At 72.5% G+C, this 54,274-nt stretch carries 52 protein-coding genes and 4 pseudogenes (1 of these 56 cut by a window edge); 21 read left to right on the top strand and 35 right to left on the bottom strand.

Annotated features, from left to right (window positions below; all coding sequences use genetic code 11):
- The 3 genes and pseudogenes from ACFVIU_RS30340 to ACFVIU_RS30330 all read right to left on the bottom strand — a co-directional run.
- Nucleotides 1-682: pseudogene (locus ACFVIU_RS30340) on the bottom strand (Ni/Fe hydrogenase subunit alpha); it reaches 454 nt to the left of the window's first position.
- A 3-nt stretch (nt 683-685) separates the two neighbouring features.
- Complete coding sequence (locus tag ACFVIU_RS30335; protein ID WP_385846411.1) at nt 686-904, bottom strand: hypothetical protein; 219 nt, start codon at nt 902-904, stop codon at nt 686-688.
- Between the two features lie 12 nt (nt 905-916).
- Nucleotides 917-1,051, bottom strand: coding sequence for a hypothetical protein (locus ACFVIU_RS30330; protein ID WP_385846410.1), 135 nt, complete (start codon nt 1,049-1,051; stop codon nt 917-919).
- Nucleotides 1,052-1,122: 71 nt separating this feature from the next.
- Between ACFVIU_RS30330 and ACFVIU_RS30325 the strand changes: the two are divergent.
- Nucleotides 1,123-1,233: pseudogene (locus ACFVIU_RS30325) on the top strand (pyruvate dehydrogenase (acetyl-transferring) E1 component subunit alpha); the annotation flags it as partial.
- A gap of 82 nt (nt 1,234-1,315) precedes the next feature.
- Here ACFVIU_RS30325 and ACFVIU_RS30320 read toward each other — a convergent pair.
- Nucleotides 1,316-1,618, bottom strand: coding sequence for a hypothetical protein (locus ACFVIU_RS30320; RefSeq protein WP_385846408.1), 303 nt, complete (start codon nt 1,616-1,618; stop codon nt 1,316-1,318).
- A gap of 87 nt (nt 1,619-1,705) precedes the next feature.
- Nucleotides 1,706-2,257 carry an HPP family protein gene (locus ACFVIU_RS30315; RefSeq protein ID WP_385846407.1) on the bottom strand — a complete coding sequence of 184 codons (552 nt, stop codon included), beginning with the start codon at nt 2,255-2,257 and terminating at the stop codon, nt 1,706-1,708.
- 471 nt (nt 2,258-2,728) lie between these two features.
- Between ACFVIU_RS30315 and ACFVIU_RS30310 the strand changes: the two genes are divergently transcribed.
- On the top strand, nt 2,729-3,910 hold the full coding sequence (locus ACFVIU_RS30310) for a site-2 protease family protein (protein ID WP_385846405.1): 1,182 nt from the start codon (nt 2,729-2,731) through the stop codon (nt 3,908-3,910).
- A 66-nt stretch (nt 3,911-3,976) separates the two neighbouring features.
- Here ACFVIU_RS30310 and ACFVIU_RS30305 read toward each other — a convergent pair whose 3' ends face one another.
- Nucleotides 3,977-4,882, bottom strand: coding sequence for a universal stress protein (locus ACFVIU_RS30305; RefSeq protein WP_385846404.1), 906 nt, complete (start codon nt 4,880-4,882; stop codon nt 3,977-3,979).
- A gap of 542 nt (nt 4,883-5,424) precedes the next feature.
- On the opposite strand from ACFVIU_RS30305, the gene ACFVIU_RS30300 reads away from it, so the two are divergent.
- The 3 genes from ACFVIU_RS30300 to ACFVIU_RS30290 all read left to right on the top strand — a co-directional run bounded on the left by ACFVIU_RS30300 (nt 5,425) and on the right by ACFVIU_RS30290 (nt 8,073).
- Entirely contained in the window at nt 5,425-6,288 is an 864-nt protein-coding gene (locus ACFVIU_RS30300) for a DUF1918 domain-containing protein (protein ID WP_385846403.1), read from the top strand.
- Nucleotides 6,272-7,153, top strand: coding sequence for a universal stress protein (locus ACFVIU_RS30295; protein WP_385846402.1), 882 nt, complete (start codon nt 6,272-6,274; stop codon nt 7,151-7,153). The genes ACFVIU_RS30300 and ACFVIU_RS30295 overlap by 17 nt, the downstream gene beginning before the upstream one ends.
- Before the next feature lie 179 nt (nt 7,154-7,332).
- A complete protein-coding gene (locus ACFVIU_RS30290) occupies nt 7,333-8,073 on the top strand; it encodes a class I SAM-dependent methyltransferase (protein WP_385846400.1) in 741 nt (246 codons plus the stop codon).
- A gap of 27 nt (nt 8,074-8,100) precedes the next feature.
- Here ACFVIU_RS30290 and ACFVIU_RS30285 read toward each other — a convergent pair whose 3' ends face one another.
- From ACFVIU_RS30285 to ACFVIU_RS30260, 6 genes are all read right to left on the bottom strand, one after another.
- Nucleotides 8,101-8,964 (bottom strand): universal stress protein, encoded by an 864-nt coding sequence (locus ACFVIU_RS30285; protein WP_385846399.1) that lies wholly within the window; start codon nt 8,962-8,964, stop codon nt 8,101-8,103.
- A 147-nt stretch (nt 8,965-9,111) separates the two neighbouring features.
- A complete protein-coding gene (locus ACFVIU_RS30280) occupies nt 9,112-9,573 on the bottom strand; it encodes a universal stress protein (RefSeq protein ID WP_385846398.1) in 462 nt (153 codons plus the stop codon).
- 404 nt (nt 9,574-9,977) lie between these two features.
- Entirely contained in the window at nt 9,978-12,386 is a 2,409-nt protein-coding gene (locus ACFVIU_RS30275) for a glycoside hydrolase family 65 protein (RefSeq protein WP_385846396.1), read from the bottom strand.
- Nucleotides 12,383-13,228, bottom strand: coding sequence for a universal stress protein (locus tag ACFVIU_RS30270; protein ID WP_385846395.1), 846 nt, complete (start codon nt 13,226-13,228; stop codon nt 12,383-12,385). The genes ACFVIU_RS30275 and ACFVIU_RS30270 overlap by 4 nt, the downstream gene beginning before the upstream one ends.
- Nucleotides 13,229-13,357: 129 nt before the next feature.
- Nucleotides 13,358-14,047, bottom strand: coding sequence for an ABC transporter ATP-binding protein (locus ACFVIU_RS30265; protein WP_385846394.1), 690 nt, complete (start codon nt 14,045-14,047; stop codon nt 13,358-13,360).
- Complete coding sequence (locus ACFVIU_RS30260; RefSeq protein WP_385846483.1) at nt 14,044-15,132, bottom strand: ABC transporter permease; 1,089 nt, start codon at nt 15,130-15,132, stop codon at nt 14,044-14,046. The genes ACFVIU_RS30265 and ACFVIU_RS30260 overlap by 4 nt, the downstream gene beginning before the upstream one ends.
- A 181-nt stretch (nt 15,133-15,313) precedes the next feature.
- Between ACFVIU_RS30260 and ACFVIU_RS30255 the strand changes: the two genes are divergently transcribed.
- Entirely contained in the window at nt 15,314-16,654 is a 1,341-nt protein-coding gene (locus ACFVIU_RS30255; RefSeq protein WP_385846393.1) for a sensor histidine kinase, read from the top strand.
- Nucleotides 16,655-16,763: 109 nt separating this feature from the next.
- Entirely contained in the window at nt 16,764-17,411 is a 648-nt protein-coding gene (locus tag ACFVIU_RS30250) for a response regulator (RefSeq protein ID WP_385846392.1), read from the top strand.
- 370 nt (nt 17,412-17,781) lie between these two features.
- On the opposite strand, the gene ACFVIU_RS30245 is transcribed toward ACFVIU_RS30250, so the two are convergent.
- Nucleotides 17,782-18,651: an MBL fold metallo-hydrolase gene (locus tag ACFVIU_RS30245; protein WP_385846390.1), complete on the bottom strand. Its 870-nt coding sequence runs from the start codon at nt 18,649-18,651 to the stop codon at nt 17,782-17,784.
- Between the two features lie 221 nt (nt 18,652-18,872).
- Between ACFVIU_RS30245 and ACFVIU_RS30240 the strand changes: the two genes are divergently transcribed.
- The gene (locus ACFVIU_RS30240) at nt 18,873-19,805 is read left to right on the top strand and encodes an aminoglycoside phosphotransferase family protein (RefSeq protein ID WP_385846389.1); all 933 of its coding nucleotides are present in this window, start codon (nt 18,873-18,875) and stop codon (nt 19,803-19,805) included.
- Between the two features lie 140 nt (nt 19,806-19,945).
- On the opposite strand, the gene ACFVIU_RS30235 is transcribed toward ACFVIU_RS30240, so the two are convergent.
- Nucleotides 19,946-20,428 (bottom strand): AAA family ATPase, encoded by a 483-nt coding sequence (locus ACFVIU_RS30235; RefSeq protein WP_385846388.1) that lies wholly within the window; start codon nt 20,426-20,428, stop codon nt 19,946-19,948.
- Nucleotides 20,429-20,753: 325 nt separating this feature from the next.
- On the opposite strand from ACFVIU_RS30235, the gene ACFVIU_RS30230 reads away from it, so the two are divergent.
- From ACFVIU_RS30230 to ACFVIU_RS30220, 3 genes and pseudogenes are all read left to right on the top strand, one after another.
- Nucleotides 20,754-21,692 carry a MerR family transcriptional regulator gene (locus tag ACFVIU_RS30230; RefSeq protein ID WP_385846387.1) on the top strand — a complete coding sequence of 313 codons (939 nt, stop codon included), beginning with the start codon at nt 20,754-20,756 and terminating at the stop codon, nt 21,690-21,692.
- A gap of 68 nt (nt 21,693-21,760) precedes the next feature.
- Nucleotides 21,761-22,356, top strand: a pseudogene (locus tag ACFVIU_RS30225) (IS982 family transposase); the annotation flags it as partial.
- 44 nt (nt 22,357-22,400) lie between these two features.
- Nucleotides 22,401-22,862, top strand: coding sequence for a pyridoxamine 5'-phosphate oxidase family protein (locus ACFVIU_RS30220; protein WP_385846386.1), 462 nt, complete (start codon nt 22,401-22,403; stop codon nt 22,860-22,862).
- A gap of 19 nt (nt 22,863-22,881) precedes the next feature.
- Here the strand turns inward: ACFVIU_RS30220 and ACFVIU_RS30215 are convergent, their stop codons facing one another.
- The gene (locus ACFVIU_RS30215) at nt 22,882-23,322 is read right to left on the bottom strand and encodes a hydrolase (protein WP_385846385.1); all 441 of its coding nucleotides are present in this window, start codon (nt 23,320-23,322) and stop codon (nt 22,882-22,884) included.
- A gap of 18 nt (nt 23,323-23,340) precedes the next feature.
- Nucleotides 23,341-23,730, bottom strand: a complete 390-nt coding sequence (locus ACFVIU_RS30210) for a winged helix-turn-helix transcriptional regulator (RefSeq protein ID WP_385846383.1) — start codon at nt 23,728-23,730, stop codon at nt 23,341-23,343.
- 39 nt (nt 23,731-23,769) lie between these two features.
- On the opposite strand from ACFVIU_RS30210, the gene ACFVIU_RS30205 reads away from it, so the two are divergent.
- Nucleotides 23,770-25,278 (top strand): MFS transporter, encoded by a 1,509-nt coding sequence (locus tag ACFVIU_RS30205; RefSeq protein WP_385846382.1) that lies wholly within the window; start codon nt 23,770-23,772, stop codon nt 25,276-25,278.
- A gap of 130 nt (nt 25,279-25,408) precedes the next feature.
- On the opposite strand, the gene ACFVIU_RS30200 is transcribed toward ACFVIU_RS30205, so the two are convergent.
- On the bottom strand, nt 25,409-26,347 hold the full coding sequence (locus tag ACFVIU_RS30200; RefSeq protein ID WP_385846381.1) for a MerR family transcriptional regulator: 939 nt from the start codon (nt 26,345-26,347) through the stop codon (nt 25,409-25,411).
- Nucleotides 26,348-26,415: 68 nt separating this feature from the next.
- A pseudogene (locus tag ACFVIU_RS30195) lies at nt 26,416-26,565 on the bottom strand (GNAT family N-acetyltransferase); the annotation flags it as partial.
- A gap of 189 nt (nt 26,566-26,754) precedes the next feature.
- Between ACFVIU_RS30195 and ACFVIU_RS30190 the strand changes: the two are divergent.
- Nucleotides 26,755-27,381, top strand: a complete 627-nt coding sequence (locus ACFVIU_RS30190) for a TetR/AcrR family transcriptional regulator (protein WP_385846380.1) — start codon at nt 26,755-26,757, stop codon at nt 27,379-27,381.
- A 47-nt stretch (nt 27,382-27,428) separates the two neighbouring features.
- Here the strand turns inward: ACFVIU_RS30190 and ACFVIU_RS30185 are convergent, their stop codons facing one another.
- Nucleotides 27,429-28,778, bottom strand: a complete 1,350-nt coding sequence (locus ACFVIU_RS30185) for a ferric reductase-like transmembrane domain-containing protein (protein ID WP_385846379.1) — start codon at nt 28,776-28,778, stop codon at nt 27,429-27,431.
- 202 nt (nt 28,779-28,980) lie between these two features.
- Nucleotides 28,981-29,325, bottom strand: coding sequence for a DoxX family protein (locus ACFVIU_RS30180; RefSeq protein WP_385846377.1), 345 nt, complete (start codon nt 29,323-29,325; stop codon nt 28,981-28,983).
- Nucleotides 29,326-29,505: 180 nt separating this feature from the next.
- On the opposite strand from ACFVIU_RS30180, the gene ACFVIU_RS30175 reads away from it, so the two are divergent.
- Nucleotides 29,506-30,372 (top strand): alpha/beta hydrolase fold domain-containing protein, encoded by an 867-nt coding sequence (locus ACFVIU_RS30175; protein ID WP_385846376.1) that lies wholly within the window; start codon nt 29,506-29,508, stop codon nt 30,370-30,372.
- A gap of 155 nt (nt 30,373-30,527) precedes the next feature.
- Here ACFVIU_RS30175 and ACFVIU_RS30170 read toward each other — a convergent pair whose 3' ends face one another.
- Genes ACFVIU_RS30170 through ACFVIU_RS30155 form a run of 4 tightly spaced genes read right to left on the bottom strand, consistent with a single transcriptional unit; the run spans nt 30,528 to nt 35,185 of the window.
- Nucleotides 30,528-31,853, bottom strand: a complete 1,326-nt coding sequence (locus ACFVIU_RS30170; protein ID WP_385846375.1) for an amidohydrolase family protein — start codon at nt 31,851-31,853, stop codon at nt 30,528-30,530.
- Nucleotides 31,850-33,430: an FAD-dependent oxidoreductase gene (locus ACFVIU_RS30165; protein WP_385846374.1), complete on the bottom strand. Its 1,581-nt coding sequence runs from the start codon at nt 33,428-33,430 to the stop codon at nt 31,850-31,852. The genes ACFVIU_RS30170 and ACFVIU_RS30165 overlap by 4 nt, the downstream gene beginning before the upstream one ends.
- Nucleotides 33,427-34,332: an alpha/beta fold hydrolase gene (locus ACFVIU_RS30160; protein WP_385846373.1), complete on the bottom strand. Its 906-nt coding sequence runs from the start codon at nt 34,330-34,332 to the stop codon at nt 33,427-33,429. The genes ACFVIU_RS30165 and ACFVIU_RS30160 overlap by 4 nt, the downstream gene beginning before the upstream one ends.
- A gap of 19 nt (nt 34,333-34,351) precedes the next feature.
- Nucleotides 34,352-35,185, bottom strand: coding sequence for an alpha/beta fold hydrolase (locus ACFVIU_RS30155; RefSeq protein WP_385846372.1), 834 nt, complete (start codon nt 35,183-35,185; stop codon nt 34,352-34,354).
- Between the two features lie 1,104 nt (nt 35,186-36,289).
- Here ACFVIU_RS30155 and ACFVIU_RS30150 point away from each other — a divergent pair.
- Nucleotides 36,290-37,729, top strand: coding sequence for an NAD(P)/FAD-dependent oxidoreductase (locus tag ACFVIU_RS30150; protein WP_385846371.1), 1,440 nt, complete (start codon nt 36,290-36,292; stop codon nt 37,727-37,729).
- Nucleotides 37,726-39,006: an NAD(P)/FAD-dependent oxidoreductase gene (locus ACFVIU_RS30145; RefSeq protein WP_385846370.1), complete on the top strand. Its 1,281-nt coding sequence runs from the start codon at nt 37,726-37,728 to the stop codon at nt 39,004-39,006. Before ACFVIU_RS30150 ends, ACFVIU_RS30145 begins: the two co-directional genes overlap by 4 nt.
- A 42-nt stretch (nt 39,007-39,048) precedes the next feature.
- On the opposite strand, the gene ACFVIU_RS30140 is transcribed toward ACFVIU_RS30145, so the two are convergent.
- The 3 genes from ACFVIU_RS30140 to ACFVIU_RS30130 all read right to left on the bottom strand — a co-directional run bounded on the left by ACFVIU_RS30140 (nt 39,049) and on the right by ACFVIU_RS30130 (nt 40,813).
- Nucleotides 39,049-40,122 (bottom strand): NAD(+)/NADH kinase, encoded by a 1,074-nt coding sequence (locus ACFVIU_RS30140; protein WP_385846369.1) that lies wholly within the window; start codon nt 40,120-40,122, stop codon nt 39,049-39,051.
- A gap of 45 nt (nt 40,123-40,167) precedes the next feature.
- On the bottom strand, nt 40,168-40,536 hold the full coding sequence (locus tag ACFVIU_RS30135; protein WP_385846368.1) for a 5-carboxymethyl-2-hydroxymuconate Delta-isomerase: 369 nt from the start codon (nt 40,534-40,536) through the stop codon (nt 40,168-40,170).
- 121 nt (nt 40,537-40,657) lie between these two features.
- The gene (locus ACFVIU_RS30130) at nt 40,658-40,813 is read right to left on the bottom strand and encodes a DUF6131 family protein (RefSeq protein ID WP_385846366.1); all 156 of its coding nucleotides are present in this window, start codon (nt 40,811-40,813) and stop codon (nt 40,658-40,660) included.
- Between the two features lie 158 nt (nt 40,814-40,971).
- Between ACFVIU_RS30130 and ACFVIU_RS30125 the strand changes: the two genes are divergently transcribed.
- Together ACFVIU_RS30125 and ACFVIU_RS30120 are read left to right on the top strand one after the other, a co-directional pair.
- Entirely contained in the window at nt 40,972-41,409 is a 438-nt protein-coding gene (locus ACFVIU_RS30125; protein WP_385846365.1) for a bleomycin resistance protein, read from the top strand.
- Entirely contained in the window at nt 41,406-41,708 is a 303-nt protein-coding gene (locus tag ACFVIU_RS30120; protein ID WP_385846364.1) for a hypothetical protein, read from the top strand. Before ACFVIU_RS30125 ends, ACFVIU_RS30120 begins: the two co-directional genes overlap by 4 nt.
- 232 nt (nt 41,709-41,940) lie before the next feature.
- Here the strand turns inward: ACFVIU_RS30120 and ACFVIU_RS30115 are convergent, their stop codons facing one another.
- From ACFVIU_RS30115 to ACFVIU_RS30105, 3 genes are all read right to left on the bottom strand, one after another.
- Nucleotides 41,941-44,124, bottom strand: coding sequence for an MMPL family transporter (locus ACFVIU_RS30115; protein WP_385846362.1), 2,184 nt, complete (start codon nt 44,122-44,124; stop codon nt 41,941-41,943).
- Between the two features lie 253 nt (nt 44,125-44,377).
- Nucleotides 44,378-45,040 carry a ScbR family autoregulator-binding transcription factor gene (locus ACFVIU_RS30110; protein ID WP_385846360.1) on the bottom strand — a complete coding sequence of 221 codons (663 nt, stop codon included), beginning with the start codon at nt 45,038-45,040 and terminating at the stop codon, nt 44,378-44,380.
- Between the two features lie 90 nt (nt 45,041-45,130).
- Nucleotides 45,131-46,075, bottom strand: a complete 945-nt coding sequence (locus ACFVIU_RS30105) for a helix-turn-helix domain-containing protein (RefSeq protein WP_385846359.1) — start codon at nt 46,073-46,075, stop codon at nt 45,131-45,133.
- A gap of 139 nt (nt 46,076-46,214) precedes the next feature.
- Here ACFVIU_RS30105 and ACFVIU_RS30100 point away from each other — a divergent pair, with 139 nt between their 5' ends.
- Nucleotides 46,215-46,994, top strand: a complete 780-nt coding sequence (locus tag ACFVIU_RS30100) for an alpha/beta fold hydrolase (RefSeq protein WP_385846358.1) — start codon at nt 46,215-46,217, stop codon at nt 46,992-46,994.
- Nucleotides 46,995-47,004: 10 nt separating this feature from the next.
- Here ACFVIU_RS30100 and ACFVIU_RS30095 read toward each other — a convergent pair whose 3' ends face one another.
- Genes ACFVIU_RS30095 through ACFVIU_RS30080 form a run of 4 tightly spaced genes read right to left on the bottom strand, consistent with a single transcriptional unit; the run spans nt 47,005 to nt 51,725 of the window.
- Complete coding sequence (locus ACFVIU_RS30095) at nt 47,005-47,901, bottom strand: hypothetical protein (RefSeq protein WP_385846357.1); 897 nt, start codon at nt 47,899-47,901, stop codon at nt 47,005-47,007.
- The gene (locus ACFVIU_RS30090) at nt 47,898-49,070 is read right to left on the bottom strand and encodes a ferritin-like protein (RefSeq protein WP_385846356.1); all 1,173 of its coding nucleotides are present in this window, start codon (nt 49,068-49,070) and stop codon (nt 47,898-47,900) included. Before ACFVIU_RS30090 ends, ACFVIU_RS30095 begins: the two co-directional genes overlap by 4 nt.
- Nucleotides 49,067-51,022, bottom strand: coding sequence for a GMC family oxidoreductase (locus tag ACFVIU_RS30085; protein WP_385846355.1), 1,956 nt, complete (start codon nt 51,020-51,022; stop codon nt 49,067-49,069). The genes ACFVIU_RS30090 and ACFVIU_RS30085 overlap by 4 nt, the downstream gene beginning before the upstream one ends.
- Before the next feature lie 4 nt (nt 51,023-51,026).
- The gene (locus ACFVIU_RS30080; protein ID WP_385846354.1) at nt 51,027-51,725 is read right to left on the bottom strand and encodes a hypothetical protein; all 699 of its coding nucleotides are present in this window, start codon (nt 51,723-51,725) and stop codon (nt 51,027-51,029) included.
- A 275-nt stretch (nt 51,726-52,000) separates the two neighbouring features.
- On the opposite strand from ACFVIU_RS30080, the gene ACFVIU_RS30075 reads away from it, so the two are divergent.
- Together ACFVIU_RS30075 and ACFVIU_RS30070 are read left to right on the top strand one after the other, a co-directional pair.
- A complete protein-coding gene (locus ACFVIU_RS30075; RefSeq protein WP_385846353.1) occupies nt 52,001-52,915 on the top strand; it encodes a TIGR01777 family oxidoreductase in 915 nt (304 codons plus the stop codon).
- A 127-nt stretch (nt 52,916-53,042) separates the two neighbouring features.
- Nucleotides 53,043-53,912, top strand: coding sequence for a class II glutamine amidotransferase (locus ACFVIU_RS30070; protein ID WP_385846352.1), 870 nt, complete (start codon nt 53,043-53,045; stop codon nt 53,910-53,912).
- An 11-nt stretch (nt 53,913-53,923) separates the two neighbouring features.
- On the opposite strand, the gene ACFVIU_RS30065 is transcribed toward ACFVIU_RS30070, so the two are convergent.
- A partial coding sequence (locus ACFVIU_RS30065; RefSeq protein WP_385846350.1) for a LytR C-terminal domain-containing protein occupies nt 53,924-54,274 on the bottom strand: 351 nt, incomplete at its 5' end.

The raw sequence follows: 54,274 nt of genomic DNA, 5'->3' as shown, positions 1-54,274 counted from the left end.
GCGGCGTCGGCCGCCACCGGATGCAGCCAGCGCCCGCTGACCGCGTAGCGGGCGAGCGGGCCGGTGAGGTAGCGGCGGCCGTCGAGGGCGGCGGTGCGGGCGGTGGAGTGGGGGACCTGGTCTTCGCGCGCGTGCTGTTCGAAGGCGGACACCGGGAGCTCCCGGACGGACACCGCCGGCCCGGGCCCGCCCTCCTGTGCCGCCGCGATGACGGCCGGGGTTCCGGAGTCGACGGCGTAGCGGCCGGGGTCGCGCAGGGCGAGCAGGTGGTGGTCGCAGTCGGCGTCGGGGAAGTCGAAGCCGGCGACCCAGCGGACGGTCTCCACCGCGTCCTCACGGGCGTGGCGGAGACGTTCGGCGAGCGGGTGGAGCTCCCCGGGCGCCGGCACCCGGTGGAAGCCGCCGACGCGGATGTTGACCGGGTGGACGGGACGCCCGCCGAGCTGTTCGACGATCGCGTTGCCCGTCTGCTTCAGCCGCAGCCCGCGCTCCACGGCGGAGCGCTGAAGGCGGGCGAGGCCCACGGCGTCGGGCTGGCCGAGGAAGTCGGGTGCGTGCAGAAGGTGGATGTGCAGGGTGTGGCTCTCGATCCACTCACCGCAGTAGAGCAGGCGGCGCAGCTGGGCGAGCGGGCCGTCACGGTGATGCCGCAGGCGTTCTCGATCGCCTGGCAGGCCGTCATCTGTTAGGCGACCGGGCAGATGCCGCAGATGCGGGCGGTGATGTCCGGTGGCTCGGTGTGCCCCCGGCCGGCCAGCAGGGCCTCGAAGAACCGTGGGGGTTCGTAGATGCGCAGCTGGGCCTCGGCGACCCGGCCCTCGTGCAGGCGCAGCCGGAGCGCGGCCTCGCCCTCCACCCGGGCCAGTGCGTCCAGCCGCAGGACGCGTTCTCCGCTCTGGCTCATCCGGGCCTTCCGTCAGGCGTCGTGCTGGGCGTCCGTCCCGGCCTCGGGGGTGTCCGGGCCCTCGGCCAGGAGATCGGGCACAGAGGCATACTCCGGTGCGGCAGCGTTGAAGGTGCGGAAGACGCGCACGACGTCCCGCTCGCTCATCCCGTCGCGGCGCAGTTGGTCTCCTCCAGGCGCTCGGCCCGGCGGACGCGGTCGTCTCGACGTCCCGGGAGCACGGCCACGCCCTGACCCGCGAGGTGCCCGCCGAGTCCGTGATGACGGAGATGTACGGCAAGGCGACCGGGCGCAGCCGGGGGCGCGGCGGTTCCATGCACCCGTTCGACGCCGGGCGCCGGTTCTACGGCGGCAACGCCATCGTCGCCCACGGGCTCGGGGCACTCGGTCCCGTTCGTGGCACCGCCTCCGTCAGGGGACGGCGGTGCCGAGCGGCTCGTGCGGCCGCGGAACAGTGGCGAGGCCCCCCGCCCGGACGGCATCCACCACCGCCTGGTGCAGTTCCCGGCTCTGCACCTCGGTACGGCACGGCACCGGGCTCCCGGTGAGCGTGAACCAGTCGGAGGTTCCGGTGTACTGCACCGCGATGTCGGCCTGTCGGCCGTCCCACGTGGTGTGGACGGTCAGATCGCCGGTCACGATCCCCGCCTCGTCGGTACGTGCGCCGCCCCGGCCGGTGAAGACGCCGGGGGTCGTCCAGGATGCCCAGGCCATGACCTCGCCCTTTCTCGCTGAGCGGATTTCGGAGGGGAGCGGATATCGGGTAGGAGGGGCAAGCAGTGCGCGGGATCCCGGCAACGGTCAGGGGATGTCGATTCCGTGCTCGCGCGTCACCCCGCGGGGTGGCAGCCCGGGCAGGAACGCCCGCGCCGGCTGCCCCGGGAGGGGCCTGGGGCGGCGGGGCAGGCCCGCTGCAAAGGCCACGTAGTCCCCGGCCGTGAGCAGGCCGACCAGGAGGCCGTGCGGGTCGGTGACCGGCAGGGCGTCGAGCTGCTCCTGCTTCATCACGGCCGCCGCGTGCCGGGTCGAGTCGTCCGGGTGGACCGTACAGGTGCGGCGGGCGTGGACCAGCTCCCACACCCTGCGCCGGGACACTTCCGTCGCGGCGCCCGCGCAGGCGAGGGCGAGTTCGGCACGGTCCACCAGCCCGGCGCAACAGCCGTCCGGGCGGACCACGGGCAGGTGGCGCTGCCGGGAGCGTTCCATGACCTCCCACGCCAGCAGCAGGCTCTCGTCCTCGCCGACCGAGTACGGTGCCGCGTCCATCAGAGTGCGTACGGCGGGCAGCTCCGGCGCGCTGCCGCGCGGCACAGGGCGCTCGTCCAGGTTCCGCAGCGCGGTGCGCTCGTCCATGGCTGCCTCCTCGTCGTACGGGCGGCAAGGCCGGGTCGCCCACGCCGACGCGTGCCCCGGGTCTCGCACGTGCTTTCACGGTCGCCGTACGGTGCCTGCCTGTCACGGGGCCTGATGGCCTCGGAAGCTGCCGTTGGCCCCCCGTCCGCGGTCCGCCCGGCCCAGGCCGGCACCAGCCGTGCGGGCGGGGCGGCGGACCGGGGCGGGGTGGTCGGCGTGGTCGGCGTGCAGCGCAGGAGGGTGCTCGCGTGGCCCCCGTATCGGGGCCGAACGGCCATGGTGGGGCACGGCGTTCCGTGGTGTGCCGGTGGTGGCGGGAAGGACGGCATCGCCACCCGCTGGACCCGTGGGGCCCGTCGGGGCCGAACAGCCCACGACGGGTGGCCCCTCCGGCCTCTGCTCGCCCTGCGCCCGCCGCCGCACGCTGAGGGGTGCCGTGCTCCGCGAACGCGGGAAGGTGAGGCGAGGTTCATGGAGGAGACGCTGCCGCTCGGCCGGATCGCCGGTGTCCGGGTCGGCCTGCACTGGAGTGTCCTGGTCATCGTCGCCCTGGTGACGGTCGCGCTGGCGCGCGGCCGGCTGCCCGCCGCCCACCCGGGCCACTCCCCCGCCGCGTACTGGGGGCTCGCCGTGCTGACCGCCGTCGTCTTCCTCGGGTCGCTGCTGGCGCACGAGCTGGCGCACGCCGTGGTCGCCCGGCGCAACGGTGTCGAGGTCGAGGGCATCACGCTGTGGATGCTCGGCGGTGCCGCCCGGCTGCGCGGCGAGGCCCCGTCGCCGGCCGCGGAGCTGCGGATCGCCGGGGTGGGTCCGCTCACCAGCCTGGTCGCCGGTGGTGTGCTGGCCGGGGTGGCCGTGGGCCTCGACGCGCTGCACGTCTCCGGGCTGCTGGTGGAGGCGGTCGCCTGGCTGGCGGCGATCAATGTGCTGCTGGCCGTCTTCAACGCGCTGCCCGCCGCTCCGCTCGACGGTGGGCGGCTGCTGCGGGCCTATCTGTGGCACCGCACCGGTGACCGGCTGCGGGCCACCCGGGGCGCGTCGGCGGCGGGCCGCGCGCTGGGCTGGTTCATGGTGCTGACCGGCTTCGCGGACGTGCTGTTCGCGGGCGACCTGTCCGGTCTGTGGGCGGCGCTGATCGGCTGGTTCCTCGTCGCCGCGGCCACCGCCGAGTCCCGTCAGGCGGAGATGCGGGGCGCCCTGGAGGGGGTTCCGGTGAGCCGGGTCATGACCCCGGCGCCGGTGACCGTCCCGCTGACGACGACGCTGGCGGGCTTCCTGGCCGAGGGCCCGTTCGGCGCGTACCGGCACTCGGCGTTCCCGGTGCTCGCCTCCGACGGCTCCGTCGCCGGTCTGCTCACCGTCCGGCGGGCGCAGGCGGCAGCGCCGCAGGAGCGTGCGTACACGACGGTCGGGGCGGTGATGCATCCGCTGGGCGAGGTGGTGACGACCGCGCCGGACGAGCCGGTGCTCGACCTGCTGCCCCGCCTGGAGTCGAGCCCGGGCCGCCGGGCCCTGGTCCTCGACGGCGGCCGCCTCGTCGGCATCCTCACGGTCGCCGACGTCACCCGCGCCCTGGCCTGGCCGGGCAGGCCCGGGACCCCGGGCCGCAACCCTTCCGGCTCCTCGCACGGCCCCTCGCACACGACGACCTGACGCAGTTGCTTCCCCGGAGAACGCGTCTCCGGGGAAGCAGTCGGCCTGGCTGCGCCGGGTGGTGTGTCACTCGTGCGGGATCACGGCCACCGGGGCGATGACATGGTGCAGTGCCGCGTGGGCCACGTGGCCGATGTGGGCGCCGAGCGGGGTGGTGCGCACGCGCCTGCCGACGACGACCAGCGAAGCGTCGCGGGACGCCTCCACCAGTACCTGCGCGGCACTGCCGCACCGGCTCGCCTCCAGCACTTCGACGTCCGGGAACTTCTGCCGCCAGGGGCGCAGCACCTCGTTCAGGGCCGTGGCCTGGCCGCGCTCGAGTTCGTCGTACAGTTCGGCGTCGCCGTAGAAGCGGTAGAAGGACGTGGGCGGATCGTCCCAGCCGTGCACGGCCCGCAGCGCGGTGCCGCGGCGTTCGGCGGCGTCAAAGGCGAACTCGATCAGGGTCTCGTGCGGGGTGGAGATGTCGAGGCCGAGGACGACGGGCCGGTAGGGGGTGGCCGCGGACGGCACGCCGGCCGGGTCCGTCCTGTGCTCGTCGGCGGCCTGTTCGCCGGCCCGGACCAGCACCACCGGGCGCTCCGCGTGGGCGAGGACCGACATGCTGACCGAGCCGACCATGAACCCGCCGATCCCGCCGAGACCGCGCGAGCCCATGGCGAGCAGCTCGGACGCGGCGGCCGCCTCGGCGAGGGCCGCGGCCGGGTTCCCGGTGAGCTGGTCGGTGAGCACCTCGACGCCGGGGTGGCGCAGCCGGATGCCTTCCGCGGAGTCGCGCGGGATGCTCTCGCTCCAGTGCTGGTGGGTCTCGCTGCCGAGCAGCGGCGCCTGGGCCAGACGCTCGGGGACGGGCTCCGACACGTGAACGATCTTCAGCGGCAGGTCGCGCAGTTCGGCTTCGCGGGCCGCCCATTCCGCGGCGGCGCGGCTCTCGGGAGAGCCGTCGAGGCCGACGGTGACGGTTCGGGGCATGGTCCACCTCCCGGGGCGTGGGATCCCGGAGCATGGGATCCGACTCCAGCGTCGTGACGCCGTGGCCGCGGTGTCAGGGGCCGCAGGTCCTTGGCCGGGACCGACCGGCCCTGGCGGGACCGGGCGCGGCGCAGTTCTCCCGGGTGCGGAACGGTCCGGGAGGGGGCGTTACGGAGGTGGCGGTGGGGCTGGCTCAGTCCGTCGTGAGCAGGCTCTTGACCTCGACCACGTCGGCGATGCCCTCGACCTCGGCCACCAGCCGGGCTGCAGTCGTCGCCGGCCAGCTGGGCATGCTCCCGCCCGAACTGCTCGACGCCCGCCGGCCCCCGGGCGATGCCGACCGTTCCGGAGACACGCCGTGAGCGGGCACGGCGGCCGGACCCGATCCGGGCGGGCCGCCCGGCTGCGGCTGCTCCGCAGTCTTGCGACGGCGGATCTGCTGGAGCGCACACTGCGGCTGCTGCTGGACCGGGAGGGGCTGGGCGGCGGGCGGCCGGGGAGGCGGGGCGGGTGTGGCGGGACCGGCTGGCCGAGGCGGACGCGTGGCTGGCGCGCAGGTGCTGACCGGCGGGGAGCGGGCCCTGGCCGGAGCGGTGCCCGCAGACCGGGCACGGGTCGGTGTGCGGTGGGCCGCGCTGATGGGCGTACCCCATCCGGCGGCCCTGTCCTGGGCGGATCCCGTCCGCTCGGCGGCGGAGCCGACACCGCCGAACACCGCCTCGGCGCATGCGGAGACGGCGTACCGGGCGACGGTGCGCGCCGCCGCGGAGTTCGCCGCCCACCGGGCCGCCGCCGAGCTGCCGGGCGCGGAGACGGTCCGTACCCGGCAGCGGGTCCGGGCCCTGCGCCGGCACTGGATCCCGGACCTGGCCGCTCTGCCGGAGACCGCGCGGCGGATCGAGGCCCCGGAGCCGGTCCGCCCCGTACGGTCCCGGGCGCTGGAGGAGCTGACCGCACGGGTGCGGGCGGACCTGGAGAGCCGGATCCCGGCAGGGCCGACGGGCCGCTCCCCGGGACCAATGGCCCCTGGCAGCGCCCTCGAACGGGGGCTTGCATGGGATCGCTGCGGCACTTCCCGCGGCGAGGAGGCGAGGACGATGACCGCGACCGCATCGCCGGAGCGGGGCGACCGCCCCGCCCCCGGCCACGACACCCCGACGACCGGCAGCACCATGCACGCCCGGGTGGGCGACGAGATCGTGGTCCGCGGCACCACGGCCGGTGTGATCAGCCGGGACGGCGAGATCGTCGGCCTGCACCATCGGGACGGCACCCCGCCGTACGACATCCGCTGGGCGGAGGACGGGCGGGTCACCCTGTACTTCCCCGGCTCCGACGCCTTTGTCCGGCATCTGACGCACGCGCACGAGCCGCCGAGCGGAGGCGACCATGACGACGCCCGGTGACCGCGGACCCATCGTGGTCGGTGTCGAGGCCGACCCCACCCGTCGGATGGCGCTCGCCTGGGCGGCGGACGAGGCGGCTCGTCGGCGGCTGCCGCTGCGCCCGGTGCTCGCCGAGGGCGTGCCGACCAGGGGCGACCGGGGCCGGTCGGTGCCGCCGTCCTGGGCGGGCTGGAACGAGGAGCTGCACCGCGACGGGAAGCAGGTCCTGGAGGACGTCGTGGAGTTCGTCGCGGCGCGCCGTCCGGAGGTCGAGGTCGACGCGGTGCTCGCCGAGGGCGACGCCCTGTGGGTGCTGCGGGAGCAGAGCCGTGCCGCCACGGCCGTCGTGCTGGGTTCCTGGCATCTGGGCCGGGCCGAGGAGCTGTTCGGTTCGGCGTCGATCGCCCTCCCCCTCGTGGCGCACGCGCGGTGCCCGGTGGTCGTCGTACCGGAGGCGGAGCACGTCACCCAGGATCCCGCGCACTACGTCGTCGGTGTCGACGGCAGCGCGCACTCGGCGGCCGCGGTCGACCTCGCCTTCGAGGAAGCGGCCCTGCGGGGCGCCCGGGTGCGGGCCCTGTACGTCTGGCAGGCGGGTCCGCTCGGGGTGCTGGACCAGCACGCGGCGCAGCAGGAGTGCCGCCGGCTGCTCTCGGAGACGGTGGCGGGTCGGCGAGCCCGCTACCCCGAGGTGGAACTGCGGCACGAGCTGATCGTGGGACATCCCGTGCAGGTGCTCACGCAGGCGTCGGCACACGCGCTGGGTCTGGTGGTGGGGACCCGGGGGCACGGGGGCTTCGCGGGCATGCTGCTGGGCTCGGTGAGCCAGGGCGTTCTGCACCACGCCCGCTGCCCGGTCATCGCCGTGCCGTCGCCGGCCCGCTGAGGCCGTCTCCCCCGGCCCTCGTACATCGCGCCGGGACGGCGTCCGGATCGTTGTGCCTTCAGCCAGTACGACGTCCGGCCGGCGTACCGGAAGACTGCCCGCCAGTGGCCACGGCCGGTCCCGGGCGCGGGGGCGGTGCCGGAGCCGGAGACCATGACGAGCAGGGGGAGGACCGCACGGTGAGCGTGCAGCAGTACGACGAGATAGGTGAGGCGTTCGAGGGTTTCAAGTCGCTGCCGCTGGCGCGGTACGCGGAGGTTCCCGGTTTTCTGTCCATGGTCGGGGACGTGCGGGGCAGGTCGGTCCTCGACCTGGCCTCCGGCACCGGCTTCTACAGCAGGGAGTTCCGGCGGCGCGGCGCGGCGGAGGTGCTCGGGATCGACATCTCCGGGGAAATGGTCGCGGCGGCGCGGCGGTTCGAGGAGAGTGAGCCGCTCGGGGTGCGCTATCAGGTGGCCGACGTCTCCCGACTTGCCCCTCTGGAACGGAAGTTCGACATCGCTACGGCGGTCCAGCTGCTCAACTACGCGGAGGACGCCGCGGCCATGGAGCGGATGTGCCGCGCCGCGCACGAGAGCCTGATGCCGGGGGGCGAGTTCTTCCTGCTCGGCCAGACGCCCGACTTCCGCTTCGACGGACCGTCCCCTGCCAAGTACGGCTTCCGCGCCGAGCTGACCGGCGAAGAGGCCGAGACCGGACCCCGGGTGCGGGTCACGGCGCTGCTGGACCCGCCGATGTCGTTCGTCTCCACCCTCCCGCGCCGCGAGGTCTACGAGGAGTGTCTGCGGGCGGCCGGCTTCGGGAAGGTGACCTGGGTCCCGCTGGAGGTGTCCGACGCCGGCGTGCGCAGGTACGGCGCCGACTACTGGGCGGACTTCCACGCCAATCCGCCGCTGGAGATGCTGCGCTGCCGCGCCTGAGCCGGCCGGTGAACCCGAGCCGACCGGTCAGGGGAAGTCCGGTACCACCGCGACGGGGCAGTCGGCGTGGTGCAGCACGGTGTGCGCCACGCGCCCGAGCTGGAGTCCGCCCCCGCCGCGGCGCCGCGACACGCCGACCACCAGGAGATCGGCGGTGGCGGACCGCTGGAGCAGTGCCTGGCGGGCCGGTCCCTCGAGGACACACCGGTGCACCCGCACCTCCGGGTGCTCGGCCGTGGGCTCCGCGAGCAGCGTGTCGATCAGCGCGGTGGCCTCCTCCGCGTACGGCAGGCCGGTGCTTCCGGTGCGCAGCGGGTGCGCGGCGGGCTGGTGGGCGGGGCGGCGCCAGGCGCGGACGGCGTCGAGGGGGCACTTGCGGGCCGCTGCCTCGCGCACCGCGAACCGGCTCGCCGTCCCGCTGGTGCCGGGTTCCCCGACGCCGAGCACGACCCGGCCGCGGGTGCCTGCGACACCCGCCGCGCTGCCCCGGACCACGATCACGGGTCCGGTGGCGCGGCCGGCGACGGCGAGTCCGACGGAGCCGAGGAGCAGGCCCTGGAGTCCGCCGCGACCGCGGCACCCGGTCACCAGGGCGGTGGCGTTGTGGCCCTCGTGCAGCAGCACGTCCACCGGGTCGTCGGCGAGCACCGCGCCTTCGACGGGTACGGCGGGGGCCCGGCGCCGGGCCCGTTCCCCGGCGCGCGCGACAACTGCGTCGCCGTCGTCCGGCTGATCCGCCGACGGTACGGACCGGTCGTCGTACCGCTCCCACAGCGAGGCGTACACGAGCCGCAGCGGAAGGCCGTGCAGCGCGGCCTCGTCGGCCGCCCAGTCCACGGCCAGCAGGCTGGAGTCCGAGCCGTCGACACCCACCACCAGGGGCAGACGCATGGTCCTCACCGCCTTTCGCCGGACCGGCGGCACCACGGGGGCGGTCCTGCTCCCCACGCTCACACAGCCGGGGCGGCGACCGCATGGGCAAAACGGCCCTTCCGGCCGGCAACGGACCCCCTGATCCGAGGAGCCCGGCCCCGGGGGTCAGGTCACGCTCCCCTTACGCACGGTCTCCTCACGCACGATCACGACCGGGCAGTGCGCGTGCTGCGAGACATGCTGGCTGACGGATCCGAGCAGGGCGCGGGCGAACCCGTTCCGGCCCCGGTTGCCGACGACCAGCACCTCGGCTCCTTCGGCGGCCCGCAGCAGCACCTCGGCGGGGTTGCCGTGCGCGAGGAGGGAGCGGACCGCGCCGGCGGCCTCCGCACCGAGCACGTCGGTCAGCTCCGTGCGCATGCGCTGCCGTGCCTCTTCCTCGTCGACGTCGGTGTCCACGGCGGGCGCCGACCAGCCGTACAGACCCGGCAGTTCCCACGCCGTGACCGCGTCCACGGTGCCGCCGGCGAGACCGGCATAGCGCACGGCCCAGCGCAGCGCGGCGTACGAGGACGGCGACCCGTCGACACCCACCACGATCCGCGGTCCGGATAGCTCGCTGCCCATGTGTCCACCTCTCCTGCGGCTGACCGGCCCCCGTCGCTTCCACGCTGCACGCGGCAGCCCGATCCCGCCACGGCAGCGGCTCCGGGGTGTGACGGCGGGCCGCGGTCAGCGGCAGGGCGCGGGACGGCGGGGGCGGGCAGTCGGTGCCGAGCGCGTCCAGGCGTACGGTGGCGGTCCGGCCGCGGTGCAGCCAGGCGCGCACCGGTGCTGGCGGGGCGGTCCGCGCCACGGTCGTGCCACCGGACCAGCGCGTGGAATCCGGTCTGCGCGCCCGCGCGCCCGTCGGACGACCAGGCGTCCGGGCGTCCCTCAGCAGCCGGACGGTGACGGCCTGTCCCGCCGCCCATGCGGTGACCGGCAGTGCCACCAGGGGCGACCGACGGCGAGAAGCGTGCGCAGCAGCCTCAGCGGTCCAGGGTGAGCCGGACCGTTTCGCCGGGCTGGACGCAGACGGCGCGCTCGGCCAGGCGTACTTCGATCGGCTGCCGGTCGGAGGGCGGCACGGTGATCTCCATGGCCCGGTGCCGCAGGCGCAGCCGTACACCCCAGTGGCCCTGGTAGCGCAGGGCGAAGCCGTACGACGACAGCTCCGGCAGCGGTACGGGGTCCAGCCACAGGGCGCCGTCCCGGGTCTCCAGTCCGGTCAGTCCCCGCTGGACCAGGTCGAGCGTGCCGGCCATGGCGCCCAGGTGGACGCCCTCCCCCGTGGTGCCGCCCTGGAGGTCGGCGATGTCGCCGCGGAGCGCTTCCTGACAGAAGGTCCAGGCCTCGGCGCGCCGGGCCCGGGCCAGCACCCAGCCGTGCACCAGGCCGCTCAGCGTGGAGCCGTGGCTCGTGCGGTCCAGGTAGTAGTCGACGGTCCGTGCCCAGGTCTCGTCGTCCAGGCGGTAGCCCAGGCGGCCGAAGAGCGCGCGCAGTTCGGACGGCGCGAAGAGGTAGCCCAGCATGAGGACGTCGGCCTGCTTGGACGCCTTGTAGCGGTTGACGCTGTCGCCCTCCGCCTCCAGGATCCGGTCCAGCCGCCGGATGTCGTCGTACCGCTTGCGGTAGCCGTCCCAGTCGAGTTCGAGGAGGTCCTCGTACCCGGAGAACTGACTGACGACCCCGTCGTGGAAGGGCACGTACAGCCGGCGGGAGATCTCCTCCCACTGCTCCAGCTCGCCGTCGTCCAGCCCGGTGCGTTCGGCGAGCTCGCGCAGTCGCGGCTCCGGGAGCGCGCGCAGCGCCTCGCCCGCCCGGGCGAGCACCCAGGCAGCCGTGACCGTGGTGTAGGCGTTGTCGTCGAGGCCGGGGGTGCGGGCGCCCGGGTAGGCGTCGTGGTATTCGTCGGGGCCCATCACACCGCGGATGCGGTAGCGGCCGAGGTGTTCGTCGCGGTCGGCGGAGTCCGCCCAGAAGCGGGCGATCTGGAGCAGCATCTCGGCGCCCTTGGTGTGCAGGAAGCCGGTGTCGCCGCTGGCCTCGCAGTACTGCCACACGTTGTAGGCGATGGCCGAGCCGACGTGGTGCTGGAGGTGGGAGTGGTCCGGCAGCCAGCGCCCGGAGCGGGGGTTGAGGTGCAGTTTCTGGGTCTCCTCGCGGCCGTCGCCGGCGCTCTGCCACGGGTACAGGGCGCCGCGCCGGCCGACGGCCCGCGCCGCCCGGCAGGCCCGCTCCAGCCGCCGGTGCCGGTACTCGAGCAGCGCCCGCGACACCTCGGGGAAGTGCAGGTCGAGATAGCGCAGGGCGAACAGTTCGTCCCAGAAGACATGGCCGCGGTAGGCCTCGCCGTGCAGTCCCCGGGCGGGCACGCCGACATCGAGTTCGGCGGTGTGCGGGGAGAGGGTCTGGAGCACATGGAACAGGTGCAGCCGCAGGATGTGGCCGGGCTCCGCGGGCACATCGAGATCGGCGCGGCGCCACAGCTGGCCCCAGGCCATGGCGTGGGTCCGCAGGAGTTCCCCGAAGGGGGGCGCGCTGCGCACACGGTCGACGGCGGCGCGCAGCGGGTCGCCGATGGCGGGGTCGCGTGAGGTGTGCAGCGCGACGATCTTGTCGACGGTGTGGGTGCGGCCTGGGCTCAGCGCCAGGCGGGTGCCCTGGACCGCGCGGGTGCCCTCGGCCCCGCGGTGTGGCGGCCCGTCGGCGGTGAGGCGGGCGGCCATGCCGACGCGGATGTCGGAGTGGCGGGTACGGCAGCGCAGCCACACGGTGTCCGGGGAGGGGGCGGTGCCGGCGTGGACGGACGTCAGATGATGTCCGTCGAGGTCCTGGTAGCGCTGGACGCCCTGGTTGACGACAGCGCCGTCCAGGGCGGCCTCGACGTCGAGGTCCGCGGTGAAGTTCTCCGCCGTGAACTCGGTGCGCAGCGCGGCCAGATGCGGGTCGGCCATGTGCACCAGCCGCAGCTGGCGCAGCGCCAGCACGCGTCCCGCGCCGAGGTCGTAGCGGGTACGGCGCTCCAGCAGGCCGGTGTCGAGGCGCAGGGTGTGCCGGTGCTCCAGCACGCTCGCCGTCCGGGGGGTGAGCCACGGGCCGTCGGTGAGCCGGAACCGGAGCACGAGCCAGTTGGGGAGGTTGACCAGGTCCTCGTTCTCCACGAGCCGGCCGGCGATGTGCGAGGTGAGCCGGTCGTAGCAGCCGGCTGCGTAGGTCCCCGGGTAGTGCACGTCGTCGGCGGCGCATTCGGGCAGGGCTCCGCGGGTGGCGACGTATCCGTTGCCGAGGGTGCACAGCGCCTCCCGGAGGCGCTCCCGCCCGGGGTCGTAGCCGTCGTACTCCCAGGTCCACGCGGGCGCGGCGGTCGGTTCCGGCGGTGCCTCGACGGTGCTCATGCCTGGCGCGGCACGGTCGCGACGGGGCACTGGGCGTGGTGCAGCAGCGTGTGGCCCACGGGGCCCAGCTGGAGGCCGAGGCGGGCGGTGCGGTGCTGGGTGCCGACGATGACGAGGTCGGCGGCGGCCGACAGCTCCACCAGGATCCGGCCCGCCGGTCCTTCGCGCGGCCGGCGGTGCGTACGGACGCGTGGATGTGCGGCGACCGCGTCCGCGAGCAGCGCGTCGAGCCGGGCCGCTGCCGCCTGCCCGTCGTCGGCGCGGGTGCCGTGGGCGGGGCTGCGCCAGGCGTGCACGACGTCCAGGGCGCAGTCGCGTGCCTCGGCCTCGCGGAAGGCGAACCGTACGGCGTCCGCGTCGGTGTCGGCGTCCCCGAGGCCGAGCAGGATCCGCCCGTGTGTCCCGCTCACCCCGGCCCGGTCGCCGCGCACCACCACGACGGGGCAGCGGGCCTGGCCGGCGACGGTGAGTCCGACCGAGCCGAGCAGCATCGCCGCGAGCTGGCCGCGGCCCCGGGACCCCGTCACCAGCAGGGCGGCCAGGTCGCTCTCGTGGACGAGGGCGGTCGCGGCGTCCTGCGGCACGATGTCGGTGGTGACCTTCACCTCCGGGGCGCGCCGCTCGGCGCGCTCGGCCGCGGAGGCCACGATGTGCTCGGCCATCACCTGCTCGGCGGGGCGCCCCGGGTCGACCGACGGCAGGGCGCCCTCGTACCGCTCCCAGAGGGAGGCGTGGACGAGCCTGAGCGGCAGTCCGTGGCGGAGTGCCTCGTCCGCGGCCCAGTCGAGCGCCCGGAGACTCGAGTCCGAGCCGTCGACGCCCACGACCAGAGGGAGTGTCATCGTCGCCACCGCCTTTCCCGAGTTGCCGGCACCCGCGGCACTGGGGGCTGGTTTCAGCCTGACAGGGCCGGACGGGCGGGGCGAGAGGTCCTTCGGCCCTGCCCGGGCGGCGTCCGGCCCCGCACGCGGTCAGCCGGTGCCGGTGCGGGCCGGCGTGCCGAGCCGGCCGTCACGGACCTCGGCGATCCGGTCGGCGGCGGCCAGGTAGGCGCGGTCGTGGGTGACGAGCACCGTGGCGGTGGCCCGCTCGTGGGTGAGGCGGGTGATCAGGTCGATGACGGCGGCGCCGCGTTCGTGGTCGAGGGCGCTGGTGGGTTCGTCGACCAGGAGGACGGTGGGCTCGTTCATCAGGGCGCGGGCGATGTTGACGCGCTGTCGCTGGCCGCCGGAGAGCTGGTGGGGGCGGCGTCCGGCCTGCGCGGCGAGGCCGACCGCGTCGAGCAGCTCCATGGCCCGGCGGCGGGCGCCGGAGGTGGAGCGGCCGTCGAGGTGGGCCATGACCTGGAGCTGTTCGACGGCGGTGAGGGCGGGCAGCAGGTTGGGCTGCTGGAAGACGATGCCGATGGAGCGGCGGCGCAGGGCCGCGCGTTCGGCGCGGCTCAGGCCGGTGGTGCGGGTGCCGTCGACGACGACCGTGCCGGCGTCGGGGGTGACGAGGGTCGCGGCGACCGCCAGCAGGCTGGACTTTCCGGACCCCGAGGGGCCGACCACCGCGGTGAGGCTGCCCTTGGGCACGTCGAGGCTGACCCGGTCGAGGGCGGTCAGGCGGCCGTCGCCGTCGGGGTAGGTGAGGGTGACATCGGTCAGGTGCAGGCTCATCGGGCGCTCCCGAGGGCGGTCAGCGGGTCGACGGAGGTGATACGGCGGATGGCCAGGGCAGCTCCGGCCGCGCCCAGGAAGATCATCACGGCGGCCGGCAGGAGGAGGGTCGCGGGGCTGAGCAGGAACGGCACGGTGCCGCCGGCGAGGAGGGCTCCGACGCCGGTGGCGAGCGCGGTGCCGGTCAGGGTGCCCGCCGTGAGCAGGACGACGGCCTGGCCGAGCGCGTCCTTCAGGAGGGTGGCCGTGGAGGCGCCGAGCGCCTTGAGGACGGCGACGTCGGCGCTGCGCTGGATGGTCCAGACGGTGAAGAAGGCGCCGATGACCAGGGCGGAGATGGCGAACAGGAAGCCGCGCATCAGTTGCAGGGAGCCGTTCTCGGAGCGGTAGGAGCCGATCGCGGCCAGCGAGCCGTCCTTGGTGAGGGTCTTCGTGCCCGCGGCGGCGTCCGCGGCCCGGACGTCGACGCCGGGTGCGGTGTTCAGGGCGATCACGGTCGCGGTGGGGCCGGTTCCGGTGCCGGCGGGCGGTGCGGTTCTCGACCAGACGGCGAGGCTGGTCCAGATCACCGGGGTGTGGCTGAACGACGCGTCGCCCCGCACTGCGGCCACGGTGAGCCGCTGCCCGGCCAGGGTGAGAGTGTCGCCGGGGCGCAGCCGGAGATCGTCGGCGGCGGTCCTCGACAGGACGACGGTACGGGCCCCGGGGGCGCCGCCGGCGGGTGGCAGATGGGAGCCCGGTGCGACCCCGAAGGCGGACACGACGGCGCTGCGGCTCCCCGCGGTGGCCTTGGTGGTGGTGATGCCGAGCGGTTCGGCGCGGGTGACGCCGGGGGTCCGGGCCCAGCTGCGCCATTGCCGTTCGGTGACGGTCGAGTCGGAGTACGACAGCTGCTGTCCGCCGCCGGGCGCGCCGAAGGCGATCCGGTCGACGGGCAGGCCGGTGACGGCGGAGATGTTCTGCCGGCCCAGCCCGGCGGTCAGTCCGGACAGCAGTCCGACCAGCAGGGTGATCAGCACGATGACGGTGCCCATCAGGGCGAAGCGGCCCTTGGCGAACCTCAGGTCTCGGTAGGCGACGAACACGGCGCGGCTACGGCCTTTCACGGTGGAGGCGAGGGGGGTGGTGGTGTGTCACCAACGGTCCCCGGCGGCCGCCCGCGGGGCATCTGGCGGGCGGCACCACTTCGGGAGCCGAAAGGGGCGGAGCGGTTTGTAACTTTCGATGGAGGCCCGGTACGGCCGCTGTCCTTAGGCTGGGAGGACTGTGAACGTCTCCCTCCGCACTCCGGCCCCGACCACCCGCGCACTGACCTGGTGTCTGCACCTGCTCGTCGTCGGCCTGCTCGCCCTGTCCGCCGTCCGTGCCGTCACCGGGGGCGGTCCGCGCGCCGGTGCGGTCGCCGCCGTGGCCGCGGTGTGCGGGCTGGTGTACGCGGCCGGGTTCCTCCTGCGCCGGGCCGGCCGGGTCCGGCGGGCCGCCGCCTGGTGGCTGGCCGCCGTGGGCGCCGTATGGCTGGTGCTGCTGGCGCTGACCGCCGACGGGGTGTGGGTGGCGTTCCCGCTGTACTTCCTGGAGCTGCACCTGCTGCCGCGCCGGTCCGGGGTCGCCGCGGTGGCGGCCACCGCACTCGCCGCGATCACCGCCTTCGCCGCCCACCAGGGCTCCTTCAGCGCCGCGATGGCGATCGGGCCGGGGCTCGGCGCGGCGGTCGCCGTCGCGGTGGTGTGGGGCTACCAGGCCCTGTACCGGGAGAGCGAGCAGCGGCGGCGGCTGATCGAGGAACTCACCGCCACCCGAGCCGACCTGGCCCGCGCCGAGCACGCCGCCGGTGTCCTCGCCGAGCGGGAACGGCTCGCCCGGGAGATCCACGACACGCTGGCGCAGGGGCTGTCCAGCATCCAGCTGCTGCTGCGCGCCGCCGAGCGCGCGCTGCCGGACACCGCGGAGCACGCCGCCCGCTATGTGGGCCAGGCCCGGCAGGCGGCCGTGGACAATCTCGCCGAGGCCCGCCGCTTCGTCGCCGCGCTCACCCCTCCGGCGCTGGACGGCAGCACGCTGGCCGACGCCCTGGAACGGCTCTGCGCCACCACCTCCGCACGGCACCAGCTCGCCGCCCGCTTCCAGGTCACCGGCACGCCCGTGGCGCTGCCGACCGCGCACGAGGTCGCACTGCTGCGCGTCGCCCAGTCCGCCCTGGCCAACACGGTCCGGCACGCCCGTGCCACCCGTGCCGAGGTCGCCCTCGGCCATCTCGGCGACCGGGTCACGGTGACCGTCCGGGACGACGGCACCGGCTTCGAGCCCGACCGGCTGCCGGCACCCGACCCCGAGGCCGGCGGCTTCGGCCTGGCGGCGATGCGCGCCCGGTTGCAGAGCCTGGGCGGCACCCTCACCCTCGTCTCCGCCCCGGGCCAGGGCACCACCCTGACCGCGGAACTCCCCCACGCGGGGGCGGCCGGTGCGGGGGCAGAGGGCGGTCTGGGGGTGGAGGGTGGCCCGGGGGCCGGGAAGGGAGCGGTGACCGCAGCGGGGGAAGGAACCGGACCGGGAACCGGGAGCGGACCAGCACCAGGAACAGCCCAGGAACCGGCACCACACAGGTGACCGAGTACCAGCCACTGCCCACGAACGAGAATGGGCCGGACACACCGACCACGTCGGCCACCGGCGTACGCTCCGGGCCACCGACCGATCCCCGAGCCGAGGACCGCCCGTGACCGACTCCCCCGTCCGCCCCGCCATCCGCCTGCTCCTCGCCGACGACCACCCGGTGGTGCGGGCCGGGCTGCGCGCCGTGCTGGAGACGGAGCCCGGCCTGGCGGTGGTGGCCGAGGCAGCCACCGCCGAGGACGCGGTCACCCGCGCCGCCGCCGGGGACATCGACGTCGTCCTGATGGACCTCCAGTTCAAGGGCGGGATGAACGGTGCCGAGGCCACCGCCCTGATCACCGCCCGGCCGGACGCCCCGCGCGTCGTGATCGTCACGACGTACGACACCGATGCCGACACCCTGCCCGCGATCGAGGCCGGGGCCACCGGCTATCTCCTCAAGGACGCCCCGCCCGAGGAGCTGGCGGGCGCCGTACGGACGGCGGCCGCGGGGCGCACCGCGCTGGCCCCCGCGGTCGCCGACCGGCTGATGCGCCGGCTGCGCGCGCCCGGCACCGCCCTGACCCGGCGTGAGACGGAGGTCCTCGGGCTGGTCGCCGAGGGCCTGTCGAACCAGGCCATAGGTGCTCGGCTCCATCTCACCGAGGGCACCGTCAAGTCCCATCTGGCCCGGGTCTACGCGAAACTCGGCGTGGACTCCCGTACCGCGGCCGTCGCCACGGCGACGGGCCTGGGTCTCATCCGCCGCTGACGACGCGCCCGGAGCGGCGGCCGCTCCGCGCGGCGCAGGGGCCCGGTCGGCCCCGCGGTGGGGGCCGGGCGGCCCCTGCCCGGCACGGGAACGCGGTGCGCGGGCTGGACGCAGGACCCGGTCGTGGCGAGGCGCTCGCCCTGCCGGGCCATGTGCACATGGTGCTCCGGTTCGGCGACGGGCCGAGGGCCGGCCGGGCCCGCGCAGGCCGGTGTCCGATGTGCTGACCGTCGTACAGGCCGAACACGTTGTGGACCCTCGGCCGAGGCGGCGTCGTCACCGACCGCGACCTCGCCGTACGCGGGCTGGACGCGGCGACCACCGTCTTCCGGTGCTGGACGGGCGCCCCTCACCCTCCCGCGCCGGTGGTTCACCAGCGGACGGCCGTGAAGTCGACGGGTCGGGGCCGTAGCAGCCGGGTGCGGTCCGCGAGGCCGTGCAGCCGGCGGGACATCTCCTCGGCGGGCAGCCGGTGCCGGTCGCCGTGGCCCGGCAGGACCCACTCGAAGCGGATCCGTCCGGCCGTCCTGGTCAGGGAGCGGGCCAGCTCCTCGATGGAGTACCAGGTCACGCTCTCGGCGACTTCGAGATCGCCGGTCGTACGCGACCAGTAGAAGCTGTCGCCGCTGAAGCAGTACCGGTCGTCCGCGAGGTAGAGGACGCTGCCTTCGGTGTGGCCGGGCAGCGGGTGGGCGGTGACGCCGGGGGCGATCTCCATCGGTTCGAGCCCGCGGATCACCTGGTCGGCGTCGGGGACGGCGTCGAGGTCGCCCTCGTGGATCCACAGCCGGGCACCGAAGTGGTCGGCGTAGCGGCGGCCGTGGGCGACATGGTCGCGATGGGTGAGCAGTACGTCGGTGACGGGGCCGGACGCCGTGTAGCGGGCGGCCAGCGCGCTGCTCCAGCGGGGGGTGTCGATCATCATGAAGGTGCCCGACGGCCGCCGCAGGAGGTAGGAGTTGGCTCCGGCGGTGCGGGTCGAGTTGTGGCCGCAGATCAGCACGCCGTCGTCCAGAGCCAGCGGGAACGGGTCGAGTGCCGGGTCCGCGTGCCCGGCTCCCGGGCGGATGGAACGGGTGTGGCAGGCGAACACGGCGGCGTGTAACCGGCGGTTCTCCGTCTCGTTCTCGGGCTGGCGCAGCATCCGGGAGCGTCCGTCGGCCTCGCCGATCAGCTCGGGTGCGAACTGCCGGGCGACATCGCAGTTGGTGCACCGCTCGTCGACGTACCAGTGGTCCATGTCAGGACTCCTTCCGGGAAAGCGGCCCCGACGGGGCCGCCCCGTCAGGGATATCCCTATCCGGGGGTGAACCGGTAGGCCCTGCCGGTCTTGTATGTGACGCTGCGTGCTGCTCTCCCCTTCCCCTCATGGTGCATTTTGACCCGTTTTCGCCGCCCTCACGCATCACCGAGCGCCCCCTTGTCCCGGTCCACCGCGGGGTGGGCGCGTAGGGTGCCGGGATGATCGAGGTACCGGAGACGTTCGCCCGGAGCACCGTCGCGCGCGAGGGTGCGGCCGGAGCGGCATGGATCGCCGAACTGCCGGAGATCCTGGAGGAGTTGCTCGCGGGCTGGGGGTGCGTGCCGGACGGTGGCGTGCTGCACGGAGGGGTGGGTGTCGTCGTCCCGGTGCGGCGGCGGGACGGATCGCCGGCCGTGGTGAAGGTGTCGTTCCCGCATCCCGGCAATGTCCACGAGCCGGACGCGTTCGCCGTCTGGGGCGGGCGGGGCGCCGTTCTGCTGTACGAACGCGACGACGACCGCTTCGCGATGCTGCTGGAGCGCGCCCGGACGACGACGCTGGCCGACGCGGAGGACGGCGACGAGCTGGTGACGGTCGCCGGCCGCATCGGGCACCGGCTCGCCGTCCCCGCCCCGCCCGGCCTGCCCCGGCTGCGGGAGCGGGCCGACGCCTGGGAGGAGGAGCTGCGCAAGGACGCCGTGGAGCCGGGGCACGGCCTGTCGGAGCGTACGGTGGACGCGGCGGTGGCGACGGTACGCGAGCTCGGTCGCAGTCAGCCCGACCTCCTCGTCCACGGCGATCTCCACGCCGGCAACATCCTGCGCGCCGACCGGGAGCCCTGGCTGGCCGTCGACCCCAAGGGCTGTGCGGGCGACCCGGCCTACGACGCCGGCGCGCTGCTGAAGTCACGCGCGCTCGCCCTGGTCGCGGCGGACGACCCGCGGCGGGCCGTCCTCCGCGTCCTGGACGTCTTCGCCGACGCGGCGGAGCTGGACCGGGTGCGGGTACGGCGCTGGGCCCACTTCCATGTCGTCCAGGCCGTGTTCTGGGGCCGTCGGCACGGCTTCCGCATGGCCCGCGGCGGACCGGAGCGGGACGGCCTGGTCGCCTTCGCGGCCGCGCTGGCGGAGCTGCTCACGGACGCAGCCTGACCGTCCCCCGTACCCGTCACCGCCGCGCGGGTGGCCCGGCATCCCGTACGACCAAGCCGCCCCGCGCCCCGATATCCGTCACCGCCGCGCCGGCGGCTCGGCATCCCGTACGACCAAGCCACCCCGCCCGCCGGTATCCGTCACCGTTGCGCGGGTGGCCCGGCATCCCGTACGACGAAGCCGCCCCGCCCGTCGAACCGCACCTCGCGGACCGCGTCGAACCCGTCCGCCGTCGAGGGCCTGCACAACCGCTGGAGCGTGCCCAGCACCCCGACGTCCGGCACCCTCTCCCGGCCCTCTCGGGCGGCGTTGCGCCGCAGCGAACCGGCCACGTCCGGCGGGAACCAGTACGCGGTCACGGTGGCCCCGTACACCCGGGCCAGCTCCACCAGCGGGCGCCACTCCAGCGGCGAGGGGTTGGTGTTGTCCACGGCCACCGACCGGCCCGCCGCCAGGTGCTCCGCGATCAGCCGGAGCTGCCGGTCCTGCTTGTTCCTGGCGCCGCGCGGGAACAGGCCCTTGCTGACCAACTCGTGGCCGCCGGCCAGGCACTGCCCGTAGAAGGTGGACTTGCCGGAGGCCTGCAACCCGACCAGCACGGCCACGTCCGTCGCTGTCGCCATGCCGCACACGATGCCACGCGTCCCGCGCCGTCCGCTCGCCCGGGCCGGCCCTCGGCCCTGCGGTGTAGGTCCATCGGCTCAGGCGCACCGCGCGGGCCGCGGCTAGATGAATGAGTCCCAGGGCTCGCAGCCCAAGGCCACCAGCGAGCGGTGACACATGTCCCTGCCATCGCTCGCCCAGCGCGCGCAAGGCGTTCCCGGCGTCCTGGCGGTCAGCGGAAGGCACGTGACGCATGTCTCAGCAACTCGGAGGACGTCTCGGTCGGGAGCCCAGCGGGGGAATAGCCTTGAGTCTCCAGTGACTGGAGACAGCAGAGTGGGGGACATGGACGGTACGACCCTCTACTCGATCGGGGAGCTTTCCCGGCGGACCGGCTTGCCCGTGAGGACCATCCGGTTCTACTCCGATTCGGGGGTGGTAGCGCCGACCACCCGAAGTCCCGCCGGTTATCGGCTTTATGACCTCGACGCACTGCTTCGTCTGGAACTCCTCCGCACACTGCGCGAGCTGGGCGTGGACCTGGCCACGATTCAACGGGTACTGGACCGCGAACTCTCGGTGGCGGAAGTCGCCGCGGCGCACGCCGACGCCATGGACGTCCAGATCCGGATGCTGCAACTGCGTCGAAGCGTTCTGCGAGTCGTGGCCAGACGCGGGTCCGATCCTGAGGAGACCAAGCTCGTGCACAGGCTCACGCAGTTGTCCGGCGAGGAACGCCGACGTCTGATCGACGATTTCATGGATGGCACCTTCGGCACAGTGGATGCCGACCCGGCCATGGCGGCCATGGTTCGCGCTGCCACTCCCGACCTCCCCGATGATCCGTCCAGCGAGCAGGTCGCCGCGTGGGTGGAACTCGCCGAACTGGTCGGCGACGAGGACTTCCGGGCCCGGCTCCGCCGAACGGCCATGTTCCAGGCCGCCGGGCGCACGCTCGAGATCGAGAGCGAGGCTGGCGAGGAACTGATGGAGTACACCCGTCAGAAGGTGGCGGAGGCCCTGGAGTCGGGCATCGACCCACTCAGCGACAGAGTTGCACCCGTCATCGACGACCTCGTGCACCGCTTCGCCGAGGTGTTCGCACGCACCCCTGACGCGGAATTCCGGGACTGGATGGCCCAGCAGTTCGAAGAGGCGCACGATCCCCGGGTGGATCGGTACTGGCGGCTGGTGTGGATCGTCAACGGCTGGCAAATAGTACCGAGCCTGATCCCGGTGTACTCCTGGCTCATCCAGGCCCTGCGAGACGACCGCGACGCATAGTCACCGCAGTGGAAACCGTCCTGGAGCCCTGAACGAGTCCATGGGATTGCCTGCGGACATGAAGCGAGGGCGTCCATGATCCGTTTGTGACGACAGACCTGGACACCCTCGCGGTGATGTCGGCGTTGCTCGGCTTCACCTCGGGGCGGCGGTGGCTGCGCCGCGCCCGCCGGGACTTCCGCCACCTGTTCCCGTACCTGCCCCAGCAGTCCGGCTACAACAAGCGGCTCCGCAACGCAACCGAGCTGATCAAGCATGCGATCAGGATGCTGGCGAAGGACACCTCCCTGTGGAGCGGTCGGACCTGGCCGGCTGGGCCGAGTACGGCTACTGCGCCTCGCACTCCCGGTACTTCTGGGGCCTGCGCCTGCACCTGGTATGCACGCTGGGCGGGCTGCCCGTCCCACTTGGAGCTGCTGCGTCCGGCCCGCAAGGGAGAGCCCGAACGGACCGGAGCGCACCTGTTCAAACCGCTGCGGCAGACCATCGAATCGATCAACCAGACCTTCAAGGCCCAGCTCGGCCTGGAACGACACGGAGGGAGCACCCCGCAGGGGTGATCGTCCGGGTGCTGTCCTGGATCCTGGCCCTGACCGCCGCAGCCTGGCTCAACGACAAGACCGGGCAGCCCGTCAAGCGATCGCTGACCACCTACGGTCACTGACCGCGACAGCACCCCTTGGGCTCATTCATCTAGGGTCGGCTGCCATGCACACATCCGAGACACATCTTCGTGGCAGGCCGGAGCGGAAACGGGACACACTGGCCCGGCTCGCGTCCGAACGGGACATCTGGCTGGCCACGGCCCACCCCGCGCACGGCCCGCACCAGGTACCGCTGTGGTTCCTGTGGGACGGCCGGGCGGTGTGGATGTGCACCGGCGCGGCCTCCGCGACGGCACGCAACGTCCGTGCCGAGCCGCGGGTGCGCCTGGCCCTGCCGGACAGCTTCGATGTGGTCCTGCTCGAGGGCGAGGCCGAATGCTTCCCCGACACGGAGGTCCCCGAGGAGGCCGCGGACGCCTTCACCGGGAAGTTCGGGTGGGACCCGCGCACCGAGGACAGCCCCTTCCTCTACATCCGTGTGGCGCCGCGGACGGTACGGGCCTGGCGCGGCGAACGGGAGCTGCGCGGCCGGGTCGTGCTGCGCGACGGGGTGTGGCTGGACTAGTGCACCGGCCCGGTCGGTCTCAGCCGGCCGGGTTCCGCTCCCTGTCGACCACACGCTTGATGCCGATGACGACCCGGTAGCGCGGCCGGGTCGCGAACTCCGCCATCTCCCAGACCGCCGGGCGCCCCACCTCCGCACACAGATGCAGCACCCGCCCCTCCCCCACCCAGACACCGACATGGGCGCCGTAGGCATCGTCGGTGGCGTTGAACAGCACCAGGTCGAGCGGCCGGGCGACCGGTACCCGGACTGTCGCCCGCGTGTCGGCCCACAGGTCGCTCGACCGCAGGGCGGGCGGAGTCAGGCCGAAGTGCCGGAGCACCTCGTAGGCGTACAGCTGGCAGTTCGCTCCCTCCGCCAGGCCGGGAAGGCCGGCCACCGCCGAGGACCCCGGAAACCGGGAGCCCACGTAGGGCACCGTCCAGAACGCGGGCGGCAGTTCACACAGCACTGGCTCCATGAGCCCGTCGTCCCCTGGTCAGGGGGCCGGTGCCGTGGCGGCGTCGTAGGCGGCGCGGGCCGTGGCGATGTCGGCCCGGTGGCGCTCCGCCCAGCCGACGAGTCCGGCGAGGGTCGTGTGGAGTTCGCGGGCCATGGGCGTGAGGCTGTACTCCACTTTGGGGGGCACGGTGGGGTAGACGGTCCGCACGAGCAGGCCGTCACGCTCCAGCTTGCGCAGGTTCAGGGTGAGCATGCGTCGGCTGATGCCCGTGATGGCACGCTCCAACTCGGTGAACCGGACCGGCCCGTGTGCGGCGGCGACGAGGATGCCGATGCTCCACTTGCCCGCGACATGGTCGAGGACCTCGGTGAGCGGGCACGCCTCGTTGCTGACCTGGTCGGACACATCGGTGTGACTGCGTGACACGAAAGTGCCTCCTTCCGCCGCACGTCATCGTTACAGAAGATGACCGCTGTAACAAGTCGTGCACCATGGAAGGAAATCCCCGTGCGCAGAACCAACGCAGCAGCACACCCGTCACGTTGGGCGGCACTGGCCGTGCTCTGTGCCGGACAGCTGATGGTCATCCTCGACGGGACCATCGTGAACGTGGCGCTGCCGTCCATCCAGCGCGACCTCGGCTTCTCCTCGTCGGGTCTCGCCTGGGTGGTCAACGCCTATCTGGTCCCCTTCGGCGGCCTGCTGCTGCTCTCCGGACGGCTCGGCGACCTCGTCGGGCGCAAGCGCGTCTTCATCGCCGGCCTGGGCCTCTTCACGACCGCCTCGCTGCTGTGCGGTGTCTCCCAGGGCCCGGCGGCCTTGCTCGCCTCCAGGTTCGTCCAGGGCGTCGGCGGCGCGGTGACCTCCGCTGTCACGCTGGGCATGGTGGTCACCCTGTTCCCGCAGCCGAAGGAACGGGCCAAGGCCATCGGCGTCTACAGCTTCGTCCAGTCCGCCGGCGGCTCGCTGGGCCTTCTCGCCGGCGGCGCCCTGACCCAGACCATCGGCTGGCACTGGATCTTCTTCGTCAACGTACCGATCGGCATCGTGGCCGCGCTGCTGGCCGGACGCGTGCTCGGGACCGAGCAGGGTGTCGGCCTCGGCAAGGGGACCGATGTCGTGGGCGCGCTTCTGGTCACCTCCGCGCTGATGATCGGCGTCTACGCCATCGTCGGGACCACGGACCACGGCTGGACCTCCGCACACACCCTGGGCTTCGGCGGCGCGGCCCTCGCCCTGCTGCTCGCTTTCGTCGCCCGCCAGGCCAGAACGCCCCATCCGCTGCTGCCGCTGCGTGTGTTCCGCTCACGCGATGTCTCCGCAGCGATGGGCATCCAGGCCCTCATGGTGGCCGGGATGTTCAGCTTCCAGTTCCTCTGCGTGCTCTACCTGCACAAGGTGCTCGGCTACGACGAGATACACACCGGTCTCGGCATCTTCCCCGTCTCGGTCGCGATCGGCGCACTGTCCCTCGGCCTCGCGCCCAGGCTGATCGCACGCTTCGGGCCCCGGGCCGTACTGCTTCCGGGACTCTCGTTGATCGCGGCAGGCCTCGCCGTACTCGGCCGCGTACCGGCGGGCGGGAGCTACGCCGTGGACGTCCTGCCCGCGCTGCTGCCGCTCGGCATCGGCTTCGGCCTCGCGATGCCGTCGCTGGCCACGCTCGCGATGTCGGCGGCCACGCCCGAGGACTCGGGGATCGCCTCCGGCATGTTCAACACCATGCAGCAGATGGGCAGTGCCTTCGGTCTCGCGGTCCTCAGCACGCTCGCCGCCTCGCACACGGATGCCCTGCTGAGCAGCGGGGCGAGCACCGCCTCGGCACTCACGGGCGGCTATCAACTCGCGTTCCGCGTCGGCGCGGGCCTCGTCGCCGTCGCTCTCCTCCTCGCTGCCGTACTGCTGCGGTCCGCCACCCCGGTACGACGTCCAGCGGTGGGTGAGCAGCCGGTCAGCGAGAACGCCACTCGCTGACCGGAGTAACTGCTCGTTTCAGAGTTTCTGAAGAGAAGGAGTCGCATCCGTGCCCGGTCCGGTCATGTGGGGTGGCGCTATTCACGCGACGCCGACCACGTCGGCCCCATGCCCCTCTGCGACCGCCCCGTCATTGCTGTGTCCGGACGCGCAGGGCCTGGACGGACCAGTCGAACACGGGAGCCAGACGCTCCGGGGCCGGCCAGCCGTTGACCACCGCGAGCAGCTGGAGATATCGCTCCCTGCGGGGGTCGCTGATGCTCTCCAGTCGGGTCGCCAGCCGGCGGCGAAGCTCGACGTCGTCGCGGCGGCCGAGGAGGTGCGCGTAGTGCGCGGTGAAGGCCTCGACGATCGGATCAGCCTCGGGCGAGGCCGGGTCGATGCCGGCGGTCAGGGCCGGGCCGGCGTGGTCACGGACGGCTGCGGCGATGTCGCGGCGCGGGACCCGCATGTCGCTCCGGGCCCGCTCGGCCGCCTGCTCCTCGGCCATCCGCCGCAGGGCGGCGCGGAAACCCGGGTCCATGGACATTTCAGCCAGTTCCACCCACGCCTGGAGCTGTTCTGCCTCCGGGTTGTCGGGCAACTCAGGAGTCATCGAGCGCATGGGCCCCGCGAATGCGGGGTCGGCGTCAAGACCGCCGAAGACGGCGTCGAGGAAATCGCCGATCAGGCGTCTGCGTTCGTCCTCGGAAAGCTGGGCCAGCCGGTTCATGAGTTCCGTCTCCTCAGGTGTGGATCCGCGCTCGGCCACTGCCGTCAGTACCGCGCGCCGCAGGCGCAGGACGCGGATCTGCACTGCCAGTGCTTCGGCGTGCGCCGCGGCGACCTCGGGAAGCGAGAGCTCGCGGTCCACGACCTTGCGGATCGTCGGAAGGTCGAGTCCCAGCTCGCGCAGGGTCCGCACGAGGTCCAGGCGTGCCACGGCGTCGACACCGTAGAGGCGGTAGCCGGCCGGGCTGCGGTCGGTCGGCGCCACGATTCCGCGATCGGAGTAGAACCGAATGGTCTTGACCGTGAGACCGGTCCGTCGAGCCAGTTCACCGATCGAGTAGAGCGTGTCGCCGTCCATGTCCCCACCTTCGTGTCTCCCCCTACGGGAGACTCAAGTCCCTTCGCCTGCCGGCAGGCAGCCACTCCTCACGTGGTCGGGTGACGCACGCCGAACCACTGCTCGGCGCCGTACTCCTGGAACCGCTCGACCTCGGTGAAGCCCAGTCTCGCCGCGAGGCGCATCGCCCGGTGGCTGGCGCTCCGGGTGGAGAGCACCCCGGGTTCGCCGGGCCGCGCGCCTGTGACCTGCTGCGTTGTGATGTCTGAGCCGTAACCGCGGTGCCCGGCGGTCCATGCCCAACCGGCGACCCGAAGTGGGTACGGTGTTGCTGTTATGGTGCTGGCCGAGGAGGTGGACGTTCAGTGGCAGCAGCTGGTCCTGCGCGAGCGACCACGGCATCGGGCCGGGGCCCGGGGCGTCCGCCCGTGCCGCTGGAGCGCATCGTCGCTACCGCACTGCAGATCGTGGACGACGAAGGGGCCGACGCTCTCTCGATGCGGACGCTGGCCCAGCGCCTGGGCTCGGGCACGGCGACGCTGTACCGGCATTTCGACAACCGGGCAGCGCTGGTCGCCCATGTCGTGGACCGCATGTTCGGCGCCGTGGAACTGAAGGGCGACGATCTCCTCGCGATGGGCTGGCAGCAAGCGCTGCGGACGGTCGCGCACACCATGTTCGAGGCCCTGGCCCGGCACCGGAACGCGGCGCGCCTGATGGTCGAAGAGATCCCCCTGGGGCCGAACGCCATGGCGCTGCGGGAGCACTGCGTCGCGGCGCTGCTCGACAGCGGCTTCCCGCCGCGACTGGCCGCGCACGCCTTTGCCACCCTCTCCCGCTACGTCCTCGGATTCGCCATCCAGGTCAACGGTCATGGGAGTGGCGGGCAACGCGACGACGCACAGCTGTCCGCTGTCTTTCAGAGCGTCGATCCGGCCTTGTTCCCGGCAACGGTCACCGTCGCCGAGTCGATGCCCGTTCCGATCGAGGACGAGTTCTCCTTCGGACTCGAACTCCTCCTCAGCGGGCTTGCCCACCTGCGCGACGACGCCTGACCAGCCAGGACGATGCGAACCTGAGGCCGCCCGCCTACGGCAGCTCGTCAGCGGAAGGCGAAGTGCTCGGCGTGGAGATGCCGGCGGGGGACGCCCTGGCGGTGGAGGGCGCGAGTGAGGTTTTCGATCATGGCGGCGGGGCCGCAGAGGAAGACGTGCGTGTCGGGGGTGATCGGTCCGGCCTCGGCCTGGATTCTTTCGGCGGTCAGACGGCCGTGGCTGCGGCTGAACGTCGGGTGGAGCCGGAACTCGGGGCGGTGTGCTGCCACAGCGGTGAGTTCCGGGAGGAACGGCGCGTCTTCGGCGGTGGGAGCGCAGTAGAAGAGGTCGGTGCGGGGCGGCGCTGCGCCGGGGTGGGTGAGCCAGCCGAGGAAGGGCGCGATACCGATGCCCCCCGCGATCCATATCTGCCGGGGTCCGCCGAGGGTGTGGTCGAACATGCCGTAAGGACCCTTGAGGGTTGCCGGGTGTCCTTCACTCAGGTCCGTGTAGAGGCGGCGTGTACCGCGGCCCAGGGCGCGGATGGTGAGGCGTACCGAGCCGTCGGCCTGCGTTCCTGCGACGCTGATGGGGTGTTCGTGCCAACTGCCGACCCGCAGGTAGACGAACTGGCCTCCTGTCACGGGAAGGGTCGTCTCGCCGGTGGGCGTGAGGGTGAGGTCGAGGATGTCGGGTGTCGGCCGCTCGACACGGTGGATGGTGTAGTCCGCCCGGGGTTCCCTGTGCCGTAGCACCAGTTCGTCGTAGGTGTAGGCGGTCATGCCGATGGTGGCCGTGGTGACGTAGATCGCCAGGAGGGGCGTGGACCCGTTGATGATGAGATCGAGGAACCAGCCGTGCACCAGCGCCGACAGGAGAAGCAGGCCGATGAGGCGGTGCAGGAACAGCCAGCGCTCGTAGGGCAGTCGGAGGATGCGGCCGACCTGGCCGAGTGAGATGAGGACGAGCAGCAGCAGGCCGATGGCGGAGACGGCACCGAGGAGGTGGCCCATCCCTACCGATGTGGGCCGGTGGGCGTAGCCGTACCGGCTCCCGTCGAAACCGGAGAGGAAGTGGAGGAGCAGGTGGGGGGTGAGCAGGAGCATGGAGCATACGGCGTACAGCTTGTGCTGACGGTACATGCGGTCCAGGCCTCCGAACCACTGCTCCAACCACATCAGGCGGGTGGCCAGCACCAGGGTGCAGGACATCAGGTAGACGGACAGGACGCCGGCGAACTCGCCGACGAAATAGACAGCGCCGAGGCCCTCGGGCCTGAGCCGGTCCCAGGCCAGATAGAGCATGACGGCTCCGGTCGTGACCGACAGGGGTCCGACGTGGCGCTTCTTCAGGCGCGCGTCCAGGGGGGCGCGTGCGATCCGGACAGCGTAGAGCGCTATCACGATCAGGACGGGCATCGTCTACCCCTCGGGGTGGGCACTGTGGACGAAGGGGCGCTGGTGAAGGCAGGCTGACCCTGCGGTCGCGGCTTGAGCGCCCTCGTGCCCAGGTGTGGCTGCGTTTCCCACCACCCCTAATATTGGCTACGACGTATCCGTTTAGCTGGTCTGGGTCCAGTGGTGCAATCGGATGCCCGTTGGCCAGCCCACCCGCGGCACTTCAGCCGAACAAGGCCGCGAGGTACGAGGCGACAAGCACCGCACACACGACGGCTGGTGCGAGTTTGGCAACCGGGTCACCCTTGCGCAGGTGTACGACCACAGCTGCGGCGAGCAGCAGGAGAAGCCCGGCTCCCGCGAGGCCACCGAGCGGTGGCACGGCGGGGCCGAGCGCCACCCCGGCGACTCCTGCCAGTTGCAGCACGCCGATGCGGCGGTAGGCGGCGACGGAGAAGCCGGTCTCGGCGGCCAGTTCGCGCGCCTTCGGCAATGCGAGGGCGTTGAGCACTCCGATCGCCCCGAAGACCAGGGCGATGGCGCAGGCGAGGGTGATGGTGAGGGTCACGAGGTATCTCCATAGCGTCGGCGTCGTCGAGTTGCCGGCCGGGTGCATCGCTCGGTGCCCAGACGGGCGATGTGGTCGACCGATGCGGCGGCTCGCCCTAGCGTAATAACGGAAACAGTGTAACCGTTATGATCGTCGGCGAAGCGGACCGCATCGCGGCGCCAAGAAGGAGAGCCAGACATGAGCAGTCCCCAGATGCACGTAGTCGCCGCGATCATGCGGTTGGCCCTCAAAGGCAAGGCTGCCCCGGACCCCGTGGTCGCGTCGAAGGAGCCACCTCGTCCGCCCGCCAAACTGGCACAGCGGCACGACGTGAGGTCGCGCCACATCGATGGTTTCGAATGCCACACCGTCAGTCCGCGCGGGCGCCGGGCGGAGCGATCGGTCGTCTATCTGCACGGCGGCGCCTACATCAGAGACCTCTCGCCCCGGCACTGGCAGTTGATCTCGCAGCTCGCGGATGCCGGTGTACGAGTCGAGGTGCCGCACTACGGGCTGGCGCCGAAGTACACCTATCGTGACGCATATCCCTTCGTCACTGCCGTTTACCGCGACCTGCTCAGCGACCTGGACGCCGGCCAGCTCACGATCATGGGCGACTCCGCCGGCGCGGGCTTGGCTCTGGGCGTGGCGCAGAGCCTGGTCGGCTCGGGTCTCCCCCAGCCGGCCCGAGTAGTACTGATCTCCCCCTGGCTGGATCTGACTCTGACCAACCCTGCGATTCCCGAGGTCGAAGCCCGAGATCCGTTCCTCACCACCAGCAGCCTGCTCGCCGCCGGACGTAGCTGGGCCGACGGGGACGACCCCGTCCAACCCCGGCTCAGTCCCGTCAATGGCCCGCTTGCCCCCCTGGCGCCCATCGACGTCTACATCGGCACTCGCGACGTGTTCTACCCGGACGTTCGGCGCCTGGAAGAACGGGCTGCTGCGGAAGGGGCGGCCGTGAATGTCATCGTGTGCGAGGGTGCGGTCCATGCCTACCCGCTCGTCCCCGCTCCCGAGGGGCGTGCGGCGGCCCGCGCCATCGTGCGGTCCGCGGCCTCCTGAGCGGGTTGAGCGGCGATCTTCAGAGGCAGGCGGTCGAGCCGAGCGTCTGCCTCTTCTGCTGTGTCGGCTCTTCGGGCGTGTGGCCATCGCGCCGACGAGGACGGGGTGTCGTGCGCGTCGGCGCGGCGGTTCATGCGTGGGGGCGTTGCGGTGTGTCAGCCGAGAGAGCCCGCGGGCCTGATGCTGCGCAGTAGCCGTTCTCCGGACTCGCGCAGCTGGTCCTTGACCTCGTCGAGGCCGGATGCGAGCAGGACGTGATCGCGTTTGCGCCAGGTGCCGGCGACCATCACGGCTTCGATGTTGGCGATGTCGGCGTGCAGAACCGTGGCGACCGGGTCGTGCGCCGGCCACAGGTTGAGCGCCCGGGCGTCGACGGCGACCAGATCGGCCTGCATGCCCGCCTCGATGCGGCCCACCTTGTCGGCCAGGCCCAGTGCCTTCGCTCCATCGACCGTGGCCCAGGCAAGCGCCTGTTTGCTGGTGACAGACGGTGTGTTGGCGTACATGCCGGTCGTCTGCCGGTGGTGGGCGTGGTCCAGGCTGCGCTGGTGGGCCAGGGCGATCCGGGCGGCGGTGAGGACCGATCCGGGTACGGCGGTGTCGATGTCGGTGCCCAGGGAGGGCGCCGCGCCCAGGCGCAGCAAGGCCCCGGTGACGGGTGTGCCGTGGCCCTGACCCAGTTCGTTCTCCGGGGTGGTGGTGAAGGTGACGCCCGCCTCGACCAGCGCCTTCAGCCAGTCCGCGGGCAGGTCGGATCCGTGCACGACGTTGGTCAGGGGGCTGAACAACCCGGCGTCGCGTACGGCTTCCCAGCCGGGTGAGGGTTCTCCGCCGCTCTGGTGCATCGAGACGACGAGACCGCGTTCCGCGCCGGCCCGGAAGTCGGCCACCGCGGTCTCCGGCGAGGAATACTGCGGCCCTTGCAGGGCCATGCCCAGGGTGAGGAGGGCATGCTCACGGACGGGGCCGTCGAGCAGCCGGTCGATCTCGGCGAGCGGGTGGGGCGTGTCCGGTGAGCGGTAGGGAGTGCCGTGCAGGAAGACGGCGCGGATCCCGGCCTGGAGCAGTCCCTCGACGGCCGCGTCGGCGTGCTCCGGGGAGAGTGCATTGTGGCACCAGTCGCCCACCGTGGTCGTCCCGCAGTTGAGCTGGTTCAGCGCGCCGGCCAGGTTGCTGATGTGCATGTCGGCCGGGGTGTAGTGCCCGACGCACTCGCCGTGGAGGTGGGTGAGGTACTGCATCAGCGTCCAGTCGGCGCCCGCGGAGCGCAGCGCGGTCTGCCAGGTGTGCAGATGGGCGTTGACCAGGCCGGGGATGATGACGCGGCCGGAGAAGTCGACGACCTCGGCGTCGGGCGCCTCGATGGTTTCGCCGACGGCGGCGATGGTCTCGCCGTCGACGAGGATGTCGACATGCTCGGCGTCCGGCCGGTCCGGCGTCATCGTGATGACGTGCGCCCCGCGCAGCAGTATGCGGCTCATTCAGTGGCTCCCGAACCGGGGAAGGTGTGGCTCGGCTGGGACATGGTGCGGGTCCTTGCCTCGGGCGTCATTGCCCGCACGGCGGCTTGTGTCGTGGTGAGGAAATCCGACGTGGCGATGTGCCCGATGTAGCCGTCGGGACGGATCAGCAGCAGCGTGTCGCCGGTCAGGCCGTAGGCGCTGCGCAGCGTGTTCTCTGGGTCGGAGAAGCCCGCGGGCGGCCCGACGGTGAGCCGCTTCAGCTGGGCGCCCGTCGTCGGCCAGTCGAGGAGTTCGAGGTCCCGGGCGGCGCCGGGGCCGTAGGCGATGGCGGTGAAGTGCGGTCCCTGGAAGAGGTGGAACAGGCGGGTCTCGGCACCGTCGGCGCTGAGCAGTCGGGCGTCCGGGGCGCGGTCGCCCACGTGCAGCGTGCCGGTGTCGCCACTGTCGGCGGGGGCGAGCGGGCCGCCGTAGTAGGTCAGGGAGAGCTGCTGCTCGTCCTTGCCGCGTTTCATGCTGGAGGGGTCGAGCTTGGCGATGCCGCCCCACTTCTCCGTGGACAGGCCCAGGACCCCGGCGGCGATCGGCTGCCGCTCGGCCTCGTAGGTGCCCAGCAGGGCCGGGTCGGCTCCGGCGAGGACCTGGCCGAGCTTCCAGCCGAGGTTGTAGCCGTCCTGCATACCGGTGTTCAGGCCCTGGGCACCGGCCGGGGTGTGGACGTGCGCCGCGTCGCCGACGAGGAAGACACGCCCGCGGCCGTAGTGCTGCGCAAGACGGATGTTGGGCCGGAACACGGACTTCCAGTGGATCTCGTGCAGCTGGATGTGCCGGTTGCGGGTGTGGGAGTGGATCCGGTCGATGAGGGCGCCGATCTCCTGGGGCGGCTTCTCGTCGGGCGTGAGCCGGATCATCCACTGGAACATGTCGCTGTGGGGCAGCGGGCAGGCGGCGATGAGCTTGCCGCCGAGGCCGGGCCACATGTGCCACCGGTTGCGAGCCAGGCCACTGACGGAGGCATCCACGATCAGCACGCGGTCGGACTCGTCCGTCGTTCCCACGAAACCGATGTCGAGCTGCTTGCGCACCGCACTGGAGCCGCCGTCGGCCCCCACGGCATAGCGGGCGACGATCTCCTCGACCCCGTCCGCACCCACCACCGTGGCGACCACCGCGTCCTCGTCCTGCGTCAGCTCGGTCAGTTCCTTGCCGAACTCGACCTCGCGGCCGAGTTCACCGAGCCGGGCGTGCAGGGCGCGGTCCGTGCGGAACTGCGGGATCAGCCAGGTGTTCGGGTACGGGACGTCCGGGGTGGCCTCTTTGTGGGGGAACATCTTCCACGGCACACCGATGGGTCCTGCATGGATCCCGAGCTTGGGATAGATGTCGCCGCCGGCCAGCACGTCGTCGAGAGCGCCGAGGTCTTCGAGGACTTCGAGGCTGCGGGGCTGGATGCCCTTGGCGCGCGAGCCGTCGAAGGCGTGGGGGGACCTGTCGATGATCCGGACGTCGAGTCCGCGGCGTACGAGGTCGATCGCCAAGGCGGAGCCGGATGGGCCGGCACCGATGATCAGTACGTCGATGGCCTGCGGACTGTTCATGAGTCGAGCCTTTCGGTGCGTGCGGACACGAACGGGACGAGCTGATCGGCGACGTCGCGAGGCCGTTCGAACGGGGCCATATGCCCGCATTTGGTAATTACATGATGTTTCTGAGGCTTCAGCAGAGCGCGCGCCGTGTCGAAGTGCACCAGCGGCGTGACGTCGTCCTCGTCGCCCCACAGCAGCAGCGTCGGAATGCCCAGTGCCCCCGTCCGCCGGAAGAGGTCGTCACGGCCGGTGAAGGGCAGGTGCTGGAGGGTGTCGAAGACGGCGTACAGCGAGCCCTCGTAGCGGAACGCGTCGAGGACCATCTCGGTCAGCTTCGCGCCGAGCTCGGGGTCGCGGACGTTGTGCCCCAGGTGTCCTTGCAGGATCTGTCGGCCGCGCCGCCGGGCGATGAGGCCGGCCAGCCGGTCGTTGCGCAGGAGTCGGTGGGGGGAGGTCGGGCGGGGTTTCGCAAGACCGGCAGGGCCCACGATGGTGAGGGTGGAGACGGACGCGGGGTACTGGGCGGCGTACGTCATGCCGACCAGCGCACCCATGGAGGTGCCCACCAGGTGCAGGGGCCGCGCCGCCAGGCCGAGCCGGTCCGTCAGCTCGGCCAGCTGCCGCGCGAACAGCGTCTCGTCGTATCGCGCCCGTACCCGGTCGGAGTAGCCGCGGCCGTAGGCGCTACAGGTCAGCGTGCGCAGCCCGCGGGCGTGCAGTTCGCTGACGAGGCCGTCCCAGTAGCACAGCGGGATGGTCAGACCGCCCGCCATCAGGACCACATCCCCGTCCTCGGGTCCCGTCAGCTCGTAGTGGGTGACGCCGTCGGACAGCTCGACGAAACTGCCGCGCAGCGCCCCCCGCGAGTCGGCGGTGAGCTTGCGGTCCTCGCCCGGGGCGACGAAGTACTTCATGGAACGGGCCTCCTTGCCCTCAGTTCGCGGGGGTGTCGGCGCAGGAGCCCAGGAACGTCGCGATCGCGTCCGCGACCCACTGCGGTTCCTCCTCCGGCAGCAGATGTCCGCCGTGGGGGTGGACGAGCTCCTGGGCGCCGGGGATGTCGCGGGCGAAGTGCTGGCCGTCGATGCTCGCGCTGCGCAGCACCAGCGTGGGCACCGTGATGCGGGGGATCTGCGCGCTGCGGTCCGGCTGGTCGGTATTGCAGAAGTCGACGAAGGCCGAGCGGTTACCGGGGCGGCTCATGAGCTGATAGGCGCGGTCCACCATGGCGTCGTCCACGATCTGCGCATACGGCCCGACGGCCTCGCGCAGGCTGCGCTCGATGGCCCCGCGCGGCATCACCCGCCTCAACAGGGGCCGCACCAGCGGGTTGCGGGTCAGGCGCATCCCCGCGGGCACCGTCTTCTCCGGGTAGCCGGTGGCATTGACCAGCACCAGGCCGGTCAGCCGCTCCGGATGATCCAGCGCGAGGTTCCAGGCGATGTTGCCGCCCAGGGAATTGCCGGCCACCGCGTAGCGCGGCACGCCCAGCGCCTCCAGGAAGCCCGCCACTGTCGCGGCGTACGCCGGGATGCGGTAGTCGCGGTCCTTGCGCGGGCCCGTCAGTCCGAACGCCGGCAGGTCGGGACGGATGACATCGAACGCATCCGACAGCAGATCCGTCGCGCGGTCGAAGTGCTGCAGGGATGAGGCACTGCCGTGCAGCAGTACGAGTGCCGGGCCGCGCCCAGCACGCTTGTAGTGGATCCGCAGGCCGTCCACCTCGACGAACCGGGAATCGGGCTGGGGCTCAGACCAGGTACTCATAACGGATACACTGTTACCGATATGATGGTCGTGTCAAGCGGAAGCCCTCGCCTGTTACGGCCCCGGTTCACCCAGGCCGGGGCCGTACTCGCCGCTGTACTGGGCGGGGCCCGGCACCACGACGGGATGTAGTACCTCCGCCACACCCTCCTGCCCCAGATCGTCGATGCCCTGCACCTGCCATGACCGCGGCCGTCGACCGGGGGCGCCTGCGCGACGACGCCTCAGCCGAGACGTTCGCCATGACGACCGCTCCAACAGACCGGGAGTGCTTCATGTTTGATGTCTGTTGTCTTTGTTGACCGAGGGTGCGCTCGACGGCACGGACTGGTCTCTGCGCTTCGGTCCTGGACGGAGGTGGCGAGGGCCAGTGGGCGACGTGAGTGGATGGATTCGTGTGCTTGCGCCGCGTGGCCGGAATGTGTTGTCCCGGTCGGTGCTGCCCCCGGCCCAGGTCGACCGGCTTGTCGACCGGGTCGGTGAGGGCCCGGTGGCCTGGGCCGTCGGGCTCGGCCAGGGCATGGCTGATCACGTGAGCACGCAGATCCCGCAGCTTGGCGTGGACGGCCTCGTGCAGGAGCTGCGCAAGGGATGTGAGGCCGTCGCGTTGAGCGTGGTGGCTGCGCTGGCCGAGAACCCCGGGGTCGCGCCGGAGCCTCCGGCGGAAGCGCTCATGGGCGCTGTGGAGGCTGTGGGCCGGGGAGTCGATGTCGAGCACCTGTTGCAAAGCGTCCAGGTCGGACATGCCTACGCCGTCAGGGAGCGCCGAGGCCCTGACCGCGGTCGAAGCGTACTTGGAGATGTCGTACCACATAGGGCGTCGCCCCAAATCCTCCTCCGCCGTACGACAACAGCTCACCGACGAAGTCAGCGGCCTACTCGCCCGGATGTCCTTCCACCAGGCGTGGCTCCAGCGCAAATCAACTCATTCTGAAACGATCAGTAAGGACACCGCACCCGCAACAGCGGCCTGGTTTATGCGAGTTCACCTCAGCCGTCCCTCGCTGATCATTAGGCTGCTGCCATGGCGGACGGCGCCCGGCACGGCCGGAGGTGCGGTGCCGTGCCGTCGGACCGTCCACCCGGGAGATCGGAGAACGCCCCATGTCCCTCCTCCCCCACCGCCCGCACGACGGTGTCTTCGATGTCGCGGTGATCGGCGCAGGCATCGTCGGCGCGGCCGTCGCACGCGAACTGTCCGGCTACGACGTCTCCGTGGCCCTGCTGGAAGCCCGCGACGACGTGGGCGACGGTACGAGCAAGGCCAACACGGCGATCCTGCACACCGGGTTCGACGCCGTACCGGGCACCCTCGAGGCGCGGCTCGTCGCCCGCGGCCACCATCTGCTGCGCGCGTACGCCGACGCCACCGGCATCCCCGTCGAGCGTACGGGCGCGGTGCTGGTGGCCTGGAGCGAGGAGGAACTGCGGGCGCTGCCGGGGCTGAAGGAGAAGGCCGAGGCCAACGACTACCCGCACTGCCGGATCGTCGGCGCCGACGAGATCTACGCCGCGCTGCCCCACCTGGGCGCGGGTGTGCGCGGCGGACTCACGGTGCCGGACGAGTCGGTCATCTGCACCTGGACGACCAATCTGGCGCTGGCCACGGACGCCCGGCAGCGCGGCACCACGATCCTGCTCGGCCACGCGGTGACCGGTGTCGGCACCGGCGAGGAGACCACCACCCTGCACACCGCGGTCGGCGAGGTGCACGCCCGCTGGGTCGTCAACGCGGCCGGGCTCGGCGCCGATCACCTGGACCGGCTCTTCGGCCACGACCGGTTCACCGTGACCCCGCGCCGTGGCGAACTGTTCGTCTTCGACAAGCTCGCCCGCCCCCTGGTCGACAGGATCGTCCTGCCGGTGCCGTCCTCCCGCGGCAAGGGGGTCCTCATCTCCCCGACCGTCTACGGCAACGTCATGCTCGGTCCGACCGCCGAGGACCTCATCGACCGCACCGACACCGGCACCTCCGAGGAGGGCTTCGCCTTCCTCCTCGCCCACGCCGAACGCCTCATGCCGCGGCTTGCGGCCGAGGAGGTCACGGCGAGTTACGCCGGTCTGCGCGCCGCCATCGACCGCCCCGACTACCTCATCGAGGCAGACCCGGACCGGCGCTATCTCCTGGCCGGCGGCATCCGCTCCACCGGGCTGTCGGCCGGCATGGCCATCGCGGAGCACGCCCGCGAACTGCTGGCGGAGGCCGGACTGGAGCTGCGGCCCCGCGCCGACCTGCCGGGCCCGCCCCGGATGCCCGCCATCGGCGAGGCCGCCCGCCGCCCCTACCAGGACGCAGCCCTCATCGCCCGGGACCCCGCCTACGGCAGCGTCGTCTGCTTCTGCGAGCGGGTCACCGAGGGCGAGATCCGTGACGCCTGCCGCGCACTCGTCCCGGCCCGGAACCTCGGGGGGCTGCGCCGCCGCACCCGGGCCATGAACGGCCGCTGCCAGGGCACCTACTGCGGTGCCACCGTAGCGGCCCTCCTCCACCAGCACCGCACCCCCGACGACCGCCCCGGCCCGAGCAAGGACGACCGCCGATGACCCAGCAGCCGCCCCTGATCACCCCCGACGTCCTCGTCGTCGGCGGCGGACCGGCCGGTCTCACCGCCGCCGCCGAGCTCACCGCACTCGGTGCCGGACACGTCCTCGTCGTCGACCGCGAGGAGACGGCGGGCGGCATCCCCCGGCACAGCGGCCACACCGGCTACGGCCTGCGGGACCTGCACCGCGTCCTGACTGGCCCCGCCTACGCCCGTCACCTCGTCCGCCGGGCCGCCGCAGCCGGGGCCGAGATCCGTACCCGCACGATGGTCACCGGCTGGGCCGACGAACACACCGCCGAGGTCACGAGCCCCGGCGGCCGGTACCGGATCCGGCCGCGGGCCGTCGTGCTGGCCACCGGCGCGCGGGAGCGGCCGCGCGCCGCCCGCCGTGTCCCCGGGGACCGGCCCGAGGGCGTCTACACCACCGGCCAGGTGCAGCGCCTGGTCCATCTGCACGGCAGGCCCGTGGGCACACGTGCGGTGATCGTCGGCGCGGAGCCGGTCAGCTGGTCCGCGGCGCTCACCCTGCGCGGCGCGGGCTGCACCCCGGCCCTGATGATCAGCCAGTACCCGAGGGCGGAGTCGTACGGCGCCTTCACCGCGGTCGGGCGCACGGTGCTGGGCGTGCCGGTCGCCGTCCGCAGCCGCGTCGCCCGGATCCTCGGCAAGGGCCGCTGCGAGGCCGTGGAGATCGAGCACCTGGACACCGGACGGCGCCGCACCTTCCCGTGCGACACGGTCGTCTTCACCGGCGACTGGCTCCCCGACCACGAACTCGCCCGCACCGCCGGCCTCGCCCTGGACGAGGGCACGCGCGGCCCGCTCACCGACAGCGCGCTGCGCACCAGCCGGCCCGGCTTCTTCGCCGCCGGCAACCTCCTGCACCCCGCCGACACCGCCGATGTCGCCGCCCTGGACGGCCGGCACGTCGCCCGCCGGGTCATGGCCCATCTGCACGGCGCGCCGCAGCCGGCGCCGGGTGTGCGGCTGATCGCCGAGGCGCCCTTCCGCTGGGTCGCCCCGCAGCTCCTGCGCCCCGGCGACCCGGCGCCACCGCGGTCCCGGCTGCTGCTGTGGAGCGACGCGTACGTCCGTCGCCCCCAGGTCCACGTCCAGCAGGACGGCCGCGTCCTCACCCGCCGCACCCTGCCCTGGCCCGCGTCCCCCGGCCGCGTCTTCCGCGTCCCCTCCACCGTCCTCGCGGACGTCTCCCCCGCCGGCGGGCCGGTCCACATCGGTCTGTGGGAGGGACCGTCGTCCCGAGGGACCTCCTGACGATGTCCGCCGGACGCCCGCCCGCCGCCCCGGCCGGTCCGCTCAGCGGAGCGGTGCGGAGTCGCGCCGGGCGGTCAGCAGGGTCAGGTGGGCGATGTCTCCGGGCGGAGGTGTGGTCACCGACCACAGCGGGGCGGGGGAACCGTCGGCGACCGCGGCCGGGGCGTCGGTCAGGTTCATCCGCTCGCGCAGCCGGCCGTAGAAGTCCATCGGGCCGAGCCGTACGGCCCGCAGCCGGCGCGGGGCCGCGTACACCCCGATCCAGTCGCCCGGGTCCAGCACACCCCGCAGCTGGCCGTCGATGCTCACCGCGGCCGGCCCGGACCGCTCCAGCAGGCGCAGCCCGACGGGTTCGTCGGGGGCGGTGACCACCGACCGGTCGAAGGCCATGTGCGGGGCGACCGGCGTGAAGACGAGAACCTCCGCACGCGGCGAGACGACCGGTCCGCCCGCGGCGAAGCTGTACGCGGTCGAGCCGGTCGGCGTGGCGACGAGCAGCGCGTCGGCGGAGTACGAGGCCAGCAGCCGGCCGGCGACATAGACGCCGACCGAGATCTGCCGGTCCCTGGCCAGCTTCTCCATGACCACGTCGTTCAGCGCGGTGACGTCCAGCGGGATGCCCCAGTCCCTGTCGGCCTCGCAGTCGGACCGTACCGGGGGCGGCGGCAGCAGCGGCCCGCGGCCGCGGGCGATGAGGGACTCCACCCCCGGCGGCACCTCCAGCCGGCGTGAGGCGCGCAGGGCGAGCAGCATACGGCGGTCGATCCGGAACCGGTCCTCGCGCACCGCGTCCAGGGCCGGGCGCACCTCGGCGGCCGGCACCTCGGTGAGAAAGCCCAGCCGTCCCAGGTCCACGCCCAGCACCAGGGCGTCATGCTGCGCGGCCAGCCGCGCGCCGCGCAGGAAGGTGCCGTCGCCGCCCAGGGTCACCACGAGGTCGGGGTCGCCGGCGGCCTCGACCTCCTCCTCGGCGCTGCGCCGCCCGCCGTCGTGCCACACGTCGATGTCCGCGCAGCGGACGGCGCGCTCCCGGCACCAGTCCCGGACCACGTCGGCCGCCTGTACGGCCTCCGGGCGCCCTCCGTGTACGACCAGACCCAGCCGGTTCACTGTCACATCGGCCTCCGGAAAGGTCTCGGGCCCCCTTGCCGCGGCCGCCTCTCAGGGGGACGGGCGGGACGGGGTGGACAGGCGGTAGGAATCGGCCAGGTCGCGTACCTCCGCCGAGGTGACCGTTCCCTCCGCGCCCTCCAGCGGAAGATGCCGGGCCAGCAGCGCCAGGATGTTCTCCGACAGCCGCGCCTTGCGTGCCTCGCTGCGGCCCGGCATGAGGCCCACTTCGACATGCACGAAGCGGCTCTCCGCGCCCGTCGCGTCGCCGATGTACGCCTCGGACGTGCGCAGCAGCGTCTTGCAGACCCCCCTGGAGCCGGACTCCTCCAGGACGAGCGTGTGCAGCTCCTTCACCAGGACTCCGGGGTCGAAGGCCCCGGCCAGCTGGGACGAGCAGTCGATGGTGAGGTGCGGCATGAGGGACCCTTCGCGCCCGATCTGGTTTCTCTGGGCAACTATTTTCCCTCATGTCCCGCGCTGCCGGGACCGGGCCCGCCCCGAAGGACGGTCAGGCCCCGGCAGTGCTCGACTCCGCCGGTCACCAATAGTGCCGCCGGCCGGCGACCGCGTGCCCCATGGATCCCATGAGCCACAGGACGATCCCGATGACGGCGAGGATGATCCCGATGGTCCACAGGATCGAGATGCCCGTGACAAACCCGACGATGAGCAGGATGACACCGAGAGCGATCATGACACGCCTCCTACTGATGGCGATGCTCCTGTTCTCCGTGTGCCCCCAACCGGCCAGTAAGTGCCTCCCGAAGGCAGGAAACGTTCTGCAACCGGCGGTCAGCGCACTGTAGCGAGGCGTTGCTGTACGGGTGACCCCCCGCCTGCGAGACTGACCGGATGCCGGAAGTCGCCTTCACCGGGGTCGCGCCCGTCGTCCCCGTCCGCGATCTCGACGCCGCCCTGGACCGCTACCGCCGCCTGGGCTTCACGGCGCACGCCTACGAAGGCCCGGACCGCTACGGCTTCGTCGAGCGGGGCTCGGTTTCCCTCCATCTCACGGAGTGGCCCGGGCACGACCCTCAGCACACCGGAACTGTCATCTACCTCTACGTGAGTGATGCCGACGCCGTCTGCGCGGAGTGGAAGGCATCGGGCGTCGAAGGCCGCTTCTCCGATCCGGCGAACACGCCCTACGGCCTCCGGGAGTTCGTCTACATCGACGCCGACGGCACGGCTCACCGCGTGGGGTCACCGCTCCCAGCCCCAGGTACAGACCCCGCTCCCTCAACCCTCTCTTGTTGCACGCCCCAGCATGGAGCGGACAATGGCAGGTGAGCGAACCCTCCGCAGGCGGTGATCCAATGGCCGGTCTGAAGCGCACAACTGAGCAGGAAATAACCGGATTTGAAGTCTTCGACCTCGAACTCGGCGAGGACGAGCTGGCCGAACTCTACGCAGATCCCTCGAAGTTCCTGATGGAGCTGCTGCGCCGCGAAGGCCACCAGGTCAACAGGCTTGCCATCGACACCCGTATGAGCGAGCGCAACTGCGGGTGCGGCATCAAGATCGTGCACTCACTCCGTGAGGACTTCACGAAGTCCACCCACGTCGCTATCTGCGAGGAGTGTCTCTAGACCGGGACGACCTGAGTCGACGCTCCAGGTGTCGTTCGCGGTGACCGTCGCCGGCGCGCCCGCCGGCGACGCCAACGGCAATCCGTACAACGTGGACGGCTTCTCGCAGCCGCGCCGGTACACCTGGCAGGGACAGGTCGACTGCGCCCGGTGCGGGCACGCGGCGGCTGACGGCCGGCATGCCGAGGGGGCGGGAACGGCCCGTCGGCCGTGCCCGCCCCCTCGGTCCTCGCTACCTCCGGCTGGAGCGTCCCACCGGATCGTGCGGGGACGGGTCGTCGTCCGCGCCCCGCTCCAGCGGGCCGGAGCCGGTCGCGGCGGGCGTGTCCGCGCGGTCGCCGTGGCCCGGCCACCAGGCGGCGTGGCCGATCAGCGCGGTCAGGCTCGGGGTGAAGAACATCGCCATGACGAACGCGGCGATCGCGATGCCGAAGGAGACCGCGAAGCCCATCTCCGACAGCAGCGAGTTGCCCGCGAGCATCATGGTGGCGAAGGTCGCCGCCAGGATGAACCCGGCCGCGGCCACGGTGGGCCCGGCGTGGCGCAGCGCCATGCCGGCCGCCTCACGGGGTTCGCGGCCCTCGCGGGCTTCTTCGCGGAGCCGGGCGATCATGAGGATGTTGTAGTCGGTGCCGATGGCCACCACGAACAGGTACATGATCACCGGGAGCATGAACATCAGGCCCGAGTGTCCCTGCCCCTTCTGGAAGATCCACACGGTGGCGCCGAGGGTGGCGCCGAAGCCGAGGCCCACCGAGGCCATCAGGTACCAGGGGGCGACCACACTGCGCAGCAGCAGCCCGAGGATGAGCATGATGAGGAGCGCGGCGACGGGGAAGACCGTCTTGTAGTCGTGCTGGACCGCGGCGTTGATGTCCTTGTAGATGGAGGACATGCCGCCGACGACCGCCTCGGTGCCCTTGGGGGCGTCGGAGTGGGCGGTGTCGCGCACCCGGCCGACGGCGTCGATCGCCTTGTCTGTGGACGCCTCGTACTTGAGGGTGACGGTGAAGTCGGCGGTGGTGCCCGCCGTGTTCAGCTGGGTCAGCCGGGCGTTCGCCACACCGTCGACGGCGCCGAGCTTCTGCACGTACGCGGTGAAGCCGGTCTTGTCCAGCGGCTTGCCGTCGGTGCTGGAGAGGTAGACGTCGGTGGGTGCCGCGGCGCCCGCCGAGTACGCCTGCTGCATCCGGTCCTGGACGACCATGGACTCCTTGGTCTTGGGCATGGAGCCCGACGCCAGGTCGAAGGTGGCGTGGAAGCCGAGCGTGCCCAGGGACAGCACGACCAGGACGAGACCGGAGACGGCGGCGGTCAGCGCCGGGCGGCGCCGTACCCCTCGGCCGAGGGCGGCGAACCGGGCGTTGTCCGGCTCCTTCTGCCAGGACTTGGAGGGCCAGAAGACCTTCGGGCCGATCAGCGAGACCACGGCCGGGATCAGGGTCAGGCCCGCGACCAGGGTGGCGCCGACCGCGATGGCGAGCGCCGGGCCCATCTGCTTGAGGAAGCCCAGCGTGGACAGCACCAGCGCGAGGAAGGCGATGATGACCGCGCCGGCCGCGGAGGCGATGGCCTCACCGACCCGCCCGACGGCGTTCACCATGGCCTGCTTGGGTTCGTCGCCGGCCCGCAGGCGCTCGCGGTAGCGGAAGATCAGGAACAGGAAGTAGTCCGTGCCCACACCGAAGAGCACGACGATGAGGATGGACGAGATGGAGCTGTTGGCCTGGAGCCCGAAGAGCTTGGTGGCGTAGGCGATCAGCCCGTTGGCGACCGCGGACACCAGCCCGATGAGGACCAGGGGCAGCACGGCGAGGATCGGCGCACGGAAGATGATCAGCAGGGTCACCAGGATGATGACGAAGGTACCGATGCCGATCAGCGCCTGGCCGCGCTTGGAGGAGTCCTGCTGGTCCAGGGCCTGGGCGGCGGAGCCGCCGAGCCGCACGTCCAGATGGGTGCCGTGGGCGAGCTGTTTGACGTCCTCGCGCAACACCTTGGCCGCGTCGGCCTGTTTGGGCTGGCCGGCGTTCTTGCTGTCCATCTGCACCAGGGTCATGGCGTACCTGCCGTCCTTGGACGGCGGGCCGGGGACGACCTTCTGCACCTGGTCGATGTGCTTCTTGCCCAGCTCGGTGGTGATCCGGGCGACGTCCTTGCGGTCGGCGGCGGTCAGCCGGCCGCCGTCGGTGCGCTGGTAGAGCGCGATCGCGGACGGCGTGAAGGCGCTGGGGAACGCCTTCTGCTGGATGACCGCCGCTTTGATGGACTCGTAACTCTTGGGCAGGAAACTGCTCTCGTCACTGTTCGAGGGCAGGCTGGGGGCCGTGGCCACGATCGCCACCGCGGCGATCAGCCATGCCACGATCGTCCAGACGGGATGTCGGACGACCGTGGTGCCTATACGTCGGAACATGCGGGGGGGTCCTCCTGTGAAGGAAGATCACCGCCGCCCGGGGAGCGGACCCTGGCATCGGCGACCCCGACCGGCACGTGCCGCACACAAGCCGGTCGAACGGTTGTCTAGGTTTCACATCGTAGTGACATCGCATCAACTTCCCGCAATCAATAACGTTTTGAACCGCGTGGCGGCGGCGAGGCGGGGCAAACCGTCTCAGCGGTTTGGTATCGAGTGCCGCTGGGGTGTGTTCAGGCGGGAGGGGGCGGGTTCAGGAGCCGGTGCCCGCGAGGGGCTCGGCGGCGGCCCGTGCCTCGGCCAGCACCCGGGCGCCCCGGTCCGGCGCGGTGTCGAGCCGGATGAGGACGGCCGGGGCCGCGACCGCGGGCAGCAGATGGTTGAACAGGGCCGACATCCGGGAGTTGAGGTCGGCCCAGCCGGCGACGGCCTGCGAGACGAACTGCACGCCGATCCAGGCCCCCAGGAACACCTGGGCCGTCTCCTCGGGCACCACGTGCGGCAGCACCTCGCCGCGTTCCTTGGCCTCGGTCAGAAAGGTGCGGGTGGCCCCGGCCCACCCGGGCCAGGCGCTGTCGGCCTCGTCCTGCCCCTGGAGGTCCGCCGCGAGCCGGACCGCGGCGAGCAGCATCGGCTCCCGGGGCAGCCGCTCGGCCAGGCTCATGCCCGCGTCCACCCACTCCTGCAACTTCAGTTCCCGGGGCAGGCGGTGGTCGTTCGCCGTCTGCTCCTGGAGCACGCCCCGGGCGAGGGCCGCCTTGGAGTCGAAGTGGAAGTACAGGGCGCCCTTGGTGACGCCGGCGCGGTGCAGGATCTCGGCGATGGTGGCCGCCGCGTATCCACGCTCGGCGAAGACCGCGGCGGCGGCCTCCAGAACAGCACGTCGGGTCCGTACAGCTCGCTCCTGCCGAGCCATGGACCCTCCTCACGCTAAAAAATTAAACCAAACAGCTCGTACCCTACCCCACCGGGTTCTCAAGGAACGGGCAGCGGTGGGCGGTTGATGTCAGGCACGGGCCCGTAGCTCACGCGGTGCGATGCCGTACGTCTGCTTGAACAGCCGGGAGAAGTGGGAGGGGTCGCGAAAGCCCCAGCGCGCGGCCACGGCGGCGACCGTACGGCGGTCCGCGTGCGGCCCGGAGAGGTCGCGGCGGGCGCCCGCGAGCCGGCGCTGCCGGATCCAGGCCCCGACCGAGGTGCCCTCCTCGGCGAACAGCTTGTGCAGATAGCGCAGCGAGATGCCGTGGGCGGCGGCGAGTTCGCCGGGTGAGAGGTCGGGGTCGGCGAGCCGCTGGTCGATGAAGGCCTTGATCCGCAGGCACAGCGCCGCGCCCCCGGTGTCCGCGGGGCGGGGCGGATCGGGGAAGACGGCGGCGACCATGTCGGCGACGGCGTCGGACAGCAGGGTCGCGCGGGGCGAGGCGGCATGCCGGCCGGCGTCTTCGGCGAGCCGGGACAGGAACGGGGCGAGCAGGGAGCCGAGCGGGTCGTCGGCTGCGAGCCGGGTGGCGGTGACCGGGGTGGTCGTCCCCGGGGACTGCCGGGCGAGGCGGTGCGGGAGGGTGAACTCGTGCAGCCGGAAGTCGTCGTCGAAGCGCAGGGTGAAGGGGCGGGTGCTGTCCCAGCAGGCGGCGTCCCCGGCCCGCAGGACGCTCGTCCGGCCGTCCTGGGCGACGGTGACGGTTCCTTCGGCAACCACGCCCACCAGGAGGAAGGCGTCGTCCGCCCGCTCGATCAGCCGGCGGGTGCGCACCGCCTGCCCGGGGCCGGAGGCCACGGTCGCCACCTGGACGGCGCCCAGCGCCGCCGCGGAGACCTCCGCACGGAACGGGACGTCCCCGCCGGCCGGGGCGGTGACGTCGACCGGGACCGGGGTCCGCCGTACCGTCTCCCGCCACATCTCCAGCCGGTCGGCGGGCGGATGGTCGTCCGTGCGTGCTGTCACAGGCATGGCCCCAGCCTCGCACGGGCCGCTGTGCACGCGGATCCGGATGACCGTGCACGGACGGCCGGACCGGCACCGCCGCCGCGGGGCACGCTGGCGGCATCGGTCCCGCCGGCTCGCGGCGGGCGGTCCACAGGAGCGTGACATGCCGTTCTTCTCTGTCCACGACCAGAAGTTCCATGCCGAGGACAGCGGTGGCGAGGGCCCCGCCGTCGTCTTCAGCCACGGCAATCTGATGGACCACACGATGTGGGAACCGCAGATCTCCGCGCTGCGCGGCGGCTACCGGTGCGTGGCCTGGGACGAACGGCTGCACGGGCGGACCGTGGACGACGGCCGACCCCACACCTACTGGCAGTCCGCCGACGATCTGCTCGGCCTGCTCGACGCCATGGACATCGGTCGCGCCGTGCTGGTCGGGCACTCGCAGGGCGGCTTTCTCTCGCTGCGCGCCGCGCTGCGCGCCCCCGAGCGGGTGGCGGGCCTGGTACTGGTCGACACCCGGGCCACCGCCTGGCCGGAGCGGGATCTGGCCCAGATGGGGGCGGTGGCGGACGCCTTCGAGGCTGCCGGGCCGGACGCCGTGGGCCCGCAGCTGCTGGACCTGCTGATCGGCGAGCCGGCCCTGCACGAGGTGTGGCTGGCGAAGTGGCGAGCCCAGCCGCCCCAGCGGCCGGCGACCGCCGTGCGGACGCTGATGGGGGCGGACGACATCAGCGCACGGCTGTCCGGGATCACCGTCCCCGCACTGGTCGTCCACGGCGAACGGGACGCGCCCGTCCCCGTGGCCGCCGGCCGGGCGCTGCACGCCGCGCTGCCCGGCGCCCAGGAGTTCGTGCTGGTGCCGGGCGCCGCCCACACCCCGAACCTCACCCACGCCGCCGAGGTGACGCGGGCCCTCGCCGGGTTCCTCGGGCGGCTGTGACGCCGGCCGCTCAGCCGGCCCCGACCCAGTACGGCCGGTTCTGCGCCGCCGCCGGCGGGGACTGGTGGACCCAGGCACCGGCCGGTTCCCGGGCCGCGATCAGGTCGAGGAACGGCTTGCTGCGACCGGGCTGGGGATCGGCCCCGCCCACGCTGAACTCCAGCGTGCCGGGTCCCTCCCGCAGGTCGTACCAGGTGTACGGGGAGAGGACGTTGAGCGGCGCGGCCAGCAGCCGGGCGGCGTCGCCTGCGCCGTCCCGCCGGCTGCCGTACTCGGTGAACGGCGCGACGCTGACCGGACGGCCGGTCCGGCCCGCCAGATCGGCGGCGAAGGAGAAGTAGGTGTCGGCCGGGGCGAAGGAGCCGTCGGCCGCCGCCGTGCCGTCCCGGCCGCAGACCACCTTCCAGCGGTCCACGGCCTCCGGGGCGGCGGTGGTCTCGTTGGGCACCGGCAGGGTGTGCTGGAAACCGGCCTTGTACTTGGGCTCGTTGAAGAGTTCCACCCCCGCCCGGATGGCGATGTCGTTGTCGCAGGCGACATAGATGCGGCAGAAGCCGAGCAGCCGGGTCTGGTCCGCGCCGTGCGCGTACTCGGTGTAGCTGAGCCGCGGCACCCGGGCGGCAGCGGCCGTGGGGTGGGCGACCACGTTGAGTTCGATCTCCTCGGTGACGCCCGTGCCGGTGCCGAACTGCGCGAAGTACAGCTGGTAGTTGAAGGACAGGCACATGCTGTCGCCGAAGCGGGCCGGGGACAGCTCGCGGCCCGCGGGGTCCTGGTGCAGCAGGTCCCGCACGGCTTCCTGGCCGGCGGGGTCGTCGATGAGGTAGTCGAAGCCGATGTTGGTGAAGGTGCCGTAGAAGAAGGGCAGGCCGAAACCCGGTGGGAGGGGAGGCAGGGGGTCGCTCATCGCAGCTGTTCCTCGGGGGCGGCGGTGGGGCGGGCCCGGAGCGCGGCGGCGGCCTGCGGGCGGGCGGTCTCGAAGTGCTCCTGGACGAGTTCGAAGGTGGGACTGGCGTGGTAGCCCTGCGCGGCGAGCACCGGGTCGGGATAGGGGTTGCGGTAGAGCCGCTGGGCGAGGTCGCGCAGCTCCAGCATCACCGGGACCGCGTACCGCATGGCGAACGGGATGCCGGTGAAGGCCATCTCCATGAGGGTGAGAAGAAAGGCGTACCGCTCGTTGAACATCTCGGCGTGCCGGCGGACCTGGGACTGCGGCGGGTAGTGTCCGGTCTTCGCGTCCTCGCGGATGGCGTAGGCGTCGTCCCAGCTGACGTCGATGAGGGGGCCGCTGGGCTCGGTGCGCGGCTGGTCGTGTCTGCCGTAGCGGCGGCCGGTGCGGATCTCCTTGAAGCGGAAGTAGTGGGCGACCTGGCGTTCCTCGCCGAAGATGGTGTCGTCGCTGTCCCAGATGGTGCCGTCGGTGCCCTCGCCCTGGTCGCTGATCACCTCGACGGCGAGCAGTGCGCTCTCGAGGTCGGTGACGGCGAACGCCTCGCCGCCGGAGTTGTAGAAGTCCTCCGGGCCGACCTGGCGTTCGGGGGGCCCGGTGAAGATGGTGGAGCCGGTCGCCGTACCGTCCCGGTGCGCCTGTTGCTGCTTCTTCTCCAGGTCGGTCAGGCCCTGCCGGATGAGGTCGTAGAACTGCCCGATGGACGTCCAGCCGGTCTGCCCGGGTTCGGGCCGGACGAAGGAGCGGGGGCGTTCGATGAGCAGGAAGGTGTCCAGCGCCTCGGGCGAGAAGTGCCGCAGCGGGATGCGGGGCAGGCTCGGGTCGCTGAACGGGAGCTGCGCCGGGTACCCGGCGACGAACCGGGGGTGGGCGATGTCCGGGGTGCCGCCGACGGCGTTGAGCAGGTTGGCGGCGAGGGTGAGGTGCAGCATCTCCTCCAGGACGACGCTGCGGATGGTGTCGAGGGCGGGCCGGTTGGTGCCCGGCTTGAGGGTGTACATGCCGGTCAGATAGACGGGGATCGTCAGGTGCTCGACTTCCAGGGCGGCCTGGAGGTACGTCCGCAGCTCCGCCAGGTCGGCCGGTGGTCGCGGGCCGTTGCGGGTGAGGGTGTAGGCGGTGATCACAGGGCGCCCTCCGTCGCCAGGTGCTGCGGCTCGGTCGTCGTGGAGGTCACCGGCTGGTGCAGCCGGGCCAGGTCGCGGTGGATCTCCTCGGCGCTGCGCAGGGCGAGCGCGGCCATGGTGAGGGTGGGGTTGCTGGTGCCGATGGAGGGCATGCTGCCGCAGCCGACGGCGTAGAGGTTGGGATGGTCGTGGGTGCGCTGGTAGCTGTCGACCACCGAGGAGGCGGGATGGGAGCCCATGATGTGGGTGCCCGCGCCGTGGCCGGCGCCGTGGTAGGCGAGGTCCAGTTCCTCGGTGCCGATCCGGTGCCGGAAGTGGCCGAGGGGTGCGACGCCGTCGTGCGGGGCGTGGTCGGTGAAGTCCTGGGCGCCGAGGGCGGCGAAGATCTGCTGGGAGACCTTGCGGGCCGCGAAGATCCCGTCGCGGACGTGCTGGTCGAGGTTGTAGTGGAGGATGGGTTTGGGGTTGCCGACGCCGTCCCGGTACCGGCTCGGGTCGATGGTGACCCGGTTGGCGGGGTCGGCGTGCTGCTCGACGGCGATCTGGAGCTGGATCTGCCGGTTGATCTCGTCGCCGAGCCGGTGCCGCAGTGCCGGGCCGAACACGCCCTCGGTCTTGATCTCGCCCTGTGCGTCGCCGCCGAGGCCGAGCATCGCCGCGACGTTGCTGAGCGGGGCGCCGGTGGCCCAGCCCCAGCCCCAGTTGCCGATCTCGATGCGGAACGGCGCCCGCCGGGCCCGCCCGGCGCCGAACCGGAAGCACTCCAGGCCGCTGGTGTGCCCGGGGCCGCGGAAGGGCGCGATGGGCAGGTCCTGCGGCATCCGCGCCCACGCCAGCATGGTGGGGTGGTCCATGAGGTGGCAGCCGACATAGCCGCTGCGGTTGGCCATGCCGGAGGCGAGCAGCAGCACCGCGTTCTCGATGGCGTGCGCCGCGAGGACGACGATGTCCGCCTCGGCGGTGTACGGGGTGCTGACCGGGGTGGCCGGGTCGCCGTACTCGCGGAACTCCACCCCGCGCACGGTGTCGCCGCGGCCCGGCAGGACCCGGCTGACCACGCAGCGGGTGGCGAGCCGGACGCAGTCCGGGAAGTCCTGCTGGATCCGCAGCGGTGAGGACTTGGCCTGGACCGGGCAGATCGGGGTGCAGCTGGAGTTTCCGACGCAGCGTTCGCCGAAGTTGGCCAGGCCGACCGCGCCGCGCGGACGGTAGCCGCGACCGTGGTCGAAGAGCGGGTTGGGGGTGCTGTTACGGCCCTGGGGCAGTCCGTAGACCTTCAGCCGGAAGTCGGTGCCGGACACCTCGTCGTGTACGGCGCGGTCGTCGAGTTTCTCCTGGAAGACCCCGTCCTGGTAGCTCCAGGGGATCTCCTCCATGGGGTACTCGTAGTCGGGATCCGGTACGACCCCGAGGCGGTGCTGGGCCGCTCCGTCCCCCGCGGTGCCGATGAGCCGCTCCGCCGACCGCAGATGGGGTTCCAGTTCGGCGGCGGTGAGCGGCCAGTCGCGTCCGTAGTGGTAGCTGGTGTGGGTCGCGTAGTCCTCGGGGTGCATCCGGGGGGTGGCGCCCAGCCAGTGCATTCCGGCGCCGCCGAGCGCGCGGACGTAGTCGGTGCCGTAGGGCAGCGGCCCGGTCTGGACGAAGTGGCCGGTGGCCGTGTAGCCGGGCGGGGTGACGGAGGGGCTGAGGTCGAGGACGTCCGGAAAGGGTGCGGCGGTGTTGCGCCGGTAGGCGGAGTTCGGCACCTTGATCACCGCGCCGGAGAAGGTGTCGAGGGAGTCCTGGTAGCCGGGCCAGGTGTCGGTGCCGCCGTTGCCGGCCTCCAGGACCAGCACCTGCCAGCCCTGCCTGCCCAGGTGACGGGCGATCAGGCTGCCCGCCCAGCCGCTGCCGACGACGATGGCGTCGTAGCGGCGCCCGTTGACTTCGGAGCCCGTCGTGGTCACGGTCATCGCTTCACTCACTCGCTTCCTCGGGTTCCGTGGCCGGCGGGGCGGCCGCGGCCGGTACGGCGGACGGGGCGACGGCGCGGGACAGGCGCGAGCCCGGCAGCAGATGGGCGGGCACGCTGTCGGCGGGCAACCCGGCGTCGTACGCGGTCAGGGCGAGCGCGTCCGCGGTGCCCGGATCGGTGGCGGCGGACCGCAGTTCGTCGCGGATCTCCTGCTCGGTGGGCAGCCGGGCCGGCTCGGCGGCCCAGGTGCCGAAGCCCGGCGGTTTGGCCCCGGCCGGGTGACCGGCGAAGGAGCGCCAGACGAGCCCCTCGGGGTAGCTGCTGGGCGAGGCCACGAACTCGGTGTTCGGCACTTCGCGGCGGAGGGCGGCATGGGCGGCCGGGGCGAGCCGCGGCCAGCCTCCGGTGTACCAGAGGTAGGTCACGGCACGGGCGATCTCCCGGTGCAGCGGGGTGAGCCGGGCCGGCGGGTCGTCGTACGCGAGGGCCTGCTGCCAGGCGTCGAGGAACTCCGCGAGGTGGGACGCGCCCACCTGGCCGCGGACGGTGTCGAGGTAGAGCCGCGCCATGCCGGTGCCGTAGAGGTCGTAGCCGGCGAATCCGGTGAGCGGCATGGAGAGGGTGACGAATCGGTGGAGTTCGGGGTCGCTCTGGTCGGGGTCGGCGGGCTGGGCCGCGCCTGTGGTGTCGTCGGTGAGCACATTCACCCCTTGCGGTGGCGGGTGAGAGGAGACCGGACGAGTGATTGTCCAAGCGGGGCGATCGTCCGGCAACACACCCGGTCGGCTGCGGTCCGTTGCCCGGGACGGCGCGGGGACGGGCCGCCGCCCAGCGGGAAACGGTTTTCCGGAGACGCCGCGGGGCAATCCATGCTCTCGGCATATTCACTGCTGTGGGCGAAGACTCGAACACGGGTCGCCGCGCCGGACTCCGCCAGTACTTGAACTTGCAAGCACCCGGTGTAGGGTGGGGCGCCATGCGCGTCGCGATCACCGGGTCCACCGGACTCATCGGCTCCGCCCTCACCCGCTCCCTCCTCGCGGACGGCCACCAGGTCGTCCGTCTCGTCCGGCACCGGTCGGCGACCGCACCCGGGGACGGCAGCGAATCAGCGCACTGGGACCCGGCCGCGGGGCACATCCAGCCCGGCGCGCTGGAGGGCGTCGACGCCGTCGTCCATCTGGCCGGCGCGGGCGTCGGGGACAAGCGGTGGACCGAGGCCTACAAGCAGCAGATCCGGGACAGCCGCGTCCTGGGCACCCGGACCGTCGCGCAGGCCTGCGCGACGGCTGCCGCACCGCCGCGCGTCCTGGTGTCCGCGTCCGCCACGGGCTACTACGGCGACACCGGCACCCGAATCGTCACCGAGCGGGAACCTGCCGGGACCGACTTCCTGGCCTCCGTGTGCGTCGACTGGGAGGCCGCCGCCGAACCGGCGCGCGCGGCCGGGGTGCGGGTGGTGCATCCGCGCACCGGTCTGGTGGTGTCGGCCGAGGGCGGCGCCTTCGGGAAGCTCTTCCCGCTCTTCCGTCTCGGCCTCGGCGGCCGGCTCGGCTCCGGCGACCAGTACTGGCCGTTCGTGTCCCTGGCCGACCACATCGCGGCCCTGCGCTTCGCCATCGACACCGAGGAACTCTCCGGCCCCGCCAACTTCACGGCACCCGAGCCGGTGACCAACCGTGCGGTCACCCGGGCGCTGAGCCGTGCGCTGCACCGGCCGGCGCTCGCCGCCGTCCCGGCGTTCGCACTGGACGCGGTGCTCGGCGAGTTCGCCGCGAGCATCACCGCGAGCGCGCGGGTCGTCCCGGCGGCCCTGCTGGAGGCCGGCTTCACCTTCCGCCACCCGACGATCGACCAGGCGCTCGACGCGGTGCTCCGACCCGCCGCCTGACCCGGGCGGGAACGGGCAGGCGGGGCACGGGATGTCGGCCGTTCGGCCCACCCGCCGGGCCGCGCGGGCTTTCGCTCCGCCCCCACCGGGCATAAGGTCCTGCGACCGGTGGACGAAGGAGGCTGTGATGTGCCGCCTGTTCGGGCTGACCAGTGCTCCGCAGCGTACGCACGCGACCTTCTGGCTTCTCGAGGCGCCCGACAGCCTCAGCGCACAGAGTCACCGGGAACCCGACGGCACCGGGCTCGGCTACTTCGGCCCCGACGGTGCGCCGGAGGTGCACAAGGAGCCCATCGCCGCCTACGCGGACCGTGCCTTCGCGCAGGAGGCCCGGCAGGTGGAGTCGGCCACCTTCGTCGCCCATGTCCGCTATGCCTCGACGGGCGGCCTGGAGCCGCGCAACACCCACCCGTTCGAGCAGCGGGGGCGGCTGTTCGCGCACAACGGCGTGATCGAGGGGCTCGACCTGCTGGAACGCCACCTCGGCGCAGACCTCGCGCTGGTGCGCGGCGACACCGATTCCGAGCGCTTCTTCGCCCTGGTCACACGGGAGATCGAGGCGCACGGCGGTGATGTGGGGGCCGGTCTCGTGGCCGCGGCACGCTGGGCCGCCGGCCATCTGCCCCTGTACGCCCTCAATCTCGTCCTGGTCACCGCCGAGGAGCTGTGGGCGCTGCGCTATCCCGACACCCATGAGCTGTACGTCCTTCAGCGGCCGCCCGGCGGCCATCACGGGGGACGTCATCTCGACCACACCGGCCGCGACGGACGCCTGCGGGTGCGCTCGGCGGCGCTGGCCGGGCGTCCCGCGGTGGTCGTGGCGAGCGAGCGGATGGACGAGAACCCGCACTGGCGTCTGCTGGCACCCGGCGAGCTGCTCCATGTGGACCGTGAGCTGCGCGTTGCTTCCCACATCGCCCTGCCCACCCCACCGGCCCACCCGCTCACCCTGGCCGACCTGCACCCCGCGGCGGCGGCGTCACAGCGGCCCGCCTGACCGGACTGTGCTCAGGAGTCGGAGTCGGGGATCTTGGTCGCGGCCGCGTAGGCCTGGGCCGGGGTCATCGGCACCCCGTTCAACTCCACCGTCCGGTACGGGCTGACCTTGGCGCACGTCTTGGCCTGGTCGGCGGTGGAGGCATGGGCGTTGGACACCGCGGCCTTGGTGTCCGCGGCGGTCGCGGCGGGGAAGACGGTGCCGTCGGGCCAGTCGGCGCCGATGACCAGCGTCAGCCCGCTGCCGCTGCCCTGGTGCAGATGCGCACCGGACAGATGCAGCGCCTTGGCCACCGTCTGCGCCTGCGCCTTCTGCCCACTGCCGTAGGTCAGCGCGGTGACCGCCGCCGCACTGGGCGCGTT

The sequence above is a fragment of the Streptomyces sp. NPDC127190 genome, assembly GCF_042672505.1.
Classification (GTDB): Bacteria; Actinomycetota; Actinomycetes; order Streptomycetales; family Streptomycetaceae; genus Streptomyces.
Note: the sequence above shows the minus strand (reverse complement) of the source record. Positions and strands in the feature narration are given on the sequence as shown.

Excerpts from the sequence above, each read along its gene's own strand:
- ACFVIU_RS30245 (WP_385846390.1), bottom strand. The coding sequence starts at position 18,651 with ATGGACCACTGGTACGTCGACGAGCGGTGCACCAACTGCGATGTCGCC.
- ACFVIU_RS30185 (WP_385846379.1), bottom strand. The coding sequence starts at position 28,778 with ATGCCCGTCCTGATCGTGATAGCGCTCTACGCTGTCCGGATCGCACGC.
- ACFVIU_RS30150 (WP_385846371.1), top strand. The coding sequence starts at position 36,290 with ATGTCCCTCCTCCCCCACCGCCCGCACGACGGTGTCTTCGATGTCGCG.
- ACFVIU_RS30110 (WP_385846360.1), bottom strand. The coding sequence starts at position 45,040 with ATGGCTCGGCAGGAGCGAGCTGTACGGACCCGACGTGCTGTTCTGGAG.
- ACFVIU_RS30280 (WP_385846398.1), bottom strand. The coding sequence starts at position 9,573 with ATGGGCAGCGAGCTATCCGGACCGCGGATCGTGGTGGGTGTCGACGGG.
- ACFVIU_RS30085 (WP_385846355.1), bottom strand. The coding sequence starts at position 51,022 with ATGACCGTGACCACGACGGGCTCCGAAGTCAACGGGCGCCGCTACGAC.
- ACFVIU_RS30170 (WP_385846375.1), bottom strand. The coding sequence starts at position 31,853 with ATGAGCCGCATACTGCTGCGCGGGGCGCACGTCATCACGATGACGCCG.
- ACFVIU_RS30240 (WP_385846389.1), top strand. The coding sequence starts at position 18,873 with ATGATCGAGGTACCGGAGACGTTCGCCCGGAGCACCGTCGCGCGCGAG.
- ACFVIU_RS30175 (WP_385846376.1), top strand. The coding sequence starts at position 29,506 with ATGAGCAGTCCCCAGATGCACGTAGTCGCCGCGATCATGCGGTTGGCC.
- ACFVIU_RS30230 (WP_385846387.1), top strand. The coding sequence starts at position 20,754 with ATGGACGGTACGACCCTCTACTCGATCGGGGAGCTTTCCCGGCGGACC.
- ACFVIU_RS30330 (WP_385846410.1), bottom strand. The coding sequence starts at position 1,051 with ATGAGCGAGCGGGACGTCGTGCGCGTCTTCCGCACCTTCAACGCTGCC.
- ACFVIU_RS30130 (WP_385846366.1), bottom strand. The coding sequence starts at position 40,813 with ATGATCGCTCTCGGTGTCATCCTGCTCATCGTCGGGTTTGTCACGGGC.
- ACFVIU_RS30115 (WP_385846362.1), bottom strand. The coding sequence starts at position 44,124 with ATGTTCCGACGTATAGGCACCACGGTCGTCCGACATCCCGTCTGGACG.
- ACFVIU_RS30125 (WP_385846365.1), top strand. The coding sequence starts at position 40,972 with ATGCCGGAAGTCGCCTTCACCGGGGTCGCGCCCGTCGTCCCCGTCCGC.
- ACFVIU_RS30145 (WP_385846370.1), top strand. The coding sequence starts at position 37,726 with ATGACCCAGCAGCCGCCCCTGATCACCCCCGACGTCCTCGTCGTCGGC.
- ACFVIU_RS30075 (WP_385846353.1), top strand. The coding sequence starts at position 52,001 with ATGCGCGTCGCGATCACCGGGTCCACCGGACTCATCGGCTCCGCCCTC.
- ACFVIU_RS30315 (WP_385846407.1), bottom strand. The coding sequence starts at position 2,257 with ATGGACGAGCGCACCGCGCTGCGGAACCTGGACGAGCGCCCTGTGCCG.
- ACFVIU_RS30105 (WP_385846359.1), bottom strand. The coding sequence starts at position 46,075 with ATGCCTGTGACAGCACGCACGGACGACCATCCGCCCGCCGACCGGCTG.
- ACFVIU_RS30155 (WP_385846372.1), bottom strand. The coding sequence starts at position 35,185 with ATGAGTACCTGGTCTGAGCCCCAGCCCGATTCCCGGTTCGTCGAGGTG.
- ACFVIU_RS30135 (WP_385846368.1), bottom strand. The coding sequence starts at position 40,536 with ATGCCGCACCTCACCATCGACTGCTCGTCCCAGCTGGCCGGGGCCTTC.
- ACFVIU_RS30160 (WP_385846373.1), bottom strand. The coding sequence starts at position 34,332 with ATGAAGTACTTCGTCGCCCCGGGCGAGGACCGCAAGCTCACCGCCGAC.
- ACFVIU_RS30320 (WP_385846408.1), bottom strand. The coding sequence starts at position 1,618 with ATGGCCTGGGCATCCTGGACGACCCCCGGCGTCTTCACCGGCCGGGGC.
- ACFVIU_RS30265 (WP_385846394.1), bottom strand. The coding sequence starts at position 14,047 with ATGAGCCTGCACCTGACCGATGTCACCCTCACCTACCCCGACGGCGAC.
- ACFVIU_RS30070 (WP_385846352.1), top strand. The coding sequence starts at position 53,043 with ATGTGCCGCCTGTTCGGGCTGACCAGTGCTCCGCAGCGTACGCACGCG.
- ACFVIU_RS30275 (WP_385846396.1), bottom strand. The coding sequence starts at position 12,386 with ATGAGCACCGTCGAGGCACCGCCGGAACCGACCGCCGCGCCCGCGTGG.
- ACFVIU_RS30165 (WP_385846374.1), bottom strand. The coding sequence starts at position 33,430 with ATGAACAGTCCGCAGGCCATCGACGTACTGATCATCGGTGCCGGCCCA.
- ACFVIU_RS30335 (WP_385846411.1), bottom strand. The coding sequence starts at position 904 with ATGAGCCAGAGCGGAGAACGCGTCCTGCGGCTGGACGCACTGGCCCGG.
- ACFVIU_RS30220 (WP_385846386.1), top strand. The coding sequence starts at position 22,401 with ATGCACACATCCGAGACACATCTTCGTGGCAGGCCGGAGCGGAAACGG.
- ACFVIU_RS30305 (WP_385846404.1), bottom strand. The coding sequence starts at position 4,882 with ATGCCCCGAACCGTCACCGTCGGCCTCGACGGCTCTCCCGAGAGCCGC.
- ACFVIU_RS30100 (WP_385846358.1), top strand. The coding sequence starts at position 46,215 with ATGCCGTTCTTCTCTGTCCACGACCAGAAGTTCCATGCCGAGGACAGC.
- ACFVIU_RS30285 (WP_385846399.1), bottom strand. The coding sequence starts at position 8,964 with ATGCGTCTGCCCCTGGTGGTGGGTGTCGACGGCTCGGACTCCAGCCTG.
- ACFVIU_RS30295 (WP_385846402.1), top strand. The coding sequence starts at position 6,272 with ATGACGACGCCCGGTGACCGCGGACCCATCGTGGTCGGTGTCGAGGCC.
- ACFVIU_RS30235 (WP_385846388.1), bottom strand. The coding sequence starts at position 20,428 with ATGGCGACAGCGACGGACGTGGCCGTGCTGGTCGGGTTGCAGGCCTCC.
- ACFVIU_RS30200 (WP_385846381.1), bottom strand. The coding sequence starts at position 26,347 with ATGGACGGCGACACGCTCTACTCGATCGGTGAACTGGCTCGACGGACC.
- ACFVIU_RS30215 (WP_385846385.1), bottom strand. The coding sequence starts at position 23,322 with ATGGAGCCAGTGCTGTGTGAACTGCCGCCCGCGTTCTGGACGGTGCCC.
- ACFVIU_RS30310 (WP_385846405.1), top strand. The coding sequence starts at position 2,729 with ATGGAGGAGACGCTGCCGCTCGGCCGGATCGCCGGTGTCCGGGTCGGC.
- ACFVIU_RS30270 (WP_385846395.1), bottom strand. The coding sequence starts at position 13,228 with ATGACACTCCCTCTGGTCGTGGGCGTCGACGGCTCGGACTCGAGTCTC.
- ACFVIU_RS30095 (WP_385846357.1), bottom strand. The coding sequence starts at position 47,901 with ATGAGCGACCCCCTGCCTCCCCTCCCACCGGGTTTCGGCCTGCCCTTC.
- ACFVIU_RS30205 (WP_385846382.1), top strand. The coding sequence starts at position 23,770 with ATGACCGCTGTAACAAGTCGTGCACCATGGAAGGAAATCCCCGTGCGC.